At 29.8% G+C, this 57,671-nt stretch carries 58 protein-coding genes (2 of these 58 cut by a window edge); 25 read left to right on the top strand and 33 right to left on the bottom strand.

Translation table 11 applies throughout. The features are described 5' to 3' along the window. Positions 1 to 175, top strand: the end of a protein-coding gene (locus ACY2RX_RS11110) for a thioredoxin family protein (protein WP_490104049.1). The gene continues 299 nt to the left of window position 1, outside the view; the window shows 175 of its 474 coding nt (coding positions 300–474); its start codon lies off the left edge, out of view; its stop codon occupies positions 173 to 175. A 79-nt stretch (positions 176 to 254) separates the two neighbouring features. Here the strand turns inward: ACY2RX_RS11110 and ACY2RX_RS11105 are convergent, their stop codons facing one another. The 4 genes from ACY2RX_RS11105 to pdxH all read right to left on the bottom strand — a co-directional run bounded on the left by ACY2RX_RS11105 (position 255) and on the right by pdxH (position 3,540). After that, positions 255 to 1,355 (bottom strand): OmpA family protein, encoded by a 1,101-nt coding sequence (locus tag ACY2RX_RS11105; protein WP_490104048.1) that lies wholly within the window; start codon positions 1,353 to 1,355, stop codon positions 255 to 257. Between the two features lie 111 nt (positions 1,356 to 1,466). After that, positions 1,467 to 2,363, bottom strand: coding sequence for a Ppx/GppA phosphatase family protein (locus ACY2RX_RS11100; protein ID WP_490104047.1), 897 nt, complete (start codon positions 2,361 to 2,363; stop codon positions 1,467 to 1,469). Between the two features lie 6 nt (positions 2,364 to 2,369). Continuing rightward, positions 2,370 to 2,858 (bottom strand): SixA phosphatase family protein, encoded by a 489-nt coding sequence (locus ACY2RX_RS11095; protein WP_490104046.1) that lies wholly within the window; start codon positions 2,856 to 2,858, stop codon positions 2,370 to 2,372. Positions 2,859 to 2,892: 34 nt separating this feature from the next. Then, entirely contained in the window at positions 2,893 to 3,540 is a 648-nt protein-coding gene (gene pdxH / locus ACY2RX_RS11090; protein ID WP_490104045.1) for a pyridoxamine 5'-phosphate oxidase, read from the bottom strand. A gap of 153 nt (positions 3,541 to 3,693) precedes the next feature. Between pdxH and ACY2RX_RS11085 the strand changes: the two genes are divergently transcribed. Both ACY2RX_RS11085 and ACY2RX_RS11080 read left to right on the top strand, forming a co-directional pair. Beyond that, positions 3,694 to 4,020 carry a nucleotide pyrophosphohydrolase gene (locus ACY2RX_RS11085; RefSeq protein ID WP_490104044.1) on the top strand — a complete coding sequence of 109 codons (327 nt, stop codon included), beginning with the start codon at positions 3,694 to 3,696 and terminating at the stop codon, positions 4,018 to 4,020. Next, positions 4,021 to 4,269: a hypothetical protein gene (locus tag ACY2RX_RS11080; RefSeq protein ID WP_490104043.1), complete on the top strand. Its 249-nt coding sequence runs from the start codon at positions 4,021 to 4,023 to the stop codon at positions 4,267 to 4,269. Positions 4,270 to 4,291: 22 nt separating this feature from the next. Here ACY2RX_RS11080 and ACY2RX_RS11075 read toward each other — a convergent pair whose 3' ends face one another. Then, the gene (locus tag ACY2RX_RS11075; protein ID WP_490104042.1) at positions 4,292 to 4,903 is read right to left on the bottom strand and encodes an MCP four helix bundle domain-containing protein; all 612 of its coding nucleotides are present in this window, start codon (positions 4,901 to 4,903) and stop codon (positions 4,292 to 4,294) included. A gap of 424 nt (positions 4,904 to 5,327) precedes the next feature. On the opposite strand from ACY2RX_RS11075, the gene ACY2RX_RS11070 reads away from it, so the two are divergent. The 4 genes from ACY2RX_RS11070 (at position 5,328) to ACY2RX_RS11055 (ending at position 10,039) form a co-directional block, all read left to right on the top strand. After that, the gene (locus ACY2RX_RS11070; protein ID WP_490104041.1) at positions 5,328 to 6,557 is read left to right on the top strand and encodes a 3-phosphoshikimate 1-carboxyvinyltransferase; all 1,230 of its coding nucleotides are present in this window, start codon (positions 5,328 to 5,330) and stop codon (positions 6,555 to 6,557) included. A 74-nt stretch (positions 6,558 to 6,631) separates the two neighbouring features. Then, on the top strand, positions 6,632 to 7,681 hold the full coding sequence (gene queA / locus ACY2RX_RS11065) for a tRNA preQ1(34) S-adenosylmethionine ribosyltransferase-isomerase QueA (RefSeq protein ID WP_490104040.1): 1,050 nt from the start codon (positions 6,632 to 6,634) through the stop codon (positions 7,679 to 7,681). A gap of 247 nt (positions 7,682 to 7,928) precedes the next feature. Further along, positions 7,929 to 8,969: a dual-specificity RNA methyltransferase RlmN gene (gene rlmN, locus ACY2RX_RS11060; RefSeq protein ID WP_490104074.1), complete on the top strand. Its 1,041-nt coding sequence runs from the start codon at positions 7,929 to 7,931 to the stop codon at positions 8,967 to 8,969. A gap of 92 nt (positions 8,970 to 9,061) precedes the next feature. Then, positions 9,062 to 10,039 (top strand): polyprenyl synthetase family protein, encoded by a 978-nt coding sequence (locus ACY2RX_RS11055; protein WP_490104039.1) that lies wholly within the window; start codon positions 9,062 to 9,064, stop codon positions 10,037 to 10,039. A gap of 435 nt (positions 10,040 to 10,474) precedes the next feature. Here the strand turns inward: ACY2RX_RS11055 and ACY2RX_RS11050 are convergent, their stop codons facing one another. Beyond that, a complete protein-coding gene (locus tag ACY2RX_RS11050) occupies positions 10,475 to 11,983 on the bottom strand; it encodes a GH3 auxin-responsive promoter family protein (RefSeq protein WP_490104038.1) in 1,509 nt (502 codons plus the stop codon). A gap of 134 nt (positions 11,984 to 12,117) precedes the next feature. Here ACY2RX_RS11050 and ACY2RX_RS11045 point away from each other — a divergent pair, with 134 nt between their 5' ends. Together ACY2RX_RS11045 and ACY2RX_RS11040 are read left to right on the top strand one after the other, a co-directional pair. Further along, entirely contained in the window at positions 12,118 to 12,909 is a 792-nt protein-coding gene (locus ACY2RX_RS11045) for a DUF2797 domain-containing protein (RefSeq protein WP_490104037.1), read from the top strand. Between the two features lie 2 nt (positions 12,910 to 12,911). After that, complete coding sequence (locus ACY2RX_RS11040; RefSeq protein ID WP_490104036.1) at positions 12,912 to 13,334, top strand: secondary thiamine-phosphate synthase enzyme YjbQ; 423 nt, start codon at positions 12,912 to 12,914, stop codon at positions 13,332 to 13,334. Here the strand turns inward: ACY2RX_RS11040 and ACY2RX_RS11035 are convergent. The 8 genes from ACY2RX_RS11035 to ACY2RX_RS11000 form a co-directional block, all read right to left on the bottom strand. After that, on the bottom strand, positions 13,331 to 14,140 hold the full coding sequence (locus tag ACY2RX_RS11035) for an HAD family hydrolase (protein ID WP_490104035.1): 810 nt from the start codon (positions 14,138 to 14,140) through the stop codon (positions 13,331 to 13,333). The genes ACY2RX_RS11040 and ACY2RX_RS11035 overlap by 4 nt on opposite strands. A gap of 12 nt (positions 14,141 to 14,152) precedes the next feature. After that, positions 14,153 to 15,181 (bottom strand): LacI family DNA-binding transcriptional regulator, encoded by a 1,029-nt coding sequence (locus tag ACY2RX_RS11030; protein ID WP_490104034.1) that lies wholly within the window; start codon positions 15,179 to 15,181, stop codon positions 14,153 to 14,155. Positions 15,182 to 15,246: 65 nt separating this feature from the next. After that, positions 15,247 to 16,659: an MptA/MptB family glycosyltransferase gene (locus ACY2RX_RS11025; RefSeq protein WP_490104033.1), complete on the bottom strand. Its 1,413-nt coding sequence runs from the start codon at positions 16,657 to 16,659 to the stop codon at positions 15,247 to 15,249. Beyond that, positions 16,659 to 18,092, bottom strand: a complete 1,434-nt coding sequence (locus ACY2RX_RS11020) for a cellulose synthase family protein (RefSeq protein WP_490104073.1) — start codon at positions 18,090 to 18,092, stop codon at positions 16,659 to 16,661. Before ACY2RX_RS11020 ends, ACY2RX_RS11025 begins: the two co-directional genes overlap by 1 nt. Positions 18,093 to 18,148: 56 nt before the next feature. Beyond that, positions 18,149 to 18,841, bottom strand: coding sequence for a glycosyltransferase family 2 protein (locus ACY2RX_RS11015; RefSeq protein WP_490104032.1), 693 nt, complete (start codon positions 18,839 to 18,841; stop codon positions 18,149 to 18,151). Continuing rightward, positions 18,841 to 19,320, bottom strand: a complete 480-nt coding sequence (locus ACY2RX_RS11010; RefSeq protein ID WP_490104031.1) for a toxin-antitoxin system YwqK family antitoxin — start codon at positions 19,318 to 19,320, stop codon at positions 18,841 to 18,843. Before ACY2RX_RS11010 ends, ACY2RX_RS11015 begins: the two co-directional genes overlap by 1 nt. Beyond that, positions 19,320 to 20,942, bottom strand: coding sequence for a 4Fe-4S binding protein (locus ACY2RX_RS11005; protein WP_490104030.1), 1,623 nt, complete (start codon positions 20,940 to 20,942; stop codon positions 19,320 to 19,322). Before ACY2RX_RS11005 ends, ACY2RX_RS11010 begins: the two co-directional genes overlap by 1 nt. Before the next feature lie 6 nt (positions 20,943 to 20,948). Then, positions 20,949 to 22,298, bottom strand: a complete 1,350-nt coding sequence (locus tag ACY2RX_RS11000; protein ID WP_490104029.1) for an NAD(P)/FAD-dependent oxidoreductase — start codon at positions 22,296 to 22,298, stop codon at positions 20,949 to 20,951. A gap of 172 nt (positions 22,299 to 22,470) precedes the next feature. On the opposite strand from ACY2RX_RS11000, the gene ACY2RX_RS10995 reads away from it, so the two are divergent. The 6 genes from ACY2RX_RS10995 to ACY2RX_RS10970 all read left to right on the top strand — a co-directional run bounded on the left by ACY2RX_RS10995 (position 22,471) and on the right by ACY2RX_RS10970 (position 28,763). Further along, positions 22,471 to 23,346 carry a transporter family protein gene (locus ACY2RX_RS10995; RefSeq protein WP_490104028.1) on the top strand — a complete coding sequence of 292 codons (876 nt, stop codon included), beginning with the start codon at positions 22,471 to 22,473 and terminating at the stop codon, positions 23,344 to 23,346. 26 nt (positions 23,347 to 23,372) lie between these two features. Beyond that, positions 23,373 to 24,386, top strand: a complete 1,014-nt coding sequence (locus tag ACY2RX_RS10990) for a glycoside hydrolase family 113 (protein ID WP_490104027.1) — start codon at positions 23,373 to 23,375, stop codon at positions 24,384 to 24,386. Positions 24,387 to 24,458: 72 nt separating this feature from the next. After that, a complete protein-coding gene (locus ACY2RX_RS10985) occupies positions 24,459 to 25,292 on the top strand; it encodes a universal stress protein (RefSeq protein WP_490104026.1) in 834 nt (277 codons plus the stop codon). Between the two features lie 7 nt (positions 25,293 to 25,299). Next, positions 25,300 to 26,703 carry a hypothetical protein gene (locus tag ACY2RX_RS10980; RefSeq protein ID WP_490104025.1) on the top strand — a complete coding sequence of 468 codons (1,404 nt, stop codon included), beginning with the start codon at positions 25,300 to 25,302 and terminating at the stop codon, positions 26,701 to 26,703. Next, positions 26,700 to 27,977, top strand: coding sequence for a BamA/TamA family outer membrane protein (locus tag ACY2RX_RS10975; protein WP_490104024.1), 1,278 nt, complete (start codon positions 26,700 to 26,702; stop codon positions 27,975 to 27,977). Before ACY2RX_RS10980 ends, ACY2RX_RS10975 begins: the two co-directional genes overlap by 4 nt. 57 nt (positions 27,978 to 28,034) lie before the next feature. Then, the gene (locus tag ACY2RX_RS10970; RefSeq protein ID WP_490104023.1) at positions 28,035 to 28,763 is read left to right on the top strand and encodes a metallophosphoesterase family protein; all 729 of its coding nucleotides are present in this window, start codon (positions 28,035 to 28,037) and stop codon (positions 28,761 to 28,763) included. A 55-nt stretch (positions 28,764 to 28,818) separates the two neighbouring features. On the opposite strand, the gene ACY2RX_RS10965 is transcribed toward ACY2RX_RS10970, so the two are convergent. The 12 genes from ACY2RX_RS10965 to ACY2RX_RS10910 all read right to left on the bottom strand — a co-directional run bounded on the left by ACY2RX_RS10965 (position 28,819) and on the right by ACY2RX_RS10910 (position 39,509). Continuing rightward, positions 28,819 to 30,855, bottom strand: a complete 2,037-nt coding sequence (locus ACY2RX_RS10965) for a S46 family peptidase (RefSeq protein WP_490104072.1) — start codon at positions 30,853 to 30,855, stop codon at positions 28,819 to 28,821. Between the two features lie 150 nt (positions 30,856 to 31,005). Beyond that, positions 31,006 to 31,890, bottom strand: coding sequence for a sterol desaturase family protein (locus ACY2RX_RS10960; protein ID WP_490104022.1), 885 nt, complete (start codon positions 31,888 to 31,890; stop codon positions 31,006 to 31,008). A 64-nt stretch (positions 31,891 to 31,954) separates the two neighbouring features. Next, on the bottom strand, positions 31,955 to 32,518 hold the full coding sequence (locus ACY2RX_RS10955) for a transposase (protein ID WP_490104021.1): 564 nt from the start codon (positions 32,516 to 32,518) through the stop codon (positions 31,955 to 31,957). 53 nt (positions 32,519 to 32,571) lie between these two features. Beyond that, positions 32,572 to 33,387 (bottom strand): purine-nucleoside phosphorylase, encoded by an 816-nt coding sequence (locus tag ACY2RX_RS10950; RefSeq protein ID WP_490104020.1) that lies wholly within the window; start codon positions 33,385 to 33,387, stop codon positions 32,572 to 32,574. A gap of 51 nt (positions 33,388 to 33,438) precedes the next feature. After that, a complete protein-coding gene (locus ACY2RX_RS10945) occupies positions 33,439 to 34,140 on the bottom strand; it encodes a DM13 domain-containing protein (RefSeq protein ID WP_490104019.1) in 702 nt (233 codons plus the stop codon). A gap of 6 nt (positions 34,141 to 34,146) precedes the next feature. Then, complete coding sequence (locus ACY2RX_RS10940; protein ID WP_490104018.1) at positions 34,147 to 34,773, bottom strand: TIGR04282 family arsenosugar biosynthesis glycosyltransferase; 627 nt, start codon at positions 34,771 to 34,773, stop codon at positions 34,147 to 34,149. Between the two features lie 39 nt (positions 34,774 to 34,812). Then, complete coding sequence (locus ACY2RX_RS10935; RefSeq protein ID WP_490104017.1) at positions 34,813 to 35,328, bottom strand: rhodanese-like domain-containing protein; 516 nt, start codon at positions 35,326 to 35,328, stop codon at positions 34,813 to 34,815. A gap of 9 nt (positions 35,329 to 35,337) precedes the next feature. Further along, complete coding sequence (gene arsM, locus ACY2RX_RS10930; protein WP_490104016.1) at positions 35,338 to 36,306, bottom strand: arsenosugar biosynthesis arsenite methyltransferase ArsM; 969 nt, start codon at positions 36,304 to 36,306, stop codon at positions 35,338 to 35,340. 135 nt (positions 36,307 to 36,441) lie between these two features. Further along, positions 36,442 to 37,494 (bottom strand): arsenosugar biosynthesis radical SAM (seleno)protein ArsS, encoded by a 1,053-nt coding sequence (gene arsS / locus ACY2RX_RS10925; protein ID WP_490104015.1) that lies wholly within the window; start codon positions 37,492 to 37,494, stop codon positions 36,442 to 36,444. Between the two features lie 67 nt (positions 37,495 to 37,561). Next, positions 37,562 to 37,897 carry an arsenosugar biosynthesis-associated peroxidase-like protein gene (locus ACY2RX_RS10920; protein ID WP_490104014.1) on the bottom strand — a complete coding sequence of 112 codons (336 nt, stop codon included), beginning with the start codon at positions 37,895 to 37,897 and terminating at the stop codon, positions 37,562 to 37,564. A gap of 38 nt (positions 37,898 to 37,935) precedes the next feature. Further along, complete coding sequence (locus tag ACY2RX_RS10915; RefSeq protein WP_490104013.1) at positions 37,936 to 38,646, bottom strand: DUF547 domain-containing protein; 711 nt, start codon at positions 38,644 to 38,646, stop codon at positions 37,936 to 37,938. Between the two features lie 176 nt (positions 38,647 to 38,822). Next, positions 38,823 to 39,509, bottom strand: a complete 687-nt coding sequence (locus tag ACY2RX_RS10910; protein ID WP_490104012.1) for a queuosine precursor transporter — start codon at positions 39,507 to 39,509, stop codon at positions 38,823 to 38,825. A gap of 236 nt (positions 39,510 to 39,745) precedes the next feature. Here ACY2RX_RS10910 and fabD point away from each other — a divergent pair, with 236 nt between their 5' ends. After that, positions 39,746 to 40,627 (top strand): ACP S-malonyltransferase, encoded by an 882-nt coding sequence (gene fabD, locus ACY2RX_RS10905; RefSeq protein WP_490104011.1) that lies wholly within the window; start codon positions 39,746 to 39,748, stop codon positions 40,625 to 40,627. A 174-nt stretch (positions 40,628 to 40,801) separates the two neighbouring features. Here fabD and galE read toward each other — a convergent pair whose 3' ends face one another. Both galE and ACY2RX_RS10895 read right to left on the bottom strand, forming a co-directional pair. Further along, positions 40,802 to 41,812, bottom strand: coding sequence for a UDP-glucose 4-epimerase GalE (gene galE, locus ACY2RX_RS10900; protein WP_490104010.1), 1,011 nt, complete (start codon positions 41,810 to 41,812; stop codon positions 40,802 to 40,804). A gap of 9 nt (positions 41,813 to 41,821) precedes the next feature. After that, positions 41,822 to 42,970, bottom strand: a complete 1,149-nt coding sequence (locus ACY2RX_RS10895; protein WP_490104009.1) for a DegT/DnrJ/EryC1/StrS family aminotransferase — start codon at positions 42,968 to 42,970, stop codon at positions 41,822 to 41,824. Between the two features lie 100 nt (positions 42,971 to 43,070). On the opposite strand from ACY2RX_RS10895, the gene ACY2RX_RS10890 reads away from it, so the two are divergent. Beyond that, a complete protein-coding gene (locus ACY2RX_RS10890; RefSeq protein ID WP_490104008.1) occupies positions 43,071 to 45,455 on the top strand; it encodes a penicillin acylase family protein in 2,385 nt (794 codons plus the stop codon). 91 nt (positions 45,456 to 45,546) lie between these two features. Here the strand turns inward: ACY2RX_RS10890 and ACY2RX_RS10885 are convergent, their stop codons facing one another. Genes ACY2RX_RS10885 through ACY2RX_RS10865 form a run of 5 tightly spaced genes read right to left on the bottom strand, consistent with a single transcriptional unit; the run spans position 45,547 to position 49,451 of the window. Further along, on the bottom strand, positions 45,547 to 46,284 hold the full coding sequence (locus ACY2RX_RS10885; RefSeq protein ID WP_490104007.1) for a nitroreductase family protein: 738 nt from the start codon (positions 46,282 to 46,284) through the stop codon (positions 45,547 to 45,549). Positions 46,285 to 46,287: 3 nt separating this feature from the next. Continuing rightward, entirely contained in the window at positions 46,288 to 47,325 is a 1,038-nt protein-coding gene (locus tag ACY2RX_RS10880) for an alkane 1-monooxygenase (RefSeq protein ID WP_490104006.1), read from the bottom strand. 31 nt (positions 47,326 to 47,356) lie between these two features. Beyond that, a complete protein-coding gene (locus ACY2RX_RS10875) occupies positions 47,357 to 48,043 on the bottom strand; it encodes an RluA family pseudouridine synthase (RefSeq protein ID WP_490104005.1) in 687 nt (228 codons plus the stop codon). 26 nt (positions 48,044 to 48,069) lie between these two features. Next, complete coding sequence (yihA, locus tag ACY2RX_RS10870; RefSeq protein ID WP_490104004.1) at positions 48,070 to 48,681, bottom strand: ribosome biogenesis GTP-binding protein YihA/YsxC; 612 nt, start codon at positions 48,679 to 48,681, stop codon at positions 48,070 to 48,072. A gap of 5 nt (positions 48,682 to 48,686) precedes the next feature. Beyond that, complete coding sequence (locus tag ACY2RX_RS10865) at positions 48,687 to 49,451, bottom strand: alpha/beta fold hydrolase (RefSeq protein ID WP_490104003.1); 765 nt, start codon at positions 49,449 to 49,451, stop codon at positions 48,687 to 48,689. A gap of 201 nt (positions 49,452 to 49,652) precedes the next feature. On the opposite strand from ACY2RX_RS10865, the gene mraZ reads away from it, so the two are divergent. The 8 genes from mraZ to ACY2RX_RS10825 form a co-directional block, all read left to right on the top strand. Then, the gene (gene mraZ / locus ACY2RX_RS10860) at positions 49,653 to 50,120 is read left to right on the top strand and encodes a division/cell wall cluster transcriptional repressor MraZ (RefSeq protein ID WP_490104002.1); all 468 of its coding nucleotides are present in this window, start codon (positions 49,653 to 49,655) and stop codon (positions 50,118 to 50,120) included. After that, a complete protein-coding gene (gene rsmH / locus ACY2RX_RS10855) occupies positions 50,107 to 51,006 on the top strand; it encodes a 16S rRNA (cytosine(1402)-N(4))-methyltransferase RsmH (protein ID WP_490104001.1) in 900 nt (299 codons plus the stop codon). The genes mraZ and rsmH overlap by 14 nt, the downstream gene beginning before the upstream one ends. Position 51,007: 1 nt before the next feature. Further along, positions 51,008 to 51,334, top strand: coding sequence for an FtsL-like putative cell division protein (locus tag ACY2RX_RS10850; RefSeq protein ID WP_490104000.1), 327 nt, complete (start codon positions 51,008 to 51,010; stop codon positions 51,332 to 51,334). Positions 51,335 to 51,393: 59 nt separating this feature from the next. After that, a complete protein-coding gene (locus ACY2RX_RS10845; RefSeq protein WP_490104071.1) occupies positions 51,394 to 53,361 on the top strand; it encodes a penicillin-binding protein in 1,968 nt (655 codons plus the stop codon). 1 nt (position 53,362) lies between these two features. Beyond that, entirely contained in the window at positions 53,363 to 54,829 is a 1,467-nt protein-coding gene (locus tag ACY2RX_RS10840) for a UDP-N-acetylmuramoyl-L-alanyl-D-glutamate--2,6-diaminopimelate ligase (RefSeq protein ID WP_490104070.1), read from the top strand. Between the two features lies 1 nt (position 54,830). Beyond that, the gene (gene mraY / locus ACY2RX_RS10835) at positions 54,831 to 56,057 is read left to right on the top strand and encodes a phospho-N-acetylmuramoyl-pentapeptide-transferase (protein ID WP_490103999.1); all 1,227 of its coding nucleotides are present in this window, start codon (positions 54,831 to 54,833) and stop codon (positions 56,055 to 56,057) included. A gap of 93 nt (positions 56,058 to 56,150) precedes the next feature. Further along, positions 56,151 to 57,536 (top strand): UDP-N-acetylmuramoyl-L-alanine--D-glutamate ligase, encoded by a 1,386-nt coding sequence (gene murD / locus ACY2RX_RS10830; RefSeq protein WP_490103998.1) that lies wholly within the window; start codon positions 56,151 to 56,153, stop codon positions 57,534 to 57,536. Positions 57,537 to 57,636: 100 nt separating this feature from the next. Further along, on the top strand, positions 57,637 to 57,671 hold the 5' end (the start) of the coding sequence (locus tag ACY2RX_RS10825) for an FtsW/RodA/SpoVE family cell cycle protein (RefSeq protein WP_490103997.1). The gene runs 1,150 nt beyond the window's last position; the window shows 35 of its 1,185 coding nt (coding positions 1–35); its start codon is at positions 57,637 to 57,639; the stop codon falls past the right edge of the window.

Below are 57,671 nucleotides of genomic sequence, written 5' to 3'. Positions count from 1 at the left end.
TCTAACACCAGAAAAAATAAAAGTAAATAACAATTTAAAAAGGAAATATAAAATTAAGTCATTTCCAACATTAGTTATGGTAAATCATAAAGGAAAAATGATTGGATATAAAAAAGGACTAATTTTAACTGAATATTATTATCCGTTTTTACAATCAGTCATCGAAAATTATTAAAGATATATTTTTAAAGTAGAAAAACCGAAGCAAACAAATGCTTCGGTTTTTTTATAATTTCTTTTTAGAGAGATGATAATTATTTTTGATCAATTACTCTAAAAGTGGTTCTTCTGTTTGCTCTGTGTTCTGCTTCTGTACAAGAAACTCCGTCTGCACATCTGTTAGTTAATTTTGTTTCACCAAAACCATTTGCAGTTAATTGACTTGGGTTTACACCTTTAGAAATTAAGTAATTTGTTACTGCTTGAGCTCTTCTCTCAGATAATTCTTGATTATACTGATGAGAACTTCTAGAATCTGTATGAGACTCAATAACAACAGCTAATCCCTTTTTTAAGATTGGTAATAATCTAGCATCTATAATTCTTTTAGCTCCAGAAGTTAAAGTAGCACTTCCTAAGTTCCAGTTTATTGGTAATGGCGTATTGTTTACTAATTCACATTCAACTTCTTTCCAAGTAGTTAAACCGCCTTTGTTAACTAAAACTTCTTTAGTTACTGTTTTATATTTTGCTGCAACAGTTACTTCTTCTTGCCAAGCATCTTTTACTAAAACTATTTTTTTGATAGTTCCGTATACAGCAGGAATTTCTACAGATTTAGTTGTAGGAGGAGTAACCATAACTCTTTTTGTATATGTTTTATCATATCCAGGAACTTCATTGGAAATTGTAGTTGCGTCTTTATCTAATTTAGTTAATGGTATAGTAACAAATTGTGCTGGAATTGGTTTATAACACCAATATCTACAATCATTAGGGTCACTAGACTCACAATCAGGAGCTTTTTCGCTCATTTCCCACTTTGCAGAAGCAGCTTTAGTTTCTATAGTTTGAGAATCTCTAGAAAAAGTTGCTCTAACAACACTTAATCTGTTAGCGTCTTCTTTAGCGGTATAAGTAATAACTTTATTTTCCCAAACTGCAGGAACAACAACTAAACGTTGTCCAGCTTCTTTAACTAATACTCTTTCAGTAACCGTTTTATATTCTGCAGGGTGAGTTACAATCTTTTTGTAAGCAGGAGCTATTTCTATAGTTACATCTTCGTTTTTCCATACTTCTGGAGTTTTACAACGTACATAACATTTTCCTGGTTCTGGGTTTTCTGGTAAGTCTTGACCAAAAGAAATTGATGCAACCATTAAAAAAGTTGCACTTAGTAATAATTTTTTCATAATTAATCTGTTTTTTGATTTTTTAGTTCGTTTATAAGACCCATATATTTTATAAAAGTCACTATGAATTAAACAAAAAATAAAAAAAGTTAATAAAAAGTTAAAAAATAATCACAACTTATTGTAGAACAGGCTTTTAATGATGCCGTCAGAAAGGCCAATTTTTGGAACAAATATTTTTCTTGCTCCACTCCATTTCATAGCAGATAAGTAAATTTTTGTTGCAGGAATTATAACATCAGCTCTGTCTGGATTTAGACTTAACTCAGAGATTCTTTCATCATAAGACATTTGTTTTAAAAACTGATATTGCGCATTTAAATAAATATAAGAAATAGGATTTCCTTCAGTTCTACCAGACATTTTAAAAAGTTTGTTAATATTACCGCCAGAACCAATTAAGGATATTTTTTTTAATCCTTTTGTGCTTTTTTTAATCCATTTTTCTACATCAGCAAAAATCTCTTTGTTTACAGATTTTTTATTGTTTAATAAACGGACAGTTCCCATTTTAAAAGACTTAGATGTAATAATTTTTCCTTCAGAAAAAACAGTAAACTCTGTGCTACCACCACCAACATCTACATAAAGATAAGATTTATGCCCGTTAATTAGTTCGTTTAAATCTGTTGATGAAATAATTTCGGCTTCTTCTTTACCTCCAATAATATCAATTTTTATACCAGTTTCTTTATGAATTTTATCTGTTACTTTTTTACCATTTTTAGCTTCTCTCATAGCAGAAGTTGCACAGGCTTTGTAGCGTTCAACCCCATGAACATCCATTAACAATTTAAATGCATTCATAGCATTTATCATTCTAGATACATTTTCTTTACTGATTGTACCATTTACAAAAGCATCTGCTCCTAAACGAATTGGAACACGAACTAAAGCCGATTTTTTAAACTGTGGCTCTTTATCTTCAGAAACAATAACATTGGCAACTAAAAGTCTTATTGCGTTAGAACCAATATCTATGGCTCCGTATTTTTTTATTTCTAACAAACTAAACTATTTATGGTTTTTAGGAAATTCTATCATAAAGGTTTTTCCTTTTTTGATGTTTTTCCAGTGTTTATCTTCAAATTTTATGCCTATAACTCCACAAGTGGTTACATGAGAAATGGGTTTGTTTCCAAACTTGTTTACAAAAGTGTTGATGCCGTGATCATGGCTAAAAATTATAGCAGAGTTAAAACCATCATCTAAAGCATTTACAGTTTTTACTAAGTAACCGTCACTAAAACTATAAAGTTGTCTTTTTATTTGAAGATTAGAAAGTGGGTATTCAAAGTTTTCGCAAAAAATTATGGCAGTATGTAGGGCTCTATTTGCACTACTAGAAACAAAAACATCTGGTCTATCAATTTTTTTTGATAAGATTTTAGACATTAAGTGTGCGTCATTAATACCACGCTTTTTTAGTGGTCTGTCAATATCTTTAATACCAGGATATTCCCATGAAGATTTTGCGTGTCTAACAATATATAAAGTTTTCATTCAATTTTAATTGTTGAACTGTAAATATAAAAATTTATGGCGCTAATCGTTCTAATTTCCAAGAAAAATCTTCTTTTAAAGAATATCTAATTCTGTCATGCATTCTGTTGGGTCTGCCTTGCCAAAATTCTATTGAAACGGGTTTTACTAAATAACCTCCCCAATTTTTTGGTCTTAGAATTTCTTTTCCTTTAAATTTTTTTTCATAAGTTTTTAAATTAATATCTAATTCTTCTCTAGAAGCAACTACTGAACTTTGGTTTGATGCCCAAGCACCTAACTTACTTCCATCGGGTCTAGATTCAAAATAACCATCAGATAAGTTTTCAGCTAATTTTTCTGCTTGTCCTTTTATAATGATTTGTTGCTCTAAACCTGCCCAAAAAAAAGATAAGCAAATGTTGTTATTCGCTGCAATAGATTTTCCTTTTTCTGAACTGTAATTGGTGTAAAAAATAAAACCTTCCCAAGTATATTTTTTTAATAAAACCACTCTATTTTTTGGGTACCCATCAAATCCTATTGTTGAAATGGTCATTGCATTGCTTTCATCAACCATTTCTGAAATATCGGCATTTAGAAACCAAGTTTGGAATAATTCCATTGGATTTTCGGGGCAATTACTTTCTAAAAGCTCTTGTTTTTCATACGACTTACGGTAGTTGCTTAAATCTTTTGACATTTTGATATTTAAAAAAGTAAAAATACAATTTTAAATGATGATTTTTAATCAAAAAAAAAAGAAGTTGTCAGAAAATAATTTTATAAACAAACTAAATAATTTTATAAACTTTATCTTTGAATCTTTAATTTTCAATCTTATTAATTTAGAGTAATGAATATACAAAACGCACAAAAACAAGTAGATGATTGGATAAAAAACCACGGTGTTCGTTATTTTAATGAGCTCACAAATATGGCGCAATTAACTGAAGAAGTTGGAGAAGTTGCTAGAATTATTGCAAGACGTTATGGAGAGCAAAGTGAAAAAGAATCTGATAAAAATAAAGATTTAGGAGAAGAATTAGCAGATGTGCTATTTGTAGTTTTATGTTTGGCAAACCAAACAGGAATCAGTTTACAAGATGCTTTTGAAAAGAAATTAGAGATAAAAACTAAACGCGATCACGATCGTCATCATAACAATAAAAAACTAAAATAAATGTCTTTTTTAGAAAAAATAAAACAACCCGTATTTTGGTCTAACTTTGCAAAAGTAGCCATTCCTTTTTTTGTAATAGTAATAGTAATTTCTTTGTTAATTAATAGTTCTTCAGAAATTTTTTCTGGAGATTTTGAAACACTCAATAAAAATAATTTTGCCGATGGCAAATGGAAAAACTTTTTTGGATTTAAAATAGTTTTTAGTACACTTTACGGTATGTATATGACCAATAAGAATATGAAATAATGCTAACAAAAAGGAATAGAAATTAATTTGCTTCTAAGTTTTTTGTTTTCTTATATAATGGTATAATTATTAGCCAAACAACAGCTATTAAAAAGAGTATAGTTATAATTCCGTAAAGCGTTAAAATCTTTTTAAAACCTTTTATTTTTCTTTCTGAAATAGATTGATATTCATTTACCAATCTATCCATTGTTGATAAAAAATTGGCTTCATTGGCTTTTATTTCTTTAACAAAATGTTCGAAAATTTCTTGATTATTAGGATTGTCAATTGTTTGGTTAGCGGCATTTATCATCCTTTTAAAATACACTTGGTTTTCTTTAAAAAGCGCATCTGTAATTTCGTTTTTAAAGTTTTTAGAAGTAATGTTTTCTATATAGTAATTATCTTGTGTAAAATCATCAACAATAGCAGAGAGTGAGTCTAAATCTATATAATATCTATATAAGTCTTTAACTTCATTTGCATACAAAGCAATCTTAGTAATTTGCTGACTATACATTCTTTGTTTACCAGAAGTATTAATAATTTTTGCATCGTAAAATTGTCTATTAATGTCTAAATGAAATATAACTTGACTAGAAACTGTAATTAATAAAAATAGGATACTTGCGAAGATGATTTTTTTCTTCATCAAAAAAAAGATTTTATAGGGGTTAAAGTGTAAAACTATTAATAATTTTTAGAATAGAAAAATAAGAATTAAAAAGAGCGACAAATTTGTTATTCTTCGTTTTTAAATTGATTCATCTAACTAATTTAAATGTGTTAAGATATTTAAGTTTTCCATACTTTATTACCAATTACAACCTTGATTAAAAAGATTTTCTTTACCTGAAACACCTGTAACTGCAGTACTTCTTCCTCCTCTAAATGGCCCAATATTTCGCCATTTAATTGCACTAAAATATTCGTCAGAAACTTTGGTAGATTTTTTTTGTGCATTAACTTTGACGTTTGCAGATAAAAAGAGGCAAATTGCCAGAAAAAGAATTTTTTCATTGAGGTAAGTTATTAATTTAGAGTATTATAAGTAAGAATTAAAATCAATTTTTGGGATGGACATATTGTTAAATGTTTTAGAGGATAAAAAAATAAAAGAGGAAATTACAATTTCTGGTTCTAAAAGTGAATCTAATAGATTGTTAATTCTTCAGAACTTATTTCCAGAAATTAAAATTGAAAACTTATCAGATTCTGATGATTCTGTGCACATGCAACACGCACTTTCTACAACTAATGAAATTGTAAATATTGGACACGCAGGAACTGCAATGCGTTTTTTAACTTCGTATTTTGCAATAAAAGAAAGCAGAGAAGTGGTTTTAACAGGTTCTAAAAGAATGCAAAACAGACCCATAGAAATCTTAGTAAATGCATTAAAAGACTTAGGTGCAGAAATTACTTACCAAGATAAAGTAGGATACCCACCAATTAGAATTAAAGGAAAAAGAATTACAAAAAACAAAGTGCAAATTAATGGTAATGTAAGTAGTCAGTACATTTCTTCTTTGTTATTAGTTGCTTCTAAATTAGAAAATGGTTTAGAAATAGAATTGGTTGGCAAAACAACCTCTGTACCTTATATAAATATGACTTTGAGTCTGTTAAATCAATTAGGAATTAAAACCAGTTTTGAAAAAAATATTATAAAAGCTCTTCCTAAGAAAACCATAGAAGAACAAACTGTTGTTGTAGAATCAGATTGGTCTTCTGCAAGTTACTTTTTTTCAATAATTGCATCTGCAGAGATTGGTTCAGAAATAAAATTATCAGCTTATAAAAAAGAAAGCCTACAAGGAGATTCTTGTTTGGCAGAAATTTACCAACATTTTGGAGTTTCTACAACTTTTGGCAATAATTTTATCACTTTAAAAAAAGAAAAAGAAAGCAATTTAGAAACTTTAGAAGTAAATTTAAAAAATGCGCCAGATATTGCACAAACTATTGCTGTTACTTGTTTTTCTGAAGGAATAGCTTGTGATTTATCAGGTTTACATACACTTAAAATTAAAGAAACGGATAGGTTAGTGGCTTTAAATGATGAGCTAACAAAATTAGGAGCAACCATTTTTGTTACAGAGAAAAGTTTACATTTAGAAAAATCATCAATTATCAATAAAAATATTGCTATAGAAACCTATAACGATCATAGAATGGCAATGGCTTTTGCGCCTCTAGCTATAAAAGTTCCTATAAAAATTTTAGATGCAGAAGTGGTTACAAAATCGTACCAAAAATTCTGGAAAGATATGCAGCAATTGGGTGTTAAAATAGATGAACTTTAAATTATCTGGCTAAACACTTGACAACGCCTATTTCGATATCGTATATTTGCCGCTTTTATAGCCAATAATATTTTATGAAATTATCACATTTTGAATTCGATTTACCAGAAGAATTGTTAGCAGAATATCCTGCAGAACATAGAGATGAGTCTCGCTTAATGGTATTAAATAGAGAAAAACAAACAATAGAACACAAATTATTTAAAGATGTTATTGATTACTTTGAAGAAGGCGATGTAATGATGTTGAATAATACCAAAGTTTTTCCTGCAAGAATGTATGGTAATAAAGAAAAAACAGGAGCTAGAATAGAAGTTTTTTTACTGAGAGAATTAAATGCAGAAAATAGATTGTGGGATGTTTTAGTAGATCCTGCAAGAAAAATAAGAATAGGAAACAAGTTATTTTTTGGTGAAGACGATAGTTTAGTTGCAGAAGTAATAGACAATACAACCTCTAGAGGTAGAACCTTACGTTTCTTGTTTGATGGAAGCTATGAAGAATTTAGAGCAAAACTATTAGAATTAGGAGAAACTCCTTTACCAAAAGCAATTAACAGAGAAGTAGAAGCTTCAGACGAAGAACGCTATCAAACTATTTATGCAAAACACGAAGGTGCTGTTGCAGCACCAACTGCAGGATTACATTTTTCTAAACACTTATTAAAACGCTTAGAAATTAAAGGAGTAGATTTTTCTGAAATGACTTTGCATGTTGGTTTAGGAACTTTTAGTCCGGTAGAAGTAGAAGATTTATCTAAACATAAAATGGATTCTGAAAAAATAGATATTCCTGAAGCTACTGCTAATAAAATAAACGCAGCAAAAAAAGATAAAAAGAGAATTTGCGCAGTTGGTACAACAGTTATGAGAACTATCGAATCTTCAGTTTCGTCAAATCAGCAATTAAATGCTTTTAACGGGTGGACAAATAAATTTATTTTTCCTCCTTATGAATTTAGTATTGCCAATGCAATGATTACTAATTTTCACTCACCAAAATCCACATTAATGATGATGGCAGCAGCATTTGCAGGATATGATTTTTTAATGGAAGCTTATAAAGAAGCTGTAAAAGAAAAATATAGATTTTCTACTTACGGAGACGCAATGTTAATTATATAATTCATTAAAGAATTTAAAGATCAAAAATTAAAGACTGGCAGTTATTTATTGTCAGTCTTTTTTTATTTGGGCGTTCCCTAAAAAGGTCGCGCTTTTCACTATATCTTTTTTTCGTGCCTCAAAAAAGGATGCCGTTTCAATCGCTAACGCGGGCTTATTTAAAAGCTACTAGAGTAACCTAGAATTTATGTGTATTTTTGCAGATGTAATTTTTTAATCATTAAATAGTTCAATCTTTTAATATTTTATTTTGACTAAAAAAAAAGACATAAGAGCCTTAACCAAAGAACAATTAAGAGATTTTTTTGCTGATAATGGTGATAAAGCTTTTCGTGGAAACCAAGTTTACGAATGGCTTTGGAGCAAGTCTTTACATACTTTCGAAGATATGACTAACATCTCTAAACAAACTAGAGAAATGTTAGCAGAAAACTTTGTCATCAATCACATAAAAGTAGATTCGATGCAAAAAAGCAAAGATGGCACAATAAAAAACGGAATTAAATTACACGATGGTTTGGTGGTAGAATCCGTTTTAATTCCCACAGAAAAAAGAACAACAGCCTGTGTTTCTAGTCAAGTAGGTTGTAGTTTAGATTGTAAGTTTTGTGCCACTGCGCGTTTAAAAAGAATGCGTAATTTAAATCCAGATGAAATTTACGATCAAGTGGTTGTCATAGACAAACAAAGTAGATTGTATCATTATAAAAAGTTGACCAACATTGTTTTTATGGGAATGGGAGAACCTTTAATGAACTACAAAAATGTGCTAAAATCTATAGAAATGATAACTTCTCCAGAAGGTTTAGGAATGTCATCAAAAAGAATTACAGTATCAACTTCTGGTGTGCCAAAAATGATAAAAAAAATGGCAGATGAAGAAGTTAAATTTAATTTAGCAGTTTCTTTACATTCTGCTATAGATGAAGTTAGAACATCAATAATGCCATTTAATAGCAAGATGAATTTAGCCGAATTAAAAGAATCTTTACAATATTGGTATGCAAAAACAAAACGTGCCATTACTTACGAATACGTTGTTTGGAATGGTATTAATGACCAAAAAGAAGACATAAAAGCTTTGGTAGATTTTTGCAAATATGTGCCTTGTAAAGTAAATTTAATAGAGTACAATCCTATAGATGATGGCGATTTTCAACAAGCAAAATCATCAGCAATAAACAATTATATTTCCAATTTAGAAATGCACAATATTACTGTAAATGTAAGAAGGAGTAGAGGGAAAGACATTGATGCTGCTTGTGGGCAATTGGCAAATAAATCGTAAGAATTACCAAGACCTCACAGGTTTTTAAAACCTGTGAGGTCTTCTTTTATTTCGTATTTTTGACAATTGATTCTGAAAACAGTATAGCATAGATGAAACCAGTAGAACTTATAAAATTGCCTATTAAAAATGAGATGGAACTCTTTGAGAAAAAATTCAAAGATGCTATGTTATCTAAAGTTCCGCTTTTAAACAGAATTACCTATTATATTGTTCGTAGAAAAGGAAAACAAATGCGACCAATGTTTGTTTTTTTAGTAGCAAAAATGGTTTCTAACGGTGGTTTTGATGAGCGTACTTACAGAGGAGCATCTGTAGTAGAATTAATTCATACTGCAACTTTGGTACATGATGATGTGGTTGATGATAGTAATAGAAGAAGAGGTTTTTTCTCTGTAAATGCACTTTGGAAAAATAAAATTGCAGTTTTAGTTGGAGATTTTTTACTATCAAAAGGATTGTTGTTATCTATTGATAATGAAGATTTTGATTTGCTAAAATTAATTTCGATAGCGGTTCGTGAAATGAGTGAAGGCGAATTACTTCAAATAGAAAAAGCAAGAAAACTAGATATTACAGAAGGTATTTATTTTGATATTATCAGACAAAAAACGGCCACTCTAATTGCGGCTTGTTGTGGTATTGGAGCGGCTTCTGTTGGGGCAAATCAAGAAACCATTCAGCAAATGAGAAAGTTTGGAGAATATATTGGTATTGCGTTTCAGATTAAAGATGATTTATTTGATTATACTGATGATAAAATTGGGAAACCAACAGGTATAGATATTAAAGAACAAAAAATGACTTTGCCTTTAATTTACACATTAAATAATTGTTCTGCTAAAGAAAAAAGTTGGTTGATAAATTCAATCAAAAAATACAATAAAGATAAAAAAAGGGTAAAAGAAGTCATTGCTTTTGTAAAAGAAAATGGAGGAATAGCGTACACCATTTCTAAAATGAATGACTACAAAAATAAAGCTTTGGCTATCTTAGAAAACTATTCAACTTCACGTTATAAAGATTCTCTTTTAACAATGATAGATTACGTTGTAGAACGTAAAAAATAAAAACTTAATTGTTACAATTTCTTAATTGGTTCGTTTACAGTATAAGTAAACTAGTAAAACCAAATTATGAATCCATTAATTGTAGAAACACAAAATCTCAATTTTTTTTATACCAAGACAAGAAAAGATATTGAGAGCTTAGACCTTAAAGTTCTAAAAAGAAGTATTTATGTTTTTTGATAACTGCTATTCTAGGATATTTAAATATTAAAAGCTAATCTAAAGGAGTTCAATATAACATAGAATTATATTGAGGTGCTATATCTCTTATTATCAGTGTTTTGTCATTTCGAAAGAACGAGGTACGAGTGATGAGAAATCTCAATCTTAATGAGATTCTTCCTCATTCTTCGTCTGAATGACATCTGCGCACCAAAAAACAACTAACTAATTGATTATCAATAAATAATATATCGAACTCACGTTCAATAACTTTTATAAGTTTAAAAGTTCTTCAATAAAATCTCTTTTGTTCGATAATCTTGGCACTTTGTGTTGTCCTCCTAATTTATCATTTTTCTTTAGCCAATCATAAAAAAGTCCTTCTTTTGCAATGTGAATTTTTGGCAATGCCAAAGTCATATTTTTATAACGTTTTGCCTCATAATCTGAGTTGATAGATTTTAAAGCATTGTCTAAAATTTCTGTAAAATAAGAAATGTTTTCAGGAGCTTTTGTAAATTCAATAATCCATTCATGGCCGCCTTTTTTGTTGCCTTCCATAAAAATAGGACCCACTGTATATTCTTTAATTAAAGAGTTTGTTTTTTCGCAAGTTAATTTTAATGCATCTTCAACATTTTCTATGTTTAGCTCTTCACCAAAAACATTAATATAATGTTTGGTTCTTCCAGTAATTTTAATTCTATAAGGATCTAAAGATGTAAATCTGATAGTATCACCAATTAAATACCTCCATAATCCGCCATTTGTGGTAATCACAAGCGCGTAATCAATACCCATTTCTACATCAGAAATAGAAATTGCATCAGAATCTTCATCATTATATTTAGACATTGGTATAAATTCATAGAAAATTCCGTAGTCTAACATCAACAACAATTCTTTAGAGTTATTTCTGTCTTGAATGGCAAAAAAACCTTCTGATGCGTTGTAAGTTTCATAATATTTAAAATCTGCTTTTGGGATAATTTTTTTATACTGTTCTCTATAAGGATTAAAGTTTACACCACCATGAAAATAGACTTCTAAATTGGGCCAAACTTCTAAAATATTGTTTTTTCCTGTTCTTTCTAAAACTCTGTTTAATAAAACCAACATCCAACTAGGTACGCCTACCAAGCTTGTAATATCTTCATGAATAGTTTCATCAATAATCGCTTCCATTTTAGTTTCCCATTCGCTCATTAAAGCCACTTCTTGACTTGGAGCTGAACTAAAATCTGCCCAAAAAGGTAAGTTTTCTGTGATGATTGCAGACAAATCTCCAAAATAAGAATTATTGTCTTTATAGACTTCAGAGCTACCTCCAAGTTTTAAACCTTTACCCGTAAAAAGTTGCGTTTCCTCATTATTATTAATGTACAAACACAACATATCTTTACCCGCTTTCATATGGCAATATTCTAAAGCTTCATCAGAAACGGGTATAAATTTGCTCTTTGCATTGGTGGTTCCACTAGATTTTGCAAACCATTTTATATGTGTTGGCCAAAATAAGTTTTGTTCTCCTTTTCTGCATCTTTCAATTAGAGGTTCAAAAGTTTCGTATTTTTGAATAGGAACCTTTTTTTTAAAATCTTTATAAGTTTTTATCTTAGAAAACCCTTTGTTTTTACCAAATTCTGTGTTTTTGGCAGTTTGTAAAAGTTTTAAAAGTAATTCGTTTTGAACATCATTAGGATATTTTAAAAACAACTCCATTTGATGTTTTCGTTTCTTTAAAAACCAAGAAATTATAGAATTGATAATCTGAAACGCCATAGAAAATTCGTAAGTTTGTTTAATGTCATTGCAAAAAAAAATAATTTTGAAGCAATCTCATTTTTAAATTAACAGATTACTTCGTTATACTCGTAATGACGAAAAATAATTAGATAAAAATAGTAAAATTTTATATGATTTATCAAGGAGTTTTAAAAAAAATGATGACTGAAAATGCTGATGAAATTCAGTATTATTTAGATATGAAAACTGATTTTATGAATATGAATCAGTTGATAAACAAAGAACTTACACTTTCTTTTGTAAAATACGAATGTTTAAATTGTCATTTAGATAAACAAATTTATAGACAAGGATTTTGCAAATCATGCTTTTTTGAAACGCCAAATGCTGGAGATTGGATTATGCGACCTGAATTAAGCAAAGCACATTTAGACATAGAAGATAGAGATTTAGAATACGAGAAAAAAGTGCAATTACAACCTCATATTGTGTATTTAGCAAATTCTAGCAACGTAAAAGTAGGTGTTACTAGAAAACAGCAAGTGCCAACACGTTGGATAGATCAGGGTGCGCACGAAGCTATAGAAATTGTTGAAGTTCCTAACAGATATTTGGCAGGAATTACAGAAGTTGCTTTAAAAGAACACGTTGCAGACAAAACCAATTGGCGCAAAATGTTAAAGAATGATGTTGAAGATGAAAACTTGGTAGAATGGAGAGATAAACTAAAACAATACATACCTAAACAAGCTTTAGCATATTTTATAGAAAACAATACTGAAACCAATTTAAATTTTCCTGTACAAAAATATCCCAAAAAACCAAAGAGTTTAAATTTGATAAAAACACTCATTTATTCAGGGAAATTAGTGGGTATAAAAGGACAATATTTAATTTTTGATGATGAAACTGTTTTTAATGTGAGAGCCAATGAAGGTTTGGTGGTTTCTATAGAAGTTTAATTATGATTTTCGAACAAAAAGAAATAAGTCTTAAGAACTACAAAAGAGGATTTCATTTGGTAACAAATGAAATTTTGTCTCAGTTTTCTGAAATTAATAGTATTAAAAAAGGGTTCTTAAAAGTATTTATAAAACACACATCTGCAAGTTTGACTTTAAATGAAAATGCAGACCCAACTGTGCTTCTAGATTTTGAAAATCATTTTAATATAATGGTTCCAGAAAATGCAAATTATTACAAACATACTTATGAAGGTAGTGATGATATGCCTGCGCATATTAAAGCTTCTTTATTAGGAAATTCTCTAGAAATTCCTATTACAAATGGCAAACTAAACCTTGGCACTTGGCAAGGTATTTATCTTTGCGAACACAGAAATTATGGTGGTAGTAGAAAGTTAGTGCTTTCTGCTTTTGGAGTTTAACTTTTAGATAAAATCAACTTTTCTAAAACTTTTTCAACACCAAAATTATCATTACTTTCTGTAGCGTAATTGGCAATATTTTTAATATCTGAATGTGCGTTTTTCATAGCAAAACTAAAATGAGATTCTTGTAGCATTTCTATATCATTATGATAATCACCAAAGACCAAAGTTTCTTCTTTAGAAATATTTAAAATCTGTTGAACTTCTCTTAAAGCAAAACCTTTGTTGGCTTTTTTATCAGAAATATCTAACCAATTTTTACCAGAAATTTTAATTAGTAAATCATTTTGAAAATCTTTTACTTTTGGATAAATAAATTTTTCTGAAGATGTATTATGATAAATTGCAATTTTTAAAAAATCTTCATTGTTCGAAATTTTAGTTAAATCATCAACAATGGTATAATTATGATAATATTCTTGAAAAAGTGCAATAAATTCTTGATTTTTAGATTCTATAAAAGCAGCGTTTTTTCCGCATAAAACAATATGGGCATCATTTATAGTTCTTAAAACAGGAATAATTGTTTTAATTTTTGCGGCGGAAAGTGCGTTTAGTAAAAGTGTTTCATTTCCTTTTTTTGTGATTCCTCCATTTTCTGCAATTACAAAAATATCATTTTTAATAGCATTTAATTTATGTATAATGCTGTTGTATTGCCTGCCACTTGCTACTACAAAAAAAATGTTTTGTTGTTGTAATTTCTGGAACAATTTAAAGAATAAATTACTTACTTCTCCTTTAGAATTTAGTAGTGTTCCATCCATATCAGAAACCACTAATTTTACTTTAGATAGGTTCAAAAGATATGTTCTTTATAAGATTTTTTTAGTAGAATTTCTTTCTACCAAATCTGTTTTTACAACAATGGTTTCAGGTTTTTTCTTAATTTCAGATTTGTCTTCTAGTCTGTTAATAAGCATTTCTGCGGCAGTTGCCCCCATAATTTCTCCATGCTGACTTACGGTTGTCATTTTTGGGCTAGAGTGTCTTGCTAAAATTCCGTTAGAAAAAGAAATTACAGAGAAATTTTCTGGTATTTTATGTCCTTGTTTTATAGCTACTTTCATTGCTGCAATTGCAGAAGATTCATCAGTAGCAATAACACTATCAATTGTATTATTTTTTAGAATTGGTTCTAATATTTTTTCGTAATTTTTATAATTATCATCAATAGAAATTAGAAGGTTTTTATCGGGTTTAATATTATGATCATCTAAACCTTTTAAATAGCCTAATTGTCTTCTTCTTCCAATTTCTAAATTGCTAATTGTAGAAACAAAAGCAATATTTTGATGCCCCGATTTTACTAAATACCCAACTGTGCTTCTGGCGCTATCAAAATTATCTGTTACCACTTTGTCGCATTCTAAATTATCGGCAACTCTATCAAACATTACAATAGGGGTTCCGTTATTTAAAACTTCTTTAAAATGATTAAATTCGTTTTTAGATACAGTTTCTTCTGCTAAAGATAAAATAAACCCATCTATGCTTCCGTTAGAAAGCATTTCTATGGTTTCTACTTCTTTATCAAAAGATTCATTAGAAATACAAGAAATAATTTTATAACCTCTATCATTTGCTACTTTTTCTATCCCATTAAAAACTTGTGCAAAAAAGTAATTTAACATATTAGGAATAATGATTCCAATAGTTTTTGTCTGTCTATTCTTTAAACTTAAAGCATTAAAATTAGGCTTGTAGTTGTGTTCTTTTGCGTATTTCTGAATCTTTTCTTTAGTACTTACACTAATTTCATAGCTATCATTCAGGGCTTTAGATACCGTGGAAATAGAAACTTTAAATTCTTGAGCAATGTCTTTAATAGTAAGTCTTTTCATATACTGATAAAAATTAACCTCTAAAATACAAAAATCTAAGAATATAGCGTGTAAAAATGATTATTTTACAATTTCATAATATTCGTTTTTTTTCGAACTTCGAAAAATAAATAACTAAAAACAACCAGATATTCTGTGGCAACAAACCATAAGTTTTCTTGCCAAGGGTTGTTTGCGTAAGCTTGATAACTTAAAATGATAACTATTGTCCAAATTACAGGAAAACGATATTTAGTAAAAATCGATAAAATTAATGGAGTTGCTAAATACCAAGGATGTACAGTTGTAGCTGTAAAATAGTAAAAACAGATTGCAAATAATAATGCAGTTATTAATTGAGTTAGTGTTTTGTTTTTTCTAAAAAAAGTAATTATCAATAGAAACAAAATGGTTAAAATTGGGGTGATTTTTCCAATAATTGCAATTTCGTTATAGCCTCTAAATAGATAACCAATTTCTCTAAAAACATAATAAAAACTGGCGTTAAACTCAAAATTTTTAAACCATAAACCAACAGAGTTAGAATAGTTAGCAATTAATTCTGATGAATAAAATGGAAGAAAAAGGAGAATTACTGTTGTTAAAACAATTATGTAAAAACTGATTAGTTTTGTCATTCCTGCGAAGGCAGGAATCCTTAGTGAAATTTGTTTAGATTCCTGCCTTCGCAGGAATGACAGACTGATATTATGTTTGTTAAATTTTACAAACCATTGATAAAACAAAGGCAAAAACAATAATGGAATTAACTTAACAGAAACAGCAGAAGCCAATAAAATTGCAGCCCAAATCCATTTTTGTTGATGCAATTTATACAAGCTACAAACCAAGAAAAATAACATGACAGGTTCAAAGTGTAAATTGCCTGTCATTTCTATAATAATAAAAGGATTTAAAGCGTACCAAAAAATATTTTTAATTGGTAAATTTAATCTTTCCAATAACTTCTTTCCAAAATATAGAATTCCAATATCAGCCAAAATAATAATGATTCTTAACACAATTACAGCCCCAAAAATACTTTTGTTTGCAAATAAAGCTGCAATTAAAAAACATAACTGATTTATAGGTGGGTAATTTGTGTAATGACTTCCATTCATTTCACCCATTCCTTTATATAAATTATAGGCTTCAAAAACAGGTGGTTTACCTTGCTGTATAAAAGTTTCTGGTAAAGATAAATACGGATTTAATCCTTCAAAAATCATTCTTCCATCCCAAATAAATCTGTAAAAATCTTGCGATAAATTTGGTGTTGCAAACAGAAAAATTAATCGGAAAAGTATTGCTAACCCAACTAAAGTTGAGGTGTTTATGGTTTTACTTTTTAGGATAAAATAAAAACATCCAAATAAAGAAAACCATAAAAACAGGAGTTTATTAAACGCAGTTCTTTCTAAAAAATAAGCAAATATAAAATAGAGAATTGTGCTTAAAAATATGAGTAATACATCTTTATATTTTGATGAAAAAGACATTAGGCTTTAGAGAAAATAGATTTAAAAAACACATAACTAAAACCTACAAAAAGCATAAGATGAAAAGGAAATAAACCAAAATCTCCACCTTGATCTCCAACAATAAAAGCACTGTACATTCCAAAAACAAAATAGACAGCCAATAAACCTTCTAAAACAACGTGAATAGAGGGTTTCTTTTTAATGTATTTATTGTCTTTCCAACCATCTTTTAAGTTTTTAATGTTGAATTTTGGAGTTCTTACAAACTCACTTTTTTTACCAAAATGACCTTCTAAAACTGCAATTGTATTGTGCAAAGAAAAACCCATTGCAATAGAAAAGAATGTAAAAAAGGATCCTATATACTTTATAAATTTTAGAAATCCACCACCATAAATATTCTTAAACATATACCAATAACAGATAAAAAATATGATAGAACTAATTACAAAAAAGCTCATCACATAAAAATAATTTTTTAAATGAGCATATTCATTTTTTATGTATAACATAGGGATGCTTAAAACTGCCACCAAAAAAATACACGTAAACATAGAGCTGTTTAGTAAGTGTAATAAACTATGAATTTTTGTTTTAAAAGAAACGTTTTTACTTTTTATAATGCGTTTCATCATTTTCTGAAAATTCTCTGCTCCACCTTTGTTCCATCTAAATTGTTGCGATCTTGCAGCACTAATAACCACAGGCAATTCTGCAGGAGTTTCAACATCTACTAAATATTTAAATTTCCAGTTTTTTAATTGCGCTCTGTAGCTTAAATCTAAATCTTCTGTAAGTGTATCTCCTTCCCAATTACCAGCATCATAAATACATTCTTTACGCCAAACACCAGCTGTACCGTTAAAATTGATAAAATGTCCTTTGCTATTTCTACCCACTTGTTCTAAAGTAAAATGAGCATCTAAAGCAAAAGCTTGAATTTTTGTAAGTGTAGAATAATTTCTGTTGATATGCCCCCAACGTGTTTGCACCACACCAATTTCTGGGTTCTTAAAATAAGGAACCGTTTTTAACAACCAGTCTGTTTGCGGTAAAAAATCGGCATCAAAAATGGCAATGAATTCACCTTTCGCAATTTTTAAACCTTCTTTTAATGCGCCAGCTTTAAAACCTTTTCTGTTGGTTCTTCTAATATGTTGAATGTCAATTTCTGATGCTTTAATTTTTTTGATGAGTTTTGCTGTAGTTTCTACAGATTCATCAGTAGAATCGTCTAAAACTTGAATTTCTAATTTTTCTTTTGGATATTCTAGTTTTGCAATGTTTTTAAGCAAACGATCCATAACATACAACTCATTATAAACTGGTAATTGTATGGTTACATAAGGAGTTTCATTAGGGTTTGAGAAATCAAATTTTGCTGATTTGTCTTTCTGTTTAATTGCTTTTATGTAATTAAACAACAGGTTTAACTGCGCTAATGCATACATAAAAATAAGCGCTAATGCTATTGAATAAATGATGATGATGATGTAAACTAAAGCCACTATTTAAAACTGTATTTAAAAATCCAACTTAATATTTTTATGCCTGCAAATATACTTCCTTTTACGGTGCCAGAAACTTTAGAAAAGCCAATTCTATTTCTATATTTTACTGGAATTTCTGTATAAGTTAGTTTTTGTTTTAAGGCTTTTAATTGCATTTCAACTGTCCAACCATAGGTTTTATCTTCCATTTCTAGAGCTAAAAGTTTATCGTATTTTATGGCTCTAAAAGGTCCTAAATCTGTAAATTTTGCTCCAAAAAAGAGTTTCATTAAAAAAGTGGCTAACCAATTTCCGAAAATTTGCTGAGGTGTCATAGAGCCATTTTGGCGCAATTCTTTTACTCTAGCACCAATTACAAAATCGATATTTTTATTAATGATAGGAGCAACTAATTCTGTTAGTTGTTCTGGATAATCAGAATAATCTCCATCTAAAAAAACAATAATATTGGGTTTGTTTTTTTGATGAGAAATGTGTTCCATTCCTTTTAAACAAGCATAACCATACCCTTTTTTGTTTTCTGATAAAACAGTTGCGCCAGCATTTTTTGCGTTTATTTCTGTATTATCGGTAGAATTGTTGCTAACAACAATAATTTCATCAACAATTTTAGGAATATCGTTAATTACATTGCCAATAGAATCTTGCTCATTATAAGCAGGTATAATAACTTTTATAATTGGTTGCATTATCTTAAATCATTTAGATTGTTTTCATTTTTAAAGGATGAAAAATCTGTCCATTCTTTTATTTTTTTACCGTTTTTGTATTTAGAAGCTTTCACCAATTTTCTTTTGGAATAGATTAAACAATATCCGTTTTTTTTATTGTTTTTTAGTTGACATTTATGTTTTACAAACCCTTTATTATCATAAAATAACCACCAATTATTTTTGCTACCGTTTTTATAATGTCCTTCTTTTTTTATTGAAGAATCTTTGCCGTAAAAGTACCAATATTTAGTTTCTAAATTGTTTTTATAATGCCCTTCTTTTTTAGTATTTCCATTTTTATAATAAAACTTCCAATAATTAATTTTAGCATCATTTAAAAGCCAACCTTCTTCTTTTATATTACCGTCTTTATAATATTCTTTGTGATATTTTTTTTGAGAAAAAACAGTTAAACTCATTAACAATAAAATATATGAAAAACATTTTTTAATCATTATTTTTTGTTTAGCAGATTCATTAAATCAACATCATTTCCTAATAAAATTTCTGTAGGATTTATTCTTCCTTCTTCTGGTCCGTTTTCTAATTTTAAAACGCCTCTTGGACAAACAGCAGAACAGATTCCACAACCAACACAACTTGCACGTACAATATTTTCTCCTTTTTGAGCGTAAGAACGTACATCAATTCCTTGTTCACAATAGGTTGAACAGTTTCCGCAAGAAATACATTGTCCGCCATTTGTAGTAATTCTAAATCGCGATTTAAAACGCTGCACCAAACCTAAATATGCCGCTAAAGGACAACCAAATCTACACCAAACACGATTACCAAAAATTGGATAAAAACCAGTACCAATAACTCCTGCAAACCAAGCGCCAATTAAGAAACTGTAGGTGTCTTTAATCCATTGAGATTTAATGCCAATAAAGGAATCTGCTCCAGAAAAATAACAATATAAAGTTACGAGTGTCATCAGCAAAGAAAAAACTAAAACAGAATGAATTAACCATCTTTCTAATTTCCAGGCATTTAAACTTTTATTAGAAAGTTGTCTGTAAGGATCTCCTAAAGTTTCTGCTAAACCACCACAACCACAAACCCAAGAACAGTACCATCTTTTTCCGAAGAAATACACCATAACAGGAACGATTACTAGGGTTAAAATGATGCCCCAAACTAAAATAAATATTCCTATTGCGCCACTGCTTTTAAGCGCGTCTAAATTCCATTCAAAAAAGAAATCATAATCTAAAGGAAAGGCATTTTTAAAATCGTAACCTGGCATATTTAAGCTGGTCATAATTTCTGGAATTAAAAATGCAAAAACAATTTGAAAAAATAATACCGAAGTTGTTCTTACAATTTGATATTTATTATGTCTGTATTTAATGTACATTCTTGCGCCCATTACCAACATAATTGTACAATACAAGAATCCGTAAACAAACCATTGGCTTGCGTTACCTCCGTTTAAAAAGTTGCTAATTGGGTCTAAAATGTAGGTCCAGTTTACAACATAATCTGGCATAAAATATAAGAGCAAATAAAAAGTTACCAAATAGATTAAGACCAACCAAGCAATCCAACCTCTATTGGTTGCAGATTCTAAATAAATTCCGTCGTTTTTTATACCTGGTTTTCCTAACAAAATAAGGTTTGGAAGAATGAACATTAATGCGCCAATAATGCCCAATCCAAAAGTTAAAAACCAAGCTAATCCTGGATTTTCTTTAGTAAAACCTTTACCCGCTTTTTTAGCCAACTCATAACTTAAAGTGTGTGGTTTTCCGTAGATTTTATATTGATATTGTTCACCTTTTTTATCCCAATTTTTTTCTGCATCATATTTTGCAATTAAATTGTCATAAAAATTATTTGAAGTTTTAAAGGCTTTTCTAACATTGCTAGAAAATTGGAAAATGTTTAAAGCTTTATCAGTTACAACAGCTTTTTTTAGTTGTACTTTAATAACCTCACTTTTATAACCTTTTTCTTGTATAAAAGTATCTAATTCTGATTGGGTTAAACTAAAAGAACCTGTAAAAATTGTTCCTGTAAAAAAGGCTAATCCTACTAAAAAGTTTACTAAACCTGAGTATTTTATTGTTTTCATAATCTTTTAAGCTTTACTAAAAATTCGTTTCCAACTTTTATTTTTTAACTGAATGTTTGTGTTGTTTTCTTTATTGAATTTTGCCACAATTTCAGTTTCGTGCAATTTGTAAAATTCTGGATCAAAATTAGCATCTGCTAAATATTCTAAAATGTATTCTACAGATTGTTTTTGGTTTAGCCACTGATCAAAAATTTTGTGACGCATTCTAATTCCGAAAGTGTTTATTCCTAAAAATTGACGTGTATTTTTATCAAAAGAAATGGTTAAACATATATTTTCCTTTGGATGTTTCCATTGAAAATATGCTTCATTTTCTTTTTTATCTCGCTCACTAAACACCCAACCATAGGTTTGATATTCTATGTCTAAAAACTTTGCAGAATTAAACCAGTTGCCAGGTTTATATGCTGTTTTTTTGCCGCAAATAGTTTGCGCAACAGTTTCTCCCATCATACGTCCTGTATACCAAACTGCTTCTATATTTCTACGCTGATTAATAGCATTGTGTTGTTCTGCACAATCGCCTATGGCATAAATATCTTTAATATTGGTTTCTAAAAAACGGTTGACCAAAACACCACGTTTTGTATCTATTTTACTATCTTTTATAAAGTTGATATTTGGTGAAACACCAGCAGTTAAGCCAACAACATCACAGAAAATTTCTTCGCCAGTTTCTTCTATAATTACAGATTTTACTTGTCCAAATTCATCAGATTTTATTTCTTTTAAGTTTGTGCTTAAACGCAAGTCTATATGATGTTCTTTAATATGTTGGTTAATCATTTCGGATTCTTGGGCTGGTAAAACACCGTTCCAAAAACTCGATTCGCGAACCAAAAATGTTACAGGAATGTCTCTGCTTCTTAACATTTCTGCCAATTCTATTCCTATTAATCCGCCACCTACAATTACTGCTCTTTTACATTTTTCTTTATTAGGAGCATATTTTTCTAATTTTTCTAAATCTTGTTTGTGGTACATGCCCATAACACCCTCTAAATCTTGTCCTGGCCAACCAAATTTGTTAGGTTTAGAGCCTGTTGCAATAATTAGTTTATCGTAAGTAAGATGTTCACCATTGGTAAATTCTAATATTTTGTTATCGGTATTTATTTTACCAACAAATCCTTCTTTTAAATCAATTTTATTTTTTTTCCAAAACCAATTTTCATAGGGTTGTGTATGCTCAAACTTCATATGTCCCATATAAACATACATTAATGCTGTTCTAGAAAAGAAGTATTTTGTTTCTGCAGAGACTATGGTTATTTTAGTATCAGAATTTTTTCTAATATGTCTAGCAGCGGTAACTCCAGAAATTCCATTACCAATAATTACAATGTGTTTCATAAATAATTGTTTGTGCAAATTATGTCGAAGCGAAAGTTAAGAACTTAAAATGAAAATGTAGTTTAGAACGATTTTAAATAAAGAAGCTAAAAAATAACTTTGTAAGAAGTTTTAAAATATATAGACTTAGGATGTAATTCAAATGATAATTCAAAAAAATAATTTAAATAAAATGAAACAAAATATTTTTAAAATCGCTTTTACGTTTATCTTAATTCTTAGCTTACAATCTTATGCACAAGATGATAATGATACTAATAAAAGCAATATACAAACGTACACACCCTCTAAATTATTAAATAAAGGTCAGTGGGATATTAAGTTTTTTAATGGTTTGTATACACAAACAAAACAAACAGGAGAGAACAATAGTAACTCTAAAAATATTGCTAGAGAAAATTATTTTACGTCCACTCTAGAGGTATTTACTGGAATTTCTGAAAGTAATCGTGTTAATATTGGTGGTGTTATAGAATATCGTTCTAATACTTTTGGAGGTAAAAGTGCGTTTTCTGTCTTTAGTTCTGGAGATAGAACAGGTATATCTTCTATTGCTCCTTCTATAAAAATTCAACCTTTTGAAAACATTGGAAACTTTTCTTTTCAAACTTCTATACACATACCTTTATTAGAAAAAGGTGATGAGAAAAACAATCCTAACGGATTTTTAGATCAAACAGCTTGGTCTTTTCAAAATAGATTCTTTTATGATTATACTTTTTCTAGCGGAAAATGGCAATTATTTACAGAGTTAAACACTGAATATGGTTTTGGTGATGATAAGAGTTTTGCTAACAATACATTCTTAGTAGCTCCTGGAATATTTATGAGTTATTTTCCAAGTGATAAATCTACAGTTTTAGGGTTTTTACAGCACTCTCAACGTTTTGGTGATTTTGAGCAAGACAACACAGCTGTTGGTTTTGGAGGAAAATATCAACTTACAGATGTATTAAACCTAGAGGTTTTATATAGTAATATTGTAAGAGGCTTTAATTTTCAAGGTTTAGGAAATACATATAGTATTGGTTTAAGAGCCTTGTTTTAGTAAAAAGTACTATTTTTAGGAGATTTATGAAAACAGATAAACTCCTTTTTTTATTAGCTATATTTATTCAAATATCGTGTAATAGTCAAGAAAAAAAAATAAACGGAATTAGTTTTGTTGCCTCTAGAGAAGCAATCAATCAAAATCATATTTCTACTGTTTTAAAGGCACAAAGCAATTATGTTGCTCTGATGCCTTTTGGTTTTATAAGAGATTTATCATCACCAAAAATAATACACAATACTAAAAGACAATGGTTTGGAGAAACCAAAGCAGGAATACTACAATACGCTAAAATTTTTCAAAAAAAGAAAGTAAAAATTATGGTAAAACCCCAAATTTGGATTTGGGATGGAAAATACACAGGTAAAATAGAAATGAACTCTGAAGAAAAATGGACAATTTTAGAGAATTCTTATGCTGAATTTATTTTAACCTATGCCAAAGCTGCTCAAGAATTAAAAGCAGATATTTTATGTATTGGTACTGAGCTAGAAAAATTTGTATTAAAAAGACCTAAATATTGGCAAAAGCTAATTATTGATATTAGAAAAGTTTATAACGGAAAACTAACCTATGCTGCAAATTGGGATGAATTTAAACGTGTAACTTTTTGGAGGGAATTAGATTATATAGGTGTAGATGCCTATTTTCCTATAAGTGATAAAAAAAATCCAACTATTGTAGAATTAGAAAAAGGATGGTTACCTCATAAAAAAGAAATTTTAAGAGTTCAAAAAAAATATCAAAAGAAAATAATTTTTACAGAATTTGGTTATAGAAGTGTAGATTTTGCAGCAAAAGAACCTTGGAATTATAATAGAAATGCTGGTAAAGTAAATTTACAAGCTCAGGTTAATGGTTTGCAAGCAATTCACAATCAATTCTGGAAAGAAGATTGGTTTGCAGGTGGGTTTTTATGGAAATGGTTTTACGAACATTCTAAAGTAGGAGGAGAAAAAAATAATATGTTTACCCCACAAAACAAACCCGCAGAACAAATAATTAGAAAATTATACGGTGGTAAACACGAAAAATAAAATATGATAAATATCCTAAAAAAAATAAATTTAAGACCCTAAATTTGTGATGCATCCTTAAAAACCAATATTATGAAAAAAATTATTGTCCCAATAGATTTCTCAAATCATTCTATTTATGCATTAAAAACGGCAGCGCTTTTAGCTAAAAAATACGATGCTACAATTTACGCATTGCATATGTTAGATATACAAGAAGTAACTTTAACAGAAAGTGAATTATATCAACAAGAAAAGGCAGTATTTTTTTTAAAGTTAACAGAAAAAAAGTTTAAAGACTTTTTAAAAAAAGACTTTTTAGAGGATGTAAAAGTTGTGCCAATTATTAAACATTATAAAGTTTTTAGCGAAGTAAATGCCATTGCAAAAGAAGTAGATGCCGATTTAATTATTATGGGTTCTCACGGCGCAAGTGGTTTAAAAGAATTCTTTGTAGGTTCTAACACAGAAAAAGTTGTTAGATATGCAGAACTACCCGTTTTAGTGATAAAAAATGAAATGCTAAATACAGATTTTTCTGATATTGTAGTTGCTACAGATTTTTCTGAAGAAAGTATTTCTGCTTTTAAAAAAATGCTTAAAACTGTTGATTTTTTAAATGCTAGAAAACACATTTTGTATGTAAATTTACCAAACGAAGATTTTAAAACAACTTCAGAAATGGAAACAATGGCAACTAAATTTTTAATGCAAGTAGAAGGCAATACAGATAGATTAATTAATGTACACTATGTTTGCGACAGATCTGTAGAAAAAGGTATTCTTAATTTTTCTAATGCAGTAGGCGCAGATTTAATTTCTATAATTACACACGGAAGAAAAGGGTTGTCTCATATTTTTGGAGGCAGTATTGCAGAAGATATTACCAATCATTCTTCGTTACCAATTATGACTTTTAAAATGTAAAAAATAAATGAATTTTAAAACTTTCTTAACTTCTGTAATCTTTATGTTAGTCGTTTTTTCTTGTTCTCAAGATAACGATGTTACAGTTCCTAGAAATTTACAAGAATATATAGATAACCTTACAAATAAGGATTTAGGAGAAGTAATTGCTTGCGCTGCAAGTGCAAATGGCAATTCAGCTTTGTCGTATATTTTTTATTATCCAGAAGTAGGAGCAACTGATATAAGATATTATGAAGCAGAAAGTTTAAAAGTAGATAAAAACGATTTTACCAAATACAGAAGATTAAATTTATCGATAGAAAATGTTTTTGGAGGTAAATTACAACGTTTTTCTAGAACAAGTTCTGAAGAAAATTGGTGTTTGGTAACCTATGTTTTAAACGGAAAATTGCACAAATCGAATCCTATAAGATTAAAAAATACATCAAAATCTACTATATGGACCAACAAAGTCACTATAGAATATCAAAAAACTTTAGAACCAAAATTTACTTGGCAACACAATTCTGTAGGTGATAATGATATTTATTTTCAAGTAATTTCTGAAACAAAAGACGATAAATTTTTATCTGGCACTTACACAAAAGATAACTTTTTTAAATATTACAAAACCTCTAATGTAGTGCTAAATATTAACGAAAAACAAACGCCACCAGCTTTAAAATTTGATGCAGAATATAAATTTACTTTAATGGATGTAAGTAAAGACAATTGGGTAAATTTAGTGATTCAAGAGAATTTTGTACCCGGTAATTTGCAAGAATATTTAGATAAAAGTACTGTTGATACTACTCAAAAAATAACCTCTTTTGCAGCAAGTGCAAACGGAAATCAAGAATTAACCTATGTGTATTATTATCCGCTAACCAATGCAAGAGAATTTAGATATTATGAAACCAAAGACGCAACTGTAGATAAAACAAAACTTACTAATTACAGAAGAAAAATTTTAACAGACCAAACTGCTTTTGGAGCAAAATTTAGACGTTTTTCTAGAACTGATAAAGAAGAAAGTTGGAGTATTGTAACCTATGAATTAGATGGTAAAGTGTATACTTCTAATCCTGTAAGATTAAAAAATAAAACCCAACCCACCCAATATAAATCTGAAATAACCATAAAACAAACAGAAACTTTAAAACCTAAATTTTCTTGGTCAGATTTTGGTATCGTTAATAATAAACGTTATTTTTTAGCCTTAACTGACAAAGAGAAAGCATTTGTTTCTGGCGTTTTTACAAAAGAGAAAACGTTTAAATATTACGATACTTCTAATACAGAATCAAATGTGAATACAACAACACCGCCAGCACTAATTTTAGACGATAAATATACAGTTAGTGTATTAGGTTTGAGTGATGATAATTGGATAAATTTAATATTAGAAAAAACTTTTGAAGTAGAATGATGAAACTTAAAAATATTCTTTTTTTTCTTTTCTTTTTTTGTGTTTTTATAGCGCATTCTCAAGAAAAAACAATTACCGATGTTAAAATTAAAGGCGTAAAAAAAACAAAACCATCATTTATTAAAGGTTTATTACTCACAAAAAAAGGAAGTAAATTAGACTCCATAACTTTAGAAAAAGATATGATTCTTTTAAAAAGATTACCTTCTGTTAGTCACGCATATTATCAAGTATTTTATTCTCATAACAACGCATACAACGTTTTTATAAACATAGAAGAAAACTTTACACTTTTACCACAAGTTAATTTGTGGACTACCACAAATTCTCAATTCTCTTATAAATTAGGTTTGTACGATTATAATTTTTTAGGAAGAAATATCACCTTTGGTGGATTTTACCAAAACAACGGATTCGATTCTTATGCCATAAACTTTAAAGCACCCAATCTGTTTTCAAGAAAATGGGGATTGGCTTTAAATCATCAAAACTGGAAAAGCGAAGAACCTCTTTATTTTGACGATAAAAAAGCCAATTATTTATACAATAATGTTTCTTACGAAGCTTTAGGTTTGTATCAAATTAATGTAAAAAATCAACTTAATTTTGGTATTAACTTTTTTAAAGAAAAATATCAATATTTATCTGGAGCAACAGGAGCAGAAATTCCAAAGAATTTAGATTTAGATAAAGTGTTGTATAAAATGGTTTATACTTTTGATAATTTAAATTATTATTACCAATATGTAAACGGATTTAAGAGTGTATTATATACGCAATATGTAACATCGAATTCTGTACATCAAAACAATTTTTTTATAGCTTGGAACGATTTTTTCTATTATAAAAGAATAGGCAAAAAAGGAAATTGGGCAAATCGTTTACGTTTTGGTTTGTCTTCTAACGAGAAATCACCTTTTGCGCCTTTTGCCTTAGATAACAATGTAAATTTACGTGGAGTTGGTATTTTGGTTGATAGAGGAACAGGAAGTTTTGTTTTAAATTCTGAATACAGGCACACTGTTTTCGAAAAAAAATGGATAACGATTCAAACCAATATTTTTGCTGATTTAGGTTCTTGGAGAAATCCTGGAGGCGAACTCAATGATTTTTTCGAAAGCAAAAACGTACGTTTATACTCTGGTTTTGGGTTGCGTTTTCTTAGTAAAAAAATATACAATGCAACTTTTAGAATCGATTACGGAATAAGACTTTCTAACAATCCAGGAACCTCTAAAGGAGGTTTAGTTTTTGGTATAGGGCAGTATTTTTAATCGAAAACTAACTTACTTTTCTAGAGAATCGATTAATTTTGCTAAAAATAAAAGCAGATGAGAACTTTTGCAATTGGCGATATTCACGGTGGCTTAAAAGCCTTACTTCAAGTTTTAAATAAATTAGAACTAAAAGATGATGACACGCTTGTTTTTATGGGAGATTATGTAGATGGTTGGAGCGAGTCTGCACAAGTTATTCAGTTTTTAATAGATGTATCAAAGAAATTCAATTGTGTTTTTATCAAAGGAAACCATGATGCTTGGTGCCAAGATTGGTTAAAAAACAAAACGGTACATCCTGCTTGGTATTTACATGGAGGTAAAGAAACTATAGAGAGTTATGAGCGTTTTACTGTTGATGAAAAACAACAACACCTTCTCTTTTTTGAGAAGATGCCTTTGTATTATTTAGACACTAAAAATAGATTGTTTTTACACGCAGGTTTTACTTCTTTATATGGCGTAGATAGAGAGTTAGATAAAAGAGTTTTTTATACAGATAGATCTTTGTGGGAAATGTTGTTGGCACTTGATAGAACCATAGATAAAGACTCACTTTTTTATCCTAAAAGAATTAAAATATACAAGGAGATTTACATTGGTCATACACCCACTACAAATTATAATGAGTCAAACCCTATGAATATAGAAAATGTTTGGAATATTGATACAGGTGCAGCATTTAAAGGAAAAATTACAGCAATAAATATTGATACAAAAGCCTTTTTTCAGAGTGATAATTTACCAGCATTGTATCCGAATGAAAAAGGTAGAAATAAATAAAAAATCAGTTTAGATAATTACCTAAACTGATTTTTAAAAACGGTTGTTTTATTCTTTATTTCTTTGGATGTACCAATTTCATTTCATCAATTAAATGGGTAGCACCCGCATATTTATCAACAATAAATAATACATAACGTAAATCTACCATAATATTTCTACAGATTTCTGGGTCGTAATTCATATCGCTCATAGTTCCTTCCCAAACTCTATCAAAATTAAGCCCCACTAAATTTCCGTGAGCATCTATTGCAGGACTTCCAGAATTACCGCCAGTTGTATGATTTGTGCCTAAAAAACAAACAGGAACTTTACCGTTTTTATCAGCATATTGTCCGTAATCTTTGCTTTTATAAAGTTGACGTAATTTTTCTGGAACATCAAACTCATAATCTCCAGGAACATATTTTTCTATAACACCGTCTAAATAACTCACAGGATTGTAATACACAGCATCTCTGGGAGAATAACCACGAACTTGACCATAAGTTACACGTAAGGTACTATTTGCATCCGGAAAATAACGAGCATTTGGCAATGCTTCCATTAAAGCTTTCATATATGTTTTTTGAAGCGCAACTATAGGTGCGTTTTTTTGTTGATACGCTACATTAATTTTATTGTAAAATGCTTTAATCATTGGTTTTGCGTATTTATAAGCTGCATCATCATTTAGTTTTTTTAATACATCTTCGGCTTTTCCGTTAAACAATTCTAAGGCATTGTCAAGATTTGTAAAAGCAGTAGCATCATAAATACTAGCATCAACATTTTTGTTAAAAAATGGCATCACATTTTTAAATACACCTTTGTCTACACCAACATCATAATTTTTATGAATACCTTTTAAAGTGCTTGTAATAGAAGCTGTTGCTTTATTAAATGTATTTGGATTTCTTGTTACAGCTTGTTCAAATTGATAAGCTCTAAAAGTCATTTTCATTAACTCATTGGTTACTAAAAAGACTTCAATAAAGTTTCTTCTTTTAATATTTATAGCGGCAAAATCTTTGTATAAACGGTCGAATTCGGGTAAAATATAACCATACTTTTCTGTTAAGTTTTTTTCTTGTAAAGCTTTTGTAAAAGTTGCTTCAAACTCACGTCTTTTTGCAACAGCGTTGCTTTTTTGAATTCCTAGATTTTCACCAATCCATTTTTTCCAGGCATTTGCAATTCGAGCTTGTTTAGAAGCGTATTTGATACGAACGTTATCACTAGCTTTCATTTTAGCATCAATCACTTTTAAAGCAGCTTCTCTAATGGCAATATTTGTTGGGTTGTATTCTTGTGTTATATGCTTAATAGCAACTGCTGGTAAGTATTCGTTAGTTCTGCCAGGAAAACCAAAAACCATTGTAAAATCTCCTTCTTCTACACCATCTAAAGAAATTGGTAAAAAGTGTTTTGGTTTGTAAGGTTTGTTGTTTTTACTGTATTTTGCAGGACGATTATTTTGGTCAGCATAAATTCTAAACATAGAAAAATCTCCTGTATGTCTAGGAAAAACCCAATTATCTGTATCGCTACCAAATTTACCAATACTTGTTGGTGGTGCTCCTACCAAACGAATGTCTTCAAAACGTTCTGTTACAAATAAAAAGTATTGATTACCTTGGTAAAAGGATTTTACTTTTGTGTTTTGCCAAGTTTCCTTAGCAACTGTTTTTTGTAAAGCATTACTGTTTTTAGTAATGATAGATTGCTTTTCTTTTTCAGTTAAAGCGTTAGTAACTCCAACAAAAACTTTGTCAGTTACATCTTCTATTCTAACAATAAATTCGATATATAAACCTGGGTTTGGTAATTCTTCGTTTAAATTCATTGCCCAAAAACCATTTTTTAGGTAATCGTTTTCTAATGAAGAATGCGATTGAATTTGTCCAAATCCACAGTGATGATTTGTTAAAACTAAACCTTTGTCCGAAATAATTTCGCTTGTACAGCCTCCATTAAAATGCCCAATAGCATCTTTTAAACTAGAGTTGTTAACATCGTAAATGTCTTTGGCAGTTAATTTACTTCCTAAAGAAGTCATTTCTTGTTCGTTCATTCCTTCTAAAAGCGAAGGAATCCACATACCACCTTGCATTCCTTTTATGTTAGTAGTATTTGCAACTGTGTTTTTTGTTGTGTTTTCAACTGTTTTACAGGAAACAAAAATGATTGATACTATTAATAAATAGAGTTTGAAATTTTTCATAAATTTGAATTTTAATAGCGTAAAGATACACAAAAGCAGTTATTTTTTAATAAAAGGATAGAGCTCTTGTTTGATAAAATTTTTCGGAAAATTTTCATCATTATCAAAACCTAATTCTATATCTCTACCAGAATGAGGAATGTAATTGGTTTTAAAAATATAATCCCAAATACTTAAAGTAATTCCGAAGTTGACACCTGTTTGTCTGTCTTCTGGTAATTTTTTTGCGTGATGCCAAATATGCATTTTAGGATTGTTAAAAATGTATTTTAAAAAACCATAATCCCAATTAATGTTTGCGTGATTTAAATGGCCTATGAAAATATTGAAGAAGTGTACAAAGGCAACATCTTGCGCAGAAAAACCACCAATAATTGCTAACGGAATATATTTTAAAGAATTGTAAACTATGGGTTCCATCCAATGATAACGTAGGTGTGCTGCAAATCCCATTTGTTTTACAGAGTGATGCACTTTGTGAAAATTCCAAAGAAATTCGAACTTATGCAACAACCTATGTGTCCACCATTGTACAAAATCAACCACTATAAAAAAGATAAAAATTCTTACAGGAAAAGTAAAAGTATTTAATTCTAATAATTGAAAATCGGCAATTGATAAACCAGCATATCCTAAAATATCATTAAAAAGTGCAGCTGCAGTATTTGATAACGCAATTAATACAATTAAGTTTAATAAAAAGAAATTAAAGAACATATAAAATGTATCTAACCAAAAATCTTTTCTAAATAAAGATTGATTTTTACGCCAAGGAAAAATAGCTTCTAAAGCCCAAACAATTAATGAAATGATTATTAATCCGTAGAAATAATTCTCCCAATTTAACTCCATCAAAACAGATTGTTTTATGTAATTCCAATAATCGGAATAAGAGTTTTTTATGATGTCTAGGTATTTGTTCATCTTGTTTTGTAAAGTTATACAGATTCTTCAGGTTTTTAAAACCTGAAGGGTCTTATTTTGCTTATTATTCTAATAAAAGATGTTTGTTTTTTTCATTTATAAAAACTTTTCTTTCTATATGAGTTTGTATAAAGTTTTGTTTTCCATCAAACAAATCTAAAACATCATTTCTTTTAAGATTTGTCTTTTTTGAAGATAAAATTGATTGATAAGAAGAATACTTATAATTTCTAAAATTATCAGAAACTTGATGATGTTCTGGATTAAGATGAATATAAAGAATTAAACTTTTCAAATAATTTTCATCAGTAATTTTTATTCTTTTAAAAGGTTTTTCTAAAAGACTTCCCGTTCTCATATATTTTTTATTTATTGCTTTTGTATAAGCATTAAATAGGTTTGAAAAATATTTTGAAGGATTCTCACAATCATCATTAATTCTTAAGAGAATATGAAAATGATTTTTAAGAAAACAATACGAATAAATTTTAGAAATTGGAATGAGATATTTCTTTATCAAATCTAAAAAATAGAAATAGTTTTTTTCTTCAAAAAAAATGGACTGCCCATTATTACCTCTATTATAAATATGGTAATAATTTTGAGATTCTAATTTTTCAATTTTCATAATATAAATTTACAAAACCCTTCAGGTTTTTAAAACCTGAAGGGTCTCAAAAATTAAATCACTTTAATAACCTCCTTAAAAAGGGTAATCATTTTAGGTTCTGCTTCTCCTGCAATGGCAATGATTTCTGCAATATTTACAGGTTGTAAATTTTTAGGATCACATTCATCAGTTAAAACAGAAACAGCAGCACAAGGTAAATTAAGTTGTTTGGCAACAATAACTTCTGGTACAGTACTCATACCCACTGCATCTGTTTCTAAGATTTGCAACATTCTGTATTCTGCTCTGGTTTCTAACTGAGGTCCTAAAACACTTGCATACACTCCTTTATGTAATTGTATATTTTGATTTTTAGCAATTTGTGTCATTTTACTGTTGATATCTTTAGAATAAGGCTCTAACATATCTGCAAAAATATTTCCGAAATTATTAGCGCCATTAAATGCTAAAGGAGAGCTTCCTTGCAAATTAATATGATCTTCTATCAACATTAAATCGCCTTTTTTATAGTTAAGATTTATGGCGCCAGCTGCGTTAGAAATTAGTAAGTTTTTAATTCCTAAACCTTGCATAGTTCTAATTCCGTAAGTTACTTCCCAAGAATTGTAACCTTCGTATAAATGAAAACGACCAGCCATTACCAAAACTTTTTTGCCAGATAATTCTCCGTAAATTAATTTACCAGAATGAAACTCTACAGTTGCCACTGGAAAATTCGGAATCTCTGAATAGCCAATCTCTTTTTCAATCGAAATTTCATTGACTAATTTACCTAAACCTGTGCCTAAAACAATTCCTATTTCAGGATTTGTAATTCCGTTTGATTTTAAAAACTTAATAGTTTCTTGTAATTGTTGTTGCTTCATTTATACTGAATTTACTGGTGCTTAAATTGATTTAGTAATTCAGTATCAATTTTACTGAACTACTAATTTTTGTGTTTTTGACTTTCCATCAACATCAATTTTAATCAAATAAATTCCTTTGTTAAAAGAAGAAATATCTATCGATTTTTCTTTGCTGTTTTTTTGATGAAAAACTTGTTTACCTAAAACATTAAAAATACGAATTTCAGCAGAAACAGCATCCATATTTGAGATTTGAATTTTATCTTTTGCTGGGTTTGGGTAGAATGAAATTTTATCAATTTGAAAAGAATTGATATCTAAAACGGAACAATTTGCAGACGAAAAAGGAGTATAGGAACCAACATCCCAAAAGGCTGTAAATTGTAAACAGTAAAAGAAAACGGTGTCGTATTCTGAAATGTTAATATTATTAGGAATCATTTGTGTATAGCTTTGTGCTCCTGAAAAACCAATTAATCCAAAAGAAATATTTTCTAAAGTTGTAGGGTTTACACTTTTTAATTCCGAGATTGATTTACCCGCAGATTTAATCAAATATAACCTTACATCTGGGCCAGAAGTTGTGCTAAAATTGCTTCCAAAATTTATGGTAACTGAATTGTTTGTGTTTAAAACAACACTAACATTACCAGAAACATTATAGGATGGTGTTGAGGTGTTGTTACCAAAATTTGATGCATTTTGAGAACATTGCGCATTAATTTGCAAAAAAGTGAAACTTAAAAAAGTAGCAAGTAAAAGTGTTTTCATATAAAATTATTTAGAATTTATAAACGTTTGCATAATTTCTGGGATGTCTAAAATATCCTCATATACATCTATGTCGTTTTTAATTTCTAATAATTTCACTTTTTTATCAGTTAATTCCTCTAAAGTATCTTTTCTTACGGTTTCAGTTCCCCAATTTTTATTTTTGAAAATATTTTCTTGCAAAGCATTCATTCCTAATAAATAATAACCACCATCTTTTGCAGGACCAATAACAACGTCATTTTGGTTTAATTCTTTAAATGCTTTTTCTATGTTTTCTGGTGATAAATCATATAAATCGCTACCAATAATCATCACTTTTTTGTAACCAGCATCAAATCCGTTTTTAAAAGCATTTAACATTCTTATGCCTAAATCTTCTCCTTTTTGTTGATGTTTTTGATAGATAGATTCATCCCAAATATCATTTTCTCTCACTTTTACTGAATAATAAACAGCTTTGTCTGAGTTTACTTTTAATGAAATATTTCGGGTTTTTTGTAATAAAAATTGATAAATTTCTAAAGTAGTTTTATTGCCAATAGTTTTTGCTAAACGTGTTTTTACTTTTCCTAATTCAGGATTTCTTGTAAAGATTAATAAGAGATTTCTCGATTGCGCTCGAAATGACATAAAATTTGTAATTTTCTTCCAACTTCTAACTTCTAACAACTAATACACTTTCTCTCCTTTTTTAAGCCATTTGCTCCAATCTTTGTTAAAGGAGTGTACTTTTTCGGTTTCATTACCTAAAGTATCTACTACTTTAAAGTTGGTGTTTTTCCATTTAAAAATTCCACCATATAAGTTATAAACATTGGTGTAGCCAGCTTGTATTAATTTATGAGCAATTGTTTCTGAACGAATTCCTAAAGAGCAATACACAACAATTTTTGCATTTTTATCTTTAGGAAGTTTTGCAAGTGTTTTTTCTAAATTGAATTTGTTATAACCAACACAAATGGCATTTTTAAGATGACTGACTTTATATTCTTTATCTTCTCTGGCATCTAATAATATAGCATCAGTTTTTGGTAAAGCCAATGTTTCTACAGATATATAAGGAACATTTCTTTTGTTCCATTTATTCAGTAATTTATCTAGTTTTTTTTGCCCAAAAGTTGTTGAACTTATTAAGATAAAAAGTAAAAGTGTTTTTTTCAAATTATTAAATTTTAAAAAATGCATCTGCGATGCTTAACAACATCCACCACCATCATAATGATAAGTAGGTTCTGAAAAGAAAATATCATCTCTGCCTAAAGCTTGTAGGGCAGCAGTAGTTTTATCGCAAATTGCAAGTGGCTGGTTTTTTAATAAAACGTGTCCTAAACCATCGTCAAAATAATCTTCATTACCAAAATAAATGGCAGCTCTACCTGTAAAAATACAAGGACCATCTGCAGGCATAGGGTCTTTAATAGCGGCAACTTCAATAGATTCTATATAAATCAATTTGTTAGTTGGGTAATTTTTTGGGTCTAAAATTCTGTAAGGTTTTCTGGCTCTAATTTCAATCGTTCCGAAACCTGCATCTGTTAAGGCTTTTACATAATTGGCAATTGGTAAACTACCACTTAAACACAAAGCACGTAAACGTTCGTCGTTTCGTAATTCATCACTCATTGGTTGTTCGCAAGTTGGGTCGCTCATCACTAAACGCCCGTGAGGTTTTAATACTCTGTACATCTCAGCAATGGCTTTTTTTAAATCATCAGCTTTAAAAATATTGAACAAACAATTCTGAGCTGCAACATCAATAGAATTACTTTTAACAGGTAAATTCATTGCATCGCCTTTGCGTAAATCAACAAAATCAGATTTAAACCATAGGTTTTGTTCTTCAGCAATTTTAAAATTTTTATGAGATGCTTCTAGCATTTCATCTACCACATCTAAACCAATAACGCCACCTTTATTTCTGTTAAAATAGGCGAATTGTAACAATTCCATTCCACCACCAACACCAACATAGAGCATTTTAGGGTTGTTGGTTAAATCGCGAGCGTGTACTGTAGAACCACAACCATAATTCATTTCTTGCATAATACGTGGAATCTTTAATCCGGGTAACTCCCAAATAGGATTAGTGGTGCAGCACAAGCCAATATCTGGCGTTAAAGCTGCTTCTTTATAAACATCGTATGTGGTTTCTAAATAACTCATATTTTATTGTTTGTCACGAATTCTTATATGATTCGTGTATCATATTTTTATCCTGCAAGGTTTTTTAAACCTTGTAGTTGTGTTTTTAAACCTACAAAGAATCCTCATTCTTCGGAAATGCTTTGCAGGCTGGCCTTATGCAACTGTTCCTTGGCAACTACTTCCTGCACCAGCAGTACAGCCATAACAGTGTTGATTGATAATTATGTTTCTATTCTGTAACAATTCTTCATTATAATCAGCAATGTGTTTTACTTTGGCATTTACTTTTAAATTTAACATTTGATTAAAGTCGCAATCGTATAAAAATCCATCCCAACTAACAGACAATGTGTTTGTGCACATTACATTATCTACCGCAAGCGGATTGTAAGCTTCTACCAAAGCATACATATAATCTTCGTAATTTTCTGATGCAATTAAATAATCTAAAAACCTGCTGATTGGTAAATTTGTAATGGCAAAAAGTGAATTAAAGTTGATGTTAAAATCTTCTTTTAGCGCTTCTTTAAAATCGTTTTCTAATGCCATTTGATTTCCAGGTAAAAATGCCCCTGAAGGATTATATACCAAGTCTAGTTTTAAATCTGAACCTTCAATTCCATAACCTACTTCATTGAACATTTGTAAAGCTTTTATAGATTTATCAAAAACGCCATCTCCACGTTGCTTATCGGTTTTTCCACGTGTCCAATGTGGCATTGAAGAAACTACGTGCACATTATGCTTTTTAAAAAACTCAGGTAAATCGTAATACTTTTTATTGGCTCTAATAATGGTTAAATTAGAGCGAACAATAAAATCTTTAATTCCAGCTTTTGATGCTTCTTCTACAAACCATCTAAAATTAGGATTCATTTCTGGTGCGCCTCCTGTTAAATCTAATGTGTGCGCTCCAGTATTTTTAATGACATTTAAACATTGTTGCATCGTTTCAATCGTCATAATTTCTTTACGATCAGGCCCCGCATCTACATGGCAATGTGCGCAAACTTGGTTGCACATATATCCTAAGTTAATTTGAAGAGTTTCCAATTTTTTAGGACGTAAAGGAAACTGATTAGTTTCTTTAATTTTATTTGCAAAAGTAGGTAGTTCTCCGTCTGCAAAAATCCCGTTTGAAAGAATTTCTAGTTGACGAGAAGTGTTTGCAATATCGTTATTTCTTGCTTTTAATGATTTTTTCATTTAATTACGAATTGTAAATTAGAAATTACGAATTCAATAATTATTAATTCGTAATTCGTAATTACTTTTACATTTCTAATTTGTTAACCTTATTCATCATTTGAACTCCATGTACTAATGTTGCACCACTTTTTATAGCTGCGCCAACGTGTATGGCTTCCATCATTTCTTCTTTGGTAATTCCACGTTGCAAACCATCTTTAGAATAAGCATCAATACAATAAGGGCATTGCTCTGTGTGCGCAACAGCCAAAGCAATTAAACTTTTTTCGCGAGCAGTTAAAGCACCTTCTTCAAAGACTTTTCCATAATAATCAAAGAACTTGTTTCCAAGTTCTTCGCTCCAATCTGTTATTTTGCCAAATTTTCTTAAATCGGCAGCATCATAATATGATTTAGACATAAATTAGTTTTAATTTTTGAGGCTGAAAGATACTGAAATTATTTACCGTTTAAACTCCAATCGTACTTTAAATGAGAGATTTTTGCATTCGATTTTATTTCAATATTACTGTATTTATTTAGATAATCTATAAGAGAACCATTTTTAGTGAAATCGGCTTTAAACCAGTTAAAAATTTCAGAAATCTGAACTTTCTTTTTTGAAATTTTATTTCTTGATGAATCGTTGATAAACTCTTTCATTAAACGAGTTAATTCACTTTCAATATTATCTTCAGTAAATGCTTTGTTTCCTAATTTAGGACAAGATCCTGAAGCACAATTTACACCAACATGAATTTTAGGGTCAAATAATTTTTTGCGTAAAATTTCGTGCTCAATATGATCTAAAGTATAGGTTTTTCCACCAACTTTTGCAAAAGGGATTTTCCAAGCAGTTTTTCCTTTTTTCTTGATTTTTAGAATGCTTTTTATAGGATAGTTTTCTAAAATTAACTTCAGCGTATATGCATTATAAGCGTTAATCCAAAAGGCTCTTTGTTTGTTTTTTGACCACGAATTATCTGGAGAAGTTTTTTCTAAATAAGAAATAAAACGATCTAGTTTTGCTTCTTCATTTTTGAAAGATTTGTAATCTACAATTCCTTTTTTAGAAACGTGTTTTTGTAATAAATCGTTAAAAATTGATGTTTGTGAATTTGTTTGTGATAAACTTAAAATTGCAACAAGTAGTAAAAGTGTTTTTTTCATTTTATATAATTTCTGATTTTTTAGACGGAACATTTTTTAATTAATTACAAAAAAACTATAATTTTTTTACCTATAAAATACGGATAAAGAAATTATGTTTTTTAGATTCCTGTTTTTATAGGAATGACAATTTCAATGGAAACTTCGATTGAAAAAATCGAAGAAATCTTTTTGAATTAATCCAAAATTTCTTCACCAACTTTTAAGTTGAATTTTTTTCTAAAAAGAAAGACTATTCCATAAAGAATTGGTGTATCTAATGCTGCAATTATTATTTTAAAAAGAAAGCCATTTATTAATAGGTTTGTAAAAATTGCCCAAGGTAAAACCTTAAATGAGCATAATAGAAAAACTACCGTAAATGTGTCTATAAATTGTGAAGCAAATGTTGAGAAATTATTACGCAACCATAAATGCTTTCCTTTGGTTATTTTTTTCCAAAAATGAAAAATTCTAATGTCAAAAAATTGCGCAAATAAATAGGCTAACATAGAAGCTAATACAGCTAAAGGCGATAAACCAAAAACTTGATGAAAGATTTTGTTATTTACGGGAGAGTTATCTATTGCAGGTACAAAATCTGCCACTAAAATAATTAACATAGAAAAGAAGGAAGCGAAAATTCCGGCAATCACTACTAGATTTGCTTTCTTTTTTCCATAAATTTCTGATAAAATATCTGTAATTAAAAAAGTGATTGGATAAGGTAGAATTCCGACTGAAACTTCAAACCTGTGCAAACCAAAAGGCTCCCAATAAAAGAATTTTTGAAAAATTAAATTTGAAGCCACTAAAGAAGCAATAAACAAAGCTGCAAGAATTAAATAGATATTATTGGCAAGATTTTTATTTTGTTGCGTCATAGAACGAAAATAGTGATTTTAGATAATTAGATTGATAGAAAAATAGAGTTTTAGAAATTTATACTAAAGCTGGCAAACAAGTTTAGCCCTGATTGTAGCAATTGTTTGAGCTCTTTTTTATTCCTTTTTAGGGTAAAAAAAGCGAGTGCGGAAAGCAGGAAATAGCTTCCAATAAAAATGATTATTTTTGCAAGCATTTACATACTGAAACAAATCAAACAATTAAACAGAATAATATGAAAGCATATATTTTTCCAGGTCAGGGAGCGCAATTTTCAGGAATGGGATTAGACTTATACGAAAAATCGCCATTGGCGCAAGAGTACTTTGAAAAAGCAAATGAAATTTTAGGATTCTCAATTACAGACATTATGTTTGAAGGAACTGCAGCACAATTAAAAGAAACGAAAGTTACGCAACCTGCCATCTTTTTACATTCGGTAATTTTAGCAAAAGTTTTAGGAGATTCTTTTCAACCAGAAATGGTTGCAGGTCATTCTTTAGGAGAACTTTCTGCATTAGTTGCAAATGGAGTTTTATCTTTTGAAGATGGATTAAAATTGGTTTCTAAACGTGCATTGGCTATGCAAAAAGCTTGTGAAGCTCAAGAATCTACAATGGCAGCTGTTTTAGGATTAGATGATAATGTTGTTGAAGAAACTTGCGCAGAAATAGATGGAGTAGTGGTGGCTGCAAATTATAACTGCCCAGGACAATTAGTTATTTCTGGAGAAATTGAAGCGGTAAAAAAAGCTTGCGAAGTATTGACCGAAAAAGGCGCAAGAAGAGCTTTGTTATTACCTGTTGGTGGTGCATTTCATTCGCCATTAATGGAGCCTGCAAGAGAGGAATTAGCTGCTGCAATTGAGGCAACTGAATTTAGCAAGCCTACTTGTGCTGTGTATCAAAATGTAGTGGCAAAAGCAGTTACTGAACCTTCAGAAATTAAAGAAAATTTGATTGCGCAATTAACAGCTCCTGTAAAATGGACTCAATGTGTACAGGCAATGGTTGCAGATGGTGGAACTGAATTTATTGAGGTTGGACCGGGTAAAGTTTTACAAGGTTTAATGCGAAAAATTGATAGAAGTGTTGCTGCTAGTGGGGCAAGCATTTAGTTATAAGTTGAGTTGCTGTTTTTTAGTAAATGATAATTAAATAAAGTAAAAAAAAGGGTCTTCAAAATTTGAAGGCCCTTTTTTAAATGTCATTCTTAACGTAGTGAAGAATCTAATTTTTTAGTTAAGTTCAAAGTTGTTATATACAACAATTCAAAACTAAAAATTTAAAACTTATTTAAGTGTTTCTTGCCATTTCCATGCCGAAAGCAAAGCATCTTCAATTGTTAATTCTGTTTTCCATCCTAATTCGTTATTTGCAAAATTGGTATCGGCATAAGCGGCAGTAATATCGCCTTCTCTTCGGTCAACCAATTTGTAATTCACTTTTTTTCCTGTTACTTTTTCAAAAGATTTGATAACTTCTAATACAGAATTTCCTTTACCAGTTCCAAGATTAAATATTTCGTAATTAGCTTTGTTGTTGTCTGCTAACAATCTTTTCAAGGCAACAATATGTGCTTTTGCCAAATCGACTACGTGAATATAATCACGTACTGCAGTTCCATCAGGAGTTGGGTAATCGCTTCCAAAGACTGACAATTCTTTACGAATTCCGGCAGCAGTTTGAACAACATAAGGAATTAAATTTTGAGGAACACCAATTGGTAACTCTCCAATTTTTGCAGATTTATGTGCTCCAGTTGGGTTGAAATATCGCAATGCAATTGCCTTTAAACCAGAAGTTTTAGTGCTGTCTTTTATAATTTCTTCTCCAATTTGTTTGGTGTTTCCATACGGAGATTCAGCAGGTTTAATAGGGGCGTTTTCGGTAATAGGTAATTCGTCTGCTTGACCATAAACAGTACACGATGAGCTAAAAATAAAATTGTTAACTTTATTGGTATTCATTTCTTGTAAAAGATATACCAAAGTGTTTATGTTGTTTTCATAGTATTTCAAAGGTTGTTCAACACTTTCTCCAACTGCTTTTGAAGCTGCAAAATGAATTACACCATCAATTTTATGATTTGCAAAAAACTCCTTTACTAGTGTTTTGTTCTTAAGGTCAATGTTAAAATAAGTTGGTTTTTTATTGGTGATAGAAGTGATATTATCTAAAACTTCAATTTTTGAATTGGATAAATTATCGATAATAATAACCTCAAAACCTTCGTTTTGTAATTCTACAACTGTGTGAGAACCAATAAATCCTAATCCTCCTGTTACTAATATTTTTTTCATTGTGCTGTGTTAGTTAACGAAATCTAAAATCGTTTTTGTTATGTATGTTAATTGTTCTTGATCTAGTTCTGTATGCATTGGCAAAGAAATTACCGTTTTAATTAATTCGTTAGTTACTGGAAAATCACTTTCTTTATAACGAGAATCTATGTACGCTTTTTGAGAATGTAGTGCTACAGGATAATAAATAGCATTTGGAATTCCTTTTTCTAACAAATGTTTATGCAAATCATCTCTTTTATCATTGGTAATTTGTAATGTATATTGATGAAAAACATGGCAATTACAAGTATCAGAAATCTCACAACAGTTATTGGTAGTTGGCGTTACAATGTTTTTGTTATTTGCAAAAGCATTGTTGTAAAAGCGAGCAGCATTTCTTCTTGCATTACAATATGCATCTAAATTGGGTAATTTTGCTTTTAAAACTCCTGCTTGTATAGAGTCTAAACGTGAGTTTACCCCAACAACATCATGGTAATAACGTTTATACATTCCGTGATTTACTATGCCACGAATTGTATGAGCTAAATCATCATCGTTTGTAAAAATTGCACCACCATCTCCATAACATCCTAAATTTTTAGAAGGGAAGAAAGAAGTTGTTCCAACATTTCCTATGGTTCCTGCTTTCTTTTTAGTTCCGTTTTTAAACGTATAATCTGCTCCAATTGCTTGCGCATTGTCTTCAATAACAAACAAGTTGTGTTCTTTTGCAATTTCCATAACAGCATCCATATTGGCAACTTGTCCAAATAAATGAACAGGAACAATGGCTTTAGTTTTTGGAGTAATGGCTTTTTTTAATGCATTAATATCAATATTATACGTTTTTGCATCAACATCTACTAAAACAGGCGTTAATTTTAGCAGTGCAATTACTTCTACAGTAGCCGCAAAAGTAAAATCTGCAGTAATAACCTCATCACCTTGTTCTAAGCCTAGACCCATCATTGCAATTTGCAAAGCATCTGTACCGTTTGCACAAGGAATTACGTGTTTTACATCTAAGTATTTTTCTAAATCTTTTTGAAATTCATACACCAAGGGTCCATTAATATAAGCAGATGTGTTTAAAACTTGCTCAATAGAAGTATTTACGGTTTCTTTAATATGTTGATATTGACCTTGTAAGTCAACCATTTGAATTTTTTTCATAATAAAATTTTAATGCATCAAAAATACGAAGTAACTTTTATTTTTTTGGTATTTATCTGTAAAATAATAATTCTGTTATCTTTGAAAAAAATCAATTTTTATGAAGTTTTTAAAGCGTTTTTTAAGAATACTTTTAGTTATACTTTTAATAGTAGTTGTTTTGGCTTGGATTTACACTAAATATGCTGCTCCTAATTATTCAGGAGAATTAGAATTAACAAATATTTCTGATGATGTAACTGTGTATTTTGATGAAGTTGGTGTGCCACATATAAATGCAAAAAATGAAAAAGATGCTTATGTTGCCTTAGGATATGTGCATGCGCAAGACAGATTATGGCAAATGGAATTAATCCGCAGAATTGCCGCAGGAAGATTGTCTGAAATTTTTGGAAAAGATTTGGTAAGAGTAGATCAGTTTTTTGGAGGTTTAGGAATCGAAGAAGCTGCTATTAAAACAATTGCTGGTTTAGATAAAACAACAAAAGCGTATAAACTGTCTCAAGCATATTTAGATGGAGTAAATCAATATATAAAAGAAGGAAAAACGCCCATAGAATTTTATATGGTTGGTGTAGAAAAAGAAAAATATACGCTAAAAGATATGTATAATGTTTTTGGGTATATGGCTTTTAGTTTTGCAGTTGCACATAAAACAGACCCTTTATTAACTGAAATTAAAGAGAATTTAGGAACTTCTTATTTACAAGAATTAATGAGTTCTTATAGTCAAAATTTAACCATCAACAAATCTCATAATCCACAAAAAATTGAAGCTATTTTTTCAAAAGCAGTAAGTAGTATTGTAGATGATTTACCAGTTTCACCTTTTATTGGTAGTAATTCTTGGGTAATTGCGCCCAATAAAACTAAAAACGGAAAAGTAATTTTTGCAAATGATCCTCATATTGCATTTGCACAACCTTCAGTTTGGTATCAAAATCATATAAAAACGCCCAATTTTGAAATCTACGGATTTAATATTGCGTTAATGCCTTTTCCCTTATTAGGGCATAATAAAGAATATGCATATGGTTTAACAATGCTGGCAAATGATGATTTAAATTTTTATGTAGAGAAAGAAAATCCTAAAAATCCTTTAGAATATAAAACTGCAGATGGATTTAAAAAGTACGAAATAAGAAACAAAACCATTAAAATTAAAGATGATGTTGATACTACTTTTCAAGTAAAAGTGAGTAAGCACGGACCCATAATGAATGGATTGATTGAGCACGTTATAGATAAACGCCCAATTGCAATGAATTGGATTTACACACAGTTGCCAAACGAAATGTTAGAGGTTGCTTACGGAATTTCGCATACTAAATCTTTAGCTGATTTTAAAAAATCTGTTGCCAAAATTCACGCACCAGGTTTAAATGTAATGTATGGTGATGCAAAAGATAATATAGGTTGGTTTTCGTCTGCAAAATTATATCAATTAAGAGATAGTTTGTCTTCTAAAATCTATTTAGATGGCGCTTCTGGTGATGATGAAATTGTAGATATTTTGCCTTTTGAGGAAAATCCGCAGGCTGTAAATCCACCTTGGAATTATGTGTATTCTGCAAATAATCAGATAGATTCTGTAAGAGGTAAATTGTATCCTGGTTATTATCAACCACAAGATAGAGCCAAAAGAATAGTAGAATTATTAGAGCAAAAAAATGATTTTACAAAAGATGATGTTGCTAAAATGATTTATGATGTAAGATCATCTACAGCATCAGAAATTGCTAGAGATTTATTAAAAAGTGTAGATCAATCTAAGCTATCTGCATCAGAAAGAAAAGCGTTTTCAATTTTAGAAAATTGGGATGGAATTTATTTAAAAACAACAGTAGCCGCAACCATTTACAATCGTTTTTTATACGAGTTTTTAAAAGGAACTTACAAAGATGAGTTAGGTAATAGTTTCGAGTTATTTATCAATTCGCAATTACAAGATCAGGTTTTACCTGTGCAAGTACATAGAAAAAATTCTGTTTGGTGGGATGATATCTCTACAGAAAATAAATTAGAAACAAAAAATGAAATTGTAAATAAATCTTTTAAAAATACCATTGCTTTTTTACAAAATCAGTTAGGAGAAAATATAGACAATTGGACTTGGAACAGAGTAATTTCTGTAGAACACGAACACGCCATTGGTAAAGCTGGAGGTTTTTTGCGTAAGTTTTTTAATGTGGGTCCTTTTGAAACTATTGGCGGGAATGAAGTGATTAATAATCAAATTTTTAAGTTAGACAGCACAGGTTATTATAAAGTAAATGCTGGACCATCAACTAGAAGAATTATTGATTTTTCTGATGTAGAAAACAGTATGGGAATTTTACCAACAGGTCAATCAGGAAATGTGTTTAGTGAATTTTACAAAGATCAAGCTCAAAAATATTTAGATGGGCAATTTGTAAAAATGAGTCTCAATGAGGCAGATTATATAAAAAGTGAAAATGTATTGGTTTTAAAACCAAGAGAGTAATTAATAGCTGGTTTTATTTTCATTGTCAAGCTGAACTTGTTTCGTCTTCTCATAATTTTTGATGCAATTCTGAAACAAGTTCAGAATGACATTACACTTCTTTATAAACTTCATTAAAAGGAATTCTAAAACGTTCTCCATAAACACCTTTTTCATCTCTAATTCCGCAAGAAACAATCATATTTATTTCTGATGCAAAAGGCAAACCCAATAAATTTTTAACGCGCCAAGTATCAGAACCTTCCATTGGGCAAGTGTCTAAGCTTTCTGCTGCCATAGAAATCATAAAATTTTGAGCTGCCAAACCACAAGTTTTATGAGCAACAATGCGCATATCGCTTTTTCTTACTTCTCTGTAAATGGGTTTAAAAAGTCCGATTATAGAAATCATTAAAAATTTAAGCAAACCCAAAATTCCTAAAAACTCGGTATATGCAAACGGAATGATTTTACCGTAATAATTTCTGGCAACTTTTTCTCTACTACTTTGTTCTGATTTCGAGTTATTTTTGCCAAAAACCGAATCCATAAAAGCTAAATTTGCTTTCGCTCTTTTTTTCCATAAATCTTTTCTAACTACAAAAACAACCAATTGTTGTGCTGTTTTTGCTGCATTTTGATTAAAACAAAAAGGAGCAATTTTATCAATAATATCTTTTGATGTAATATGATAAAATTCCCACAATTGCATATTGCTGCTGTTAGGAGCAAGAGCAGCTTGTTCTAAACATTTTTTTACAATGTTTTTGTCTATTATTTTTTTTGCATCGTAAATTCTTACTGAGCGTCTATAGTTAATTGCTTCTGAAACTGTTTTTTCTGGATTCATATTTTAATTTGAGAGGTTTTTAATTTTGTGATTCATCACCCAAAACCATAATGGAGGAAAGAGTGCTAATAACATCATTCCTGGATAACCTGTTGGCATTTGCGGACTTTCGGGCAAAGATTTTAATAATTGATAATGTTTGGCGCCATTATAATGATGGTCTGAATGACGTGATAAATTGAATAATAATGCTTGCCCAACTTGATGATCTGAGTTCCAAGAATGATTTCTTTTTACGCGCTCATAACGTCCGTTTTCTTTTTTCTTGCGTAGCAAACCATAATGTTCTATATAATTTACGGTTTCTAACAATACAATTCCTACAATGGCAGCTGCAATAAAAGAGAAAGTAGTAAATTGACCGTAAAAAAAGTAAATCAATCCTAATAAAATAATATTACAAAGTGTGTAAATTATCATTCTATTTTGATGATGAAACCAACTTCTGTTTTCAGATTTCATTCTTTTGTTTTCTAGTTTCCAGGCTTGTAGGTAACTTGTAAAATGAGAGCGAATCCAAAAAAGATATAAAACTTCATTTTTTCTAGCGGTAGCAGCATCTTCTGGTGTGGCAACATTAAAATGATGACCAGCATTATGGTAAGGTAAAAAATGCGTATTTAAAGAAGTAAGTAATAAAATTTCGCCAATCAATTCATCAAATCTGTTGTTTCTATGTCCTAATTCGTGACCAACATTAATGCCAATAACTCCGCATAAAATGCCCATTCCTAAAATTCTTCCTACTAATTCTATGTTCGTTAAATTGGGTTCGTTTATTGCATCAAAAAATAGAAACAAAAACACAATTTGAATGGGTAATGTAGCATACAAAAGGTAAGTATAAAACTTATTTTCTTTCTCTTTTTTTTCTTCTTCTTTAGAGAAATTATTTTTATTAGGTTTGATAAAAAATTCTAACAAAGGAACAAATCCAAATACAAAAATAATAGGTAAATAAGAAAGCCATCCATAATTGGTAAAAGAAATAAAAACTACAATTGGTAAGCTTAATACAGAAAAATACTTTAAGGCTTTCATTAAAGAAAATTAATTCTCTAAATATACGCAATTACTGGCAAGCATTCCAAATAACTTCCTTGGGTGTTGGTGCAATAATTTTAATATTTTCTTTACTTACAGGATGTTTAAAATCGATTTTTCTGGCGTGTAAATGAATACTTCCGTCTTTGTTGCTTCTAGGAAAACCGTACTTTAAATCGCCTTTAATAGAACATCCTATAGATGATAATTGTGCGCGAATTTGATGGTGTCTTCCTGTTTCTAAATCAACTTCGAGTAAAGAATAATTGTCTAGTTTTTTAATTACTTTATAATGTAAAATGGCTCTTTTGCTTCCAGTAATTTCTTTATTAAAAACTGATGATTTATTATTCTTCGGATTCTTTTTTAAGTAATTTATTAAAGTATCTTTTTCTTTCTTAGGATGATTTTTTACGACAGCCCAATATGTTTTTTTGATGGTTTTATCGCGCAACATTTTATTCAATCTTTCTAAAGCTTTAGAAGTTCTTGCAAAAATGATAATTCCAGAAGTGGGTCTGTCTAATCTGTGCACAACACCTAAATACACATTTCCTGGTTTGTTGTATTTTTGTTTGATATATTCTTTTACAACTTCGCTTAAAGGTTTGTCGCCAGTTTTATCACCTTGGGTAATATCTCCTGCTTTTTTGTTAACAATAATAATATGATTGTCTTCAAATAAAACTTGTAAATTTTCTTTAGTAGATTGCATTTGATAATTAAAACAAAGAATAAAAGTTATTTAAAATTATCTTTTACATCTTCGTTAACGCCATCAATAAAATTTAAAAATTCATCTCTGCCAAAACCAGTAGAAGATGAAGTAATAAATGTAGTTGGTAAAGACTCCCAATGTTGTAGTAATTTCTTTTTGTAAGAAGTAATTTGTTTGTTTAATTTAGAACTTCCTAATTTATCAGCTTTGGTAAAAACAATACAAAACGGAATTTGTTGTTCGCCTAAAAATTGCATAAATTCTAAATCTATTTTTTGAGGATCGTGTCTAGAATCAATTAAAACAAAAGTACAAACCAGCTGTTCTCTTTCTTTAAAATAATTTTCTATAAAATATTGAAAAATGGTTCTTTTCTTTTTAGAAACTTGTGCGTAACCATAGCCTGGTAAATCTACCAAAAACCAAGAATCATTAATTTTAAAATGATTGATAAGCTGTGTTTTTCCTGGTTTACCAGAAATTTTTGCCAAATCTTTACGTTCCATTAACATATTAATTAATGAAGATTTGCCTACATTAGAGCGTCCTATAAATGCATATTCTGGAATTCTATCTTTTGGAGCTTTTGTAACATTGCTATTACTCATTACAAACTCAGCAGATTTAATTTTCATAAGATTTAAATGTTTCTAGAAATAAACCAATTGTGTAGAATTTTGTTAAACTCTTCAGGTTTTTCCATCATTGCTGCATGGCCACATTTATCAATCCAAAATAAATCTGAATTTGGCAATAACTTATTAAAATCTTCAGCAACTTCAGGTGGTGTTACACTGTCTTGTTTTCCCCAAATTAAACAAGTTGGTTGTTTCATTTTAGGTAAATCTTTTGCCATATTGTGTCTTATAGCACTTTTTGCAATGGCTAAAGTTTTTAAAACAGTATTTCTATCATTTACAATTTTGTAAACATCATCTACTAACTCTTTTGTTGCTATTGCGGGGTCGTAAAAAACGCCTCTAGCTTTTTCTTCAATGTATTCATAATTACCTCTTTTAGGAAAACTATCTCCCATTGCATTTTCATACAAGCCAGAACTTCCTGTTAGCACTAAAGCGCTTACTTTTTCTGGGTAATGTTTTGTAAAATACAAACCAATATGACCCCCTAAAGAATTACCAATTAAAATAGCTTTATCAAGTTTTTTAAACTCCATAAATTCTTTTAAAAACTTAGCTAAATTTTTAACATTCGTTTTTAAAAGAGGCAAACTATATAAAGGTAATTCTGGTATAAATATTTTGTAGTTATTGTTAGAAAAATGATTAAAAGTATCGTTAAAATTACTCAAAGCACCCATTAATCCATGTAATACAATTATTGCTGGTCCTTCACCATCTTCTGCGTATGTAAATTTCCCTTCAGTTTTTAACTTATTCGTCATTGATTTCTCATTTCGCTCAAAGGCAAATGTAATTCTTTTTTATGAATAAAATATCGTTTTTGTAAAACAGGCTTGTAAAATTCAATAGAACTCACTTGCAATGAATTGTTAACAAATACGTTATTTATTAACAAAGTGGTAAAAAGTGGTAAAAAGTGGTAAATTTTATATATTTTTGATTTCAATTAATATTTTTTTTGAGTGATAAACCTTATTGGAACATATGAATGTAAAGCAGATGCTAAAGGAAGAATGATGTTTTCATCAGCCTTTAAAAAGCAGCTTGCACCTGTGTTACAAGATGGGTTTGTGGTTAAGAGAGCGGTTTTTCAACCTTGTTTAGAGTTGTATCCGATGAAAGAGTGGAGTTTAATGATGGAAAAAATCAATAGGCTAAACAAGTTTAAGAAAAAAAATAATGATTTTATCAGAAGATTTACGGCGGGTGTAAAAATGGTGGAGTTAGATGCAACTGGTAGAATTTTAATTCCGAAAGATTTATTTGCATTTGCAGGAATTAAAAAACAAGTAGTAATGTCTTCGTCTGTAAATATTATCGAAATTTGGGATAAAGAGAAGTACGAAAAAGCAATTGATGACGCTGCAGATGATTTTGCTGATTTGGCAGAAGAAGTAATGGGTAATACAGATTTTGATGAATTATCATAATCCGGTTTTACTCAAAGAAAGTGTTGATGCGCTTGCCATTAAAGAAGATGGTATTTATGTAGATGTTACGTTTGGTGGTGGAGGTCATTCTAGAGAGATTTTAAAAAGACTGGGAGAAAATGGTAAGTTGTTTGGTTTTGATCAAGACCCTGATGCTTTAGAAAATATAATAGATGACAAACGTTTTGTGTTGATTCCTGAGAATTTTAGATATATCTCAAGATTTTTAAGATTTCACGGAGTAAGAAAAGTAGATGGTGTTTTGGCAGATTTGGGTGTTTCTTCTCATCAGTTTGATGAAGCAGAAAGAGGTTTTTCTACACGTTTTGATGGCGATTTAGATATGAGAATGAATCAGAAATCTAAAAAATCAGCAAAAGAAATTATCAATAATTATTCAGAAGAAGAATTGGCTGAAATATTGTTTTTCTATGGCGAATTGAGGAATTCAAGAAATATTGCAAAAACAATTGTGGAAAAAAGAGAAGATGAGAAAATTGATACAAGTTTTCAGTTAAGAAAAGCTTTGCAAAAATATTTGCCTAAAGCAAAAGAACATAAAATTATTGCGCAAATATTTCAGGCAATAAGAATAGAAGTAAATGAAGAATTAGAGGTTTTAAAAGAGTTTTTAGAACAAGTTCCGAATTTGTTAAAAGAACAAGGAAGGTTGAGTGTTATCTCTTATCATTCTCTAGAAGATAGATTGGTAAAGAGATTTATAAGAACAGGGTTATTTAGTGGCGAGCCTGAAAAGGATGTTTTTGGAAATAGTGATGAGCCGTTACAAAAAGTTGGAAAGTTAATAGTGCCTACCCCAAAGGAAATTAAACTAAACAATAGGGCTCGCAGCGCTAAATTAAGAATAGCAACATTAAAAACGTAGAATGTCTAAAGTTAAGAAAGGGGTATATGATTTTCTAAGAGGTAGTTTTCTTACTGACGAGACTGCTTTTAAAAATTGGCGCATTATCTTTTTTGTTGTTGGCTTACTGTTAATTATGATAACAAGTGCGCATAGAGCAGATAAAAAAGTGATTCAAATATCAGAATTGAATAAAAAGAAAAGAGAGTTAAGAGCAGAATATGTAGATACGGGTACTATTTTAATGCGAATGAAAATGGAATCTAATATCAGAGAAAAAGCAAAAAAAAGAGGTTTGCAACCTTTAGAATCTCCTCCAAAAAAAATAAAAGTAACTATTAAAGAATAATAAAATTGGCAACTCACAAAAAAAGCATACTTGCAAAATTCTACTTAGTAGCTGCTTTTATGACGCTTTTTTTATTGGCTATTGTGTTTCGTGTTTTTTCAATTCAATATTCAGAAGGAGATAAGTATAGAAAGCTTTCTACAGAATTAACCTTAAAGCAAGATACAATTTACGCTAATAAAGGAAATGTATATGCAGCAGATGGTAATTTGCTGGCAACTTCTATGTCAAAATTTACCATTAGAATGGATGTGGTTGCTGCTGTAAAAAGTGGAGTTTTCGAAAAAAATGTGGTGGGTTTGTCTAAAGAACTTTCTAAAATGTTTGGAAAATCTCAAGCTTATTATCAAAATAAATTAAGAAAAGCTAAAAACAAGAAAAGTAGATATCTGTTAATTGCCAGAAATGTGGGTTATACAGATTACCTAAAAATGAAGCAATTCCCGATTTTTAATAAAGGAGTATACAAAGGTGGTTTTATTGCAGAGCACAAAACAGTGCGCGCGCATCCAATTGGTAAAATAGCAGAGCGTACTATTGGTTATGATGATTATAGAGGTGAAGCAGGTATAGAAGGTGCTTTTGCAGATTATATGCAAGGAGAAAATGGTTTGCGTTGGAAACAAAAAATTGCTAAAAATCAATGGAAACCAATTAATGATGTCAATGAAAAAGAACCTATAGATGGTCATGATATTATTACAACAATAGATGTAAATATTCAAGATGTAACACATCACGCACTTTTGCGTAAGTTAGAATATTTTGAAGCTGACCATGGTTGTGCAGTAGTTATGGAAACTGCAACAGGCGAAATTAAGGCAATTTCTAACCTAGGTAAAACATCAAAAGGAACTTTTTACGAAAAAAGAAATTATGCAGTTTGGGAAAGCCATGAGCCTGGTTCTACTTTTAAATTAGCAAGTTTAATGATTGCTTTAGATGATAAAGTAATAGACACATCAACAGTGGTTGATACCCAAAAAGGGAAAATATTTATTCATAATAGAAAAGTAGAAGATTCTAGAAGAGGGGGTTATGGCAAAATTTCTGCAGCTAGGGTTTTTGAGGTTTCATCAAACGTAGGAATTGTAAAGTTAATCAAGAAATATTATGACGATAAACCACAAAAATTTATAGACAAACTAAGCGAATACGGATTTACAAAACCAATAGGTTTTCAAATAAAAGGAGAAGGAAAACCTTATGTGCCAAATCCAAAAGATAAAAAACGTTGGAATAAAATTTCTTTAGAATGGATGTCATGGGGTTATGGAATATCAATAACGCCAATGCAAACACTAATGTTTTACAATGCTGTTGCTAACAACGGTGTTATGGTAAAACCAAGATTTGTTAAAGAACTAAGAACACAAGATAAAACCGAAAAAGTTTTTAAAACAGAAATTGTAAATCCAAAAATTGCTGCTGACGAAACTTTAAAAAAAATAAGAAAAGTGATGGAAAATGTAGTCATTAAAGGAACTGCAGATAATATTTATTCCTCTAGCTTTTCTATGGCAGGTAAAACAGGAACTGCCAAAAAATATATACCAAGAACCAAAAATAAAAAAGGCGAATGGGAAGGTGGTTACTATTCTACAAAACATTATGTGGCATCATTTGCAGGTTTTTTTCCTGCGGATAAACCTAAATATACTTGCATTGTGGTAATTCATAATCCGAAGAAAGAAAAAGGATATTATGGAGCAACAGTTGCAGCGCCAGTTTTTAAAGAAATTGCTCAGAAAATTTACACAACAACGCCAATAGATCATCAAGTTGTAAATGATAAAATTGAGTTTGCATCTATAGAAAATCAATATCAAAAGTTCGATAAAAAACTAAACAAAAATTACCAAATAATACCTGATGTTAAAGGAATGTCTGGTATGGACGCCTTGTCTTTGTTAGAAAATATTGGATTAAAGGTAAAACTTTTTGGAGTTGGAAAAGTGAAATCTCAATCACTTAAAAAAGGAGAAAAATTAGTAAAAGGAAAAACCATCATTTTAAAACTTTCGTAAACTGAAAAATTTAAAAGACATATTATACAAGGTTGCAATTAATCAGGTATTTGGTGATACAAATATTGAGGTAAATAATGTTGTTTTTGATTCACGTAAAGTGAAAAAAAATGATGCGTTTATCGCTCAAAAAGGCGTAACAGTAGATGGTCATTTGTATATAGATAAGGCAATTTCTTTAGGTGCTACAGTAATTATTTGTGAAGATTTTCCTTTGGATAAAAAAGAAGGAATTACCTATGTGCAAGTTGCCGATGCAAATACTGCTTTGGCAATTATGGCATCGAATTTCTTTGACAATCCATCAAAAAAACTTCCTCTTGTTGGTGTTACAGGTACCAATGGTAAAACAACCATTGCATCACTTTTATATCAATTATTTAAAAAAGCGGGTTACAAAGTTGGCTTGTTATCTACTGTTAAAATTTTGGTTGATGAAACCGAGTTTAAAGCCACACACACCACTCCAGATTCTGTTGCTATAAATAGTTATTTAGATAAAATGATTGAGGCTGGTGTAGATTATTGTTTTATGGAAGTGAGTTCGCACGGAATTCATCAGAAAAGAACAGAAGGCTTAACTTTTGCTGGCGGAATTTTTACCAATTTATCTCATGATCATTTAGATTATCATAAAACATTTTCTGAATACAGAGATGTAAAAAAAGTATTTTTTGATTCTTTACCAAAAACTGCTTTTGCAATTACAAATATCGATGATAAAAACGGCAACTTTATGTTGCAAAATACCAAAGCTAAAAAGTATAGTTACGCTTTAAAAACCATTGCAGATTATAAAGCTAAAATTTTAGAAAAACAGTTTTCAGGAACTTTATTAAAGATTAATGAAACCGAAGTTTGGACAAAATTAATTGGCGGATTTAACGCCTATAATTTATTAGCAATTTACGCAACCGCAGAATTATTAGGCTTAGAAAAGTTTGAAATATTAACAATTATTAGTCAGTTAGAAAATGTGAGTGGGCGTTTTGAATATGTGGTTTCTGATGACAATGTTACTGCAATTATAGATTATGCACACACGCCAGACGCATTAAAAAATGTATTAGAAACCATTAATGATATTAGAACTGGTAACGAAAATTTATACACTGTAGTTGGTTGTGGAGGAGATAGAGATAAAACCAAAAGACCAAAAATGGCACATATTGCTTCGCAATTAAGCAATCAGGCAATTTTTACTTCAGACAATCCAAGAACAGAAAACGCACAAACAATTATTGATGAAATGGAAAAGGGTGTGGCTTCAGAAAACTATAAAAAAGCTGTATCAATTTTAGATAGAAGGCAAGCTATAAAAACCGCTTGTAAGTTTTCTAACAGCGGAGATATTATATTAATTGCAGGAAAAGGACATGAAAATTATCAAGAAATAAACGGAGTGAGAACTTATTTTGACGATTTAGAAGAAGTGCAAAACTGTTTTCATCAACTAAAAAACAACTAAGATGCTGTATTATTTATTCGAATATTTAGAAAGTCAATTTAGTTTTCCTGGAGCAAGTGTATTTCAATTTATCACATTTAGGGCAGCATCAGCCTTTATTTTATCGTTGTTAATTTCTACAATTTATGGTAAAAGAATCATTAATTTATTAAGAAACCAACAAGTTGGAGAAACCGTAAGAGATTTAGGTTTAGAAGGTCAAAAACAAAAAACGGGTACACCAACTATGGGCGGAATTATCATCATTTTAGCAACATTAATCCCCGTGTTTTTATTAGCAAAATTAGAAAATATTTATATCTTAATTTTAATAATTACCACAGTTTGGATGGGTTTAATTGGTTTTGTAGATGATTATATAAAAATATTTAAAAAAAACAAAGGAGGCTTAAAAGGAAAATTTAAAGTTTTAGGGCAAGTTGGTTTAGGAGTTATTGTGGGTTCTATGTTGTATTTTAATGATGGAGTTACTATAAAAGAACAATTGCCAATAGCGCAGCAAACAGTTAACAAAGAAGGAAGAAAAATTGTTTTTGGTGATGCGCATAAATCTACAAAAACTACGGTTCCATTTTTAAAAGATAATGAATTAGATTACTCAAAAGCGTTAAGTTTTTTAGGTGATGAATATGAAAAATATGGATGGATTGTTTTCATATTTATTACTGTTTTTATTGTTACAGGAATTTCTAACGGAGCAAATTTAACGGACGGAATAGATGGTTTGGCAGCAGGTTCTTCAGCAATTATAGTGCTAACATTAGCGGTTTTTGCGTGGGTTTCTGGTAACATCATTTTTGCAGATTATTTAGATGTAATGTACATACCCAATTCTGGCGAAATGACTGTTTTTATTTTGGCGTTTGCAGGAGCATTAATAGGGTTTCTTTGGTATAACACCTATCCAGCACAAGTTTTTATGGGTGATACAGGTAGTCTAACTATTGGCGGAATTATAGCGGTTATCGCAATTGCAATTCGCAAAGAATTGTTGTTGCCAATTTTAGCAGGAATTTTTGTTGTAGAAAATTTGTCTGTAATAATGCAGGTTTCTTGGTTTAAATACACTAGAAAGAAGTTTGGGGAAGGAAGAAGAATATTTAGAATGTCTCCTTTACATCATCATTATCAGAAATTAAGTTATCACGAAAGTAAAATTGTAGTCCGTTTTTGGATTGTTGGAATCTTATTGGCAGTTTTTGCAATTGTAACCTTGAAATTAAGGTAAGAGCCTATCACAACTTCCAAAAGGGAATATGTTAATAAGTCTGAGAAGAGTTTAATATAAAAGAGAATAGAAAGTAAAAAGTTTAGAAATAAAATGAAAAATCAAGATAAACAAACGATTCCAGTTTTACCCCCTTTGGGGGAAAGGGGGCTGCTTGTTATTCTTGGCGCAGGAGAAAGTGGAGTAGGCACAGCACTTTTAGGAAAACAAAAAGGATATGAAGTTTTTGTGTCTGATAAAGGCAAAATATCAAAAAAATACAAAGAAGTTCTTTTACATCATAAAATAGATTTTGAGGAGAAAAATCATACAGAAAGCAAAATTTTAACTGCTGATGTGGTAATGAAAAGTCCAGGAATTCCTGATAAAGTTGAGTTGATACAAAAACTGAAAGAAAAATTAATTCCTGTAATTTCTGAAATTGAATTTGCGGCTCAATTTACAGAAGCTACAATTGTTGGAATTACAGGTTCAAATGGTAAAACAACTACAACATTATTAGTACATCATATTTTAAAAAATGCAGGTTTAGATGTTGGAATTGCTGGCAATATTGGAGCCAGTTTTGCACAACAAGTTGCCGAACAAACGTATGAGAATTATGTGTTGGAACTCAGTAGTTTTCAATTAGATGGAGTTGATAAATTCAATAGTCATATTGCAATTTTAACCAATATTACTCCAGATCATTTAGATCGGTATGAGTATGATTTTAATAAATATATAGCATCAAAATTTAGAATCACAAAAAATCAAACAGCAACCGATTATTTAATTTATGATGCAGATGATACAGCCATCAATAATTGGTTAAAAAAAAAGAAAATAAAAGCACAATTAGTTCCCTTTTCAATTGAAAAAAAATTAGAATTCGGAGCATTTTTAGAAAACAATAATATTATAATCAACATAAATAAAGACAAACTTATTATGCCATTATCAACTTTATCAGTTAAAGGAAAACACAATACAAAAAATGCGATGGCAGCAACAATGGCTGCGCAATTATTAAAAGTAAGAAAAAGTTCTATTAAAGAGAGTTTGTCAAATTTTGAAGGTGCTGAACATCGTTTAGAAAATGTGGCAAAAATTAAAGGTGTAGAATATATTAACGATTCTAAAGCAACTAATGTAAACGCAACTTTTTACGCTTTAGAATGTATGGATAAAACCACGGTTTGGATTGTTGGCGGTGTAGATAAAGGAAATGATTATAATGATTTATTGCCTTTGGTAAGAGAGAAAGTAAAAGCGATTGTTTGTTTAGGTGTTGATAACGAAAAAATAAAAAATACGTTTGGTAATGTGGTTGAAATGATTATAGAAACTGCTGGCGCAGAAGAAGCTGTAAAGGTTTCTCATAAATTGGCAGAAAGAGGAGATGCAGTTTTGTTGTCGCCAGCTTGTGCAAGTTTCGATTTGTTTAATAGTTATGAAGATAGAGGTCGTCAATTTAAAAAAGCGGTAAAAAGTCTTTAAAAAGTGTAATTGTGTAAAAGTTTATAATTAATAATGAATTTTAGAAGGGTAATATTCAAATCTTTCTAAAATCTAAAATCTAAAATCTAAAATCTAAAAAGTGAAAACCATTTTTCAACATATAAAAGGAGATAA

It is taken from the genome of Polaribacter sp. 2405UD43-2, from assembly GCF_058147125.1.
This window is presented reverse-complemented; position numbering and strand designations above follow the sequence as displayed.

Coding starts and splice junctions, on each gene's coding strand:
- ACY2RX_RS11105 (WP_490104048.1), bottom strand. CDS start 1,355: ATGAAAAAATTATTACTAAGTGCAACTTTTTTAATGGTTGCATCAATT.
- ACY2RX_RS11095 (WP_490104046.1), bottom strand. CDS start 2,858: ATGAAAACTTTATATATTGTTAGACACGCAAAATCTTCATGGGAATAT.
- pdxH (WP_490104045.1), bottom strand. CDS start 3,540: ATGTCAAAAGATTTAAGCAACTACCGTAAGTCGTATGAAAAACAAGAG.
- ACY2RX_RS11085 (WP_490104044.1), top strand. CDS start 3,694: ATGAATATACAAAACGCACAAAAACAAGTAGATGATTGGATAAAAAAC.
- ACY2RX_RS11080 (WP_490104043.1), top strand. CDS start 4,021: ATGTCTTTTTTAGAAAAAATAAAACAACCCGTATTTTGGTCTAACTTT.
- ACY2RX_RS11075 (WP_490104042.1), bottom strand. CDS start 4,903: ATGAAGAAAAAAATCATCTTCGCAAGTATCCTATTTTTATTAATTACA.
- ACY2RX_RS11070 (WP_490104041.1), top strand. CDS start 5,328: ATGGACATATTGTTAAATGTTTTAGAGGATAAAAAAATAAAAGAGGAA.
- queA (WP_490104040.1), top strand. CDS start 6,632: ATGAAATTATCACATTTTGAATTCGATTTACCAGAAGAATTGTTAGCA.
- ACY2RX_RS11055 (WP_490104039.1), top strand. CDS start 9,062: ATGAAACCAGTAGAACTTATAAAATTGCCTATTAAAAATGAGATGGAA.
- ACY2RX_RS11050 (WP_490104038.1), bottom strand. CDS start 11,983: ATGGCGTTTCAGATTATCAATTCTATAATTTCTTGGTTTTTAAAGAAA.
- ACY2RX_RS11045 (WP_490104037.1), top strand. CDS start 12,118: ATGATTTATCAAGGAGTTTTAAAAAAAATGATGACTGAAAATGCTGAT.
- ACY2RX_RS11040 (WP_490104036.1), top strand. CDS start 12,912: ATGATTTTCGAACAAAAAGAAATAAGTCTTAAGAACTACAAAAGAGGA.
- ACY2RX_RS11030 (WP_490104034.1), bottom strand. CDS start 15,181: ATGAAAAGACTTACTATTAAAGACATTGCTCAAGAATTTAAAGTTTCT.
- ACY2RX_RS11025 (WP_490104033.1), bottom strand. CDS start 16,659: ATGTCTTTTTCATCAAAATATAAAGATGTATTACTCATATTTTTAAGC.
- ACY2RX_RS11020 (WP_490104073.1), bottom strand. CDS start 18,092: ATGTATGCATTAGCGCAGTTAAACCTGTTGTTTAATTACATAAAAGCA.
- ACY2RX_RS11015 (WP_490104032.1), bottom strand. CDS start 18,841: ATGCAACCAATTATAAAAGTTATTATACCTGCTTATAATGAGCAAGAT.
- ACY2RX_RS11010 (WP_490104031.1), bottom strand. CDS start 19,320: ATGATTAAAAAATGTTTTTCATATATTTTATTGTTAATGAGTTTAACT.
- ACY2RX_RS11005 (WP_490104030.1), bottom strand. CDS start 20,942: ATGAAAACAATAAAATACTCAGGTTTAGTAAACTTTTTAGTAGGATTA.
- ACY2RX_RS11000 (WP_490104029.1), bottom strand. CDS start 22,298: ATGAAACACATTGTAATTATTGGTAATGGAATTTCTGGAGTTACCGCT.
- ACY2RX_RS10995 (WP_490104028.1), top strand. CDS start 22,471: ATGAAACAAAATATTTTTAAAATCGCTTTTACGTTTATCTTAATTCTT.
- ACY2RX_RS10990 (WP_490104027.1), top strand. CDS start 23,373: ATGAAAACAGATAAACTCCTTTTTTTATTAGCTATATTTATTCAAATA.
- ACY2RX_RS10985 (WP_490104026.1), top strand. CDS start 24,459: ATGAAAAAAATTATTGTCCCAATAGATTTCTCAAATCATTCTATTTAT.
- ACY2RX_RS10980 (WP_490104025.1), top strand. CDS start 25,300: ATGAATTTTAAAACTTTCTTAACTTCTGTAATCTTTATGTTAGTCGTT.
- ACY2RX_RS10975 (WP_490104024.1), top strand. CDS start 26,700: ATGATGAAACTTAAAAATATTCTTTTTTTTCTTTTCTTTTTTTGTGTT.
- ACY2RX_RS10970 (WP_490104023.1), top strand. CDS start 28,035: ATGAGAACTTTTGCAATTGGCGATATTCACGGTGGCTTAAAAGCCTTA.
- ACY2RX_RS10965 (WP_490104072.1), bottom strand. CDS start 30,855: ATGCAAGGTGGTATGTGGATTCCTTCGCTTTTAGAAGGAATGAACGAA.
- ACY2RX_RS10960 (WP_490104022.1), bottom strand. CDS start 31,890: ATGAACAAATACCTAGACATCATAAAAAACTCTTATTCCGATTATTGG.
- ACY2RX_RS10955 (WP_490104021.1), bottom strand. CDS start 32,518: ATGAAAATTGAAAAATTAGAATCTCAAAATTATTACCATATTTATAAT.
- ACY2RX_RS10950 (WP_490104020.1), bottom strand. CDS start 33,387: ATGAAGCAACAACAATTACAAGAAACTATTAAGTTTTTAAAATCAAAC.
- ACY2RX_RS10945 (WP_490104019.1), bottom strand. CDS start 34,140: ATGAAAACACTTTTACTTGCTACTTTTTTAAGTTTCACTTTTTTGCAA.
- ACY2RX_RS10940 (WP_490104018.1), bottom strand. CDS start 34,773: ATGTCATTTCGAGCGCAATCGAGAAATCTCTTATTAATCTTTACAAGA.
- ACY2RX_RS10935 (WP_490104017.1), bottom strand. CDS start 35,328: ATGCATTTTTTAAAATTTAATAATTTGAAAAAAACACTTTTACTTTTT.
- arsM (WP_490104016.1), bottom strand. CDS start 36,306: ATGAGTTATTTAGAAACCACATACGATGTTTATAAAGAAGCAGCTTTA.
- arsS (WP_490104015.1), bottom strand. CDS start 37,494: ATGAAAAAATCATTAAAAGCAAGAAATAACGATATTGCAAACACTTCT.
- ACY2RX_RS10920 (WP_490104014.1), bottom strand. CDS start 37,897: ATGTCTAAATCATATTATGATGCTGCCGATTTAAGAAAATTTGGCAAA.
- ACY2RX_RS10915 (WP_490104013.1), bottom strand. CDS start 38,646: ATGAAAAAAACACTTTTACTACTTGTTGCAATTTTAAGTTTATCACAA.
- ACY2RX_RS10910 (WP_490104012.1), bottom strand. CDS start 39,509: ATGACGCAACAAAATAAAAATCTTGCCAATAATATCTATTTAATTCTT.
- fabD (WP_490104011.1), top strand. CDS start 39,746: ATGAAAGCATATATTTTTCCAGGTCAGGGAGCGCAATTTTCAGGAATG.
- galE (WP_490104010.1), bottom strand. CDS start 41,812: ATGAAAAAAATATTAGTAACAGGAGGATTAGGATTTATTGGTTCTCAC.
- ACY2RX_RS10895 (WP_490104009.1), bottom strand. CDS start 42,970: ATGAAAAAAATTCAAATGGTTGACTTACAAGGTCAATATCAACATATT.
- ACY2RX_RS10890 (WP_490104008.1), top strand. CDS start 43,071: ATGAAGTTTTTAAAGCGTTTTTTAAGAATACTTTTAGTTATACTTTTA.
- ACY2RX_RS10885 (WP_490104007.1), bottom strand. CDS start 46,284: ATGAATCCAGAAAAAACAGTTTCAGAAGCAATTAACTATAGACGCTCA.
- ACY2RX_RS10880 (WP_490104006.1), bottom strand. CDS start 47,325: ATGAAAGCCTTAAAGTATTTTTCTGTATTAAGCTTACCAATTGTAGTT.
- ACY2RX_RS10875 (WP_490104005.1), bottom strand. CDS start 48,043: ATGCAATCTACTAAAGAAAATTTACAAGTTTTATTTGAAGACAATCAT.
- yihA (WP_490104004.1), bottom strand. CDS start 48,681: ATGAAAATTAAATCTGCTGAGTTTGTAATGAGTAATAGCAATGTTACA.
- ACY2RX_RS10865 (WP_490104003.1), bottom strand. CDS start 49,451: ATGACGAATAAGTTAAAAACTGAAGGGAAATTTACATACGCAGAAGAT.
- rsmH (WP_490104001.1), top strand. CDS start 50,107: ATGAATTATCATAATCCGGTTTTACTCAAAGAAAGTGTTGATGCGCTT.
- ACY2RX_RS10850 (WP_490104000.1), top strand. CDS start 51,008: ATGTCTAAAGTTAAGAAAGGGGTATATGATTTTCTAAGAGGTAGTTTT.
- ACY2RX_RS10845 (WP_490104071.1), top strand. CDS start 51,394: ATGACGCTTTTTTTATTGGCTATTGTGTTTCGTGTTTTTTCAATTCAA.
- mraY (WP_490103999.1), top strand. CDS start 54,831: ATGCTGTATTATTTATTCGAATATTTAGAAAGTCAATTTAGTTTTCCT.
- murD (WP_490103998.1), top strand. CDS start 56,151: ATGAAAAATCAAGATAAACAAACGATTCCAGTTTTACCCCCTTTGGGG.